Below are 47271 nucleotides of genomic sequence, written 5' to 3'. Positions count from 1 at the left end.
CAAGGAACGGACGCTTCCTTTGTACTCACCCTCTCGGGCTTTCCTCCGGGCGCTTCCCTTCGGTCTTGCGTTTCCGACTCTACCAGATCTTCCCGATCCGATTTCCTCGGTGCTTTCCAGGTTCCCGCTCTCGCGTTTCCCTTTCCGGCGCTCCCAACATTATCAGAAGTTTTCGGCCGGTCTGACCGGCCGTTCGTTTCCGACTTAATGGGAAGGGGGCTTCTTTGAAATCAACGTTTCTTGAAGCCAGACAGATTTGTCACTGTCGCCGAACCCGATGGATGCCGGGCTCCAGACAACTGTTTGAATCTACCTCCCCGTCGGCTCCGTGTCAACGGCTCCTGTGGGGCGAAGGAGACAGTAGCAGCTCAGCGAGGGCCGACGCACATCAGGCGGCCGTCGGCACCGTGGCGCTGCGCTCGGCTGCCTCGACGTCGCCGGTGTCGCCGGCGCGGGCCGCACGGGCACCCAGAACGTAGACGTACACGAGGAAGGCCGACTCGGCCGCGATGCCGATACCGATGCGAGCCCAGGTGGGCAGGCCGGAGGGGGTGACGAAGCCTTCGATCGCGCCCGAGATGAAGAGGACGAGCGCGAGACCTATCGCCATGCCTACGGCGGCTCGGCCCTCCTCCGCCAGGGCCGAGCGTCGGGAGCGCGGGCCGGGGTCGATCACCGTCCAGCCGAGGCGCAGGCCTGTGCCGGCCGCGACGAAGACGGCGGTGAGTTCGAGGAGGCCGTGTGGGAGGACGAGGCCGAGGAAGGTGTCAAGGCGGCCGGCCGAGGACATCAGGCCGAAGCCGACGCCGAGGTTGAGCATGTTCTGGAAGAGGATCCAGAGGACCGGTAGGCCCAGGAAGACACCCAGGACCAGGCACATCGCCGCGGCCTGGGCGTTGTTCGTCCAGACCTGGGCGGCGAAGGAGGCCGCGGGGTGGGTCGAGTAGTACGACTCGTACTGGCCACCGGGGCGGGTCAGCTCGCGCAGTTCGGTGGGAGCCGCGATGGATGCCTGTACTTCCGGGTGAGTGCCGATCCACCAGCCCAGGAGGGCCGCTACGACCGTGGACAGAAGCGCCGTAGGTACCCACCAGTGGCGCGACCTGTAGACCGCGGCGGGGAAGCCGTGCGCCAGGAAACGGGTGACGTCGCGCCAGGAGGCGCGACGGGTGCCTGTCACGGCACTACGCGCGCGTGCCACCAGTTGGCTCAGCCTGCCGGTCAGCTGCGGGTCGGGAGCACTGGACTGGATCAGGGAGAGGTGCGTGGCGGTGCGTTGGTAGAGGGCGACGAGTTCGTCGGCCTCGGCGCCCGTGAGACGGCGCTGGCGTCGAAGCAGCGCGTCGAGGCGATCCCACTCGGCCCGGTGGGCGGTGACGAAGACGTCGAGGTCCATCGGTCTGCCTGCTCCTCGGCTGGTCGTCGGCGGTTCGTCGTGAGGTCAGCTTGTCGTACTGCGACGCGATGCGCCCTCAGCTTGGCAGACTGGCCATTCTCGGGGCAGGCCAGGGGAAGGACGGCGGACAGACGTGAGTGATCTGGTGACGGGCGAGGCGGTGGCGCTTGAGTTGCGCCCCGCGAAGTTGCCCAGCAGGGCGTTGGCCGTGCTGATCGATCTGGCCGTGGCTGTGACGGCCTACATCGTGGTGACCATCGCTCTGGTGGCTTCCACCGCTTCCCTGGACGAGGCGGCACAGGTCGCTTTGTCGATCGCGGCGTTCCTTCTCGTACTGGTCGGTGCGCCGATCGCAGTCGAGACGCTCAGCCATGGACGTTCGCTCGGGAAGCTGGCGTGCGGGCTGCGGGTGGTGCGGGACGACGGCGGGCCGATCCGGTTCCGGCATGCGCTGGTGCGGGGAGCGATCGGTGCGGTCGAGATTCTGATGACGTTCGGAGTCGTCGCCTGTATCGCGTCGCTCGTCTCGGAGCGCGGGCGCCGGCTCGGTGACGTGTTCGCGGGAACTCTCGTCGTACGGGAACGGGTGCCGGCCACGCGGACAGGCTTCGTGCCGCCGCCTCCGCCCTGGCTGGCCGGGCGTTTCTCGGCGCTTGATCTTTCGGCGGTCCCGGATGGCCTGTGGCTTGCGATCCGCCAGTATCTGACGCGGATGCAGCAGTTGGATCCGCAGGTCGGTTGGGCCATGGCGGAGCGGCTCGCCGCTGATCTCACGGCTCGTACGGGGGCTCCGGCGCCGCCGGACGTGCCGCCGGCCGCGTACCTGGCGGCGGTCGTGCAGGAGCGGCAGTCTCGGGAGGCTCGGCGGGCATTCGGCGCTAGGGCGGCGGTGGGCGCTGCGCCGGTCGGTGACGGGTACGCGGGTGGCTGGCCCGGCAGTGGTGGTGTGCCGGGCGGGAGTGCGCCGCAGGGAGCTGGTGCGCCGGGTGGGTACGGGCCTCCGGCTGTGCAGCCTGCGGGGGCCTCTGCTCAGCCCGCCGCACAGAGCGCGTGGACCACTCCGGCAGGAGGCGCGGACGCTGTGGTTCCGACGGGTGTTCAAGCGGAGGGCCGGATCGGCGGCAAACCGGAGACTCCGGTGCAGCCGAGTCAGCCTGTGGTGCCGTCGCGCGAGACGACGGCTGCTGATCGTCCCGGCACTGGGTTCGTACCGCCTGCCTGACCCGGTGGGGTGGCTGCGGGGAGTGCCGTATTCGCTCGGCGGGCTCCCGGCCTCCGCACGTGCGGCTCGCGTCGCCGCTCAGGCGAACGCCGACGGCGGGGATTCGAGATCCTCCAGCTCGATTCCGGGTGCCGCGAGCACCACGTCGCCGGCGATGTGAACGGTGTGCTGCTCCCCCGTGTCCAGGGCTGTGACCTGGTATTCGTCCACGGTCAGAGGGCCGTTGTCAGTGGTGTGTGCTTCTCTTTTCAGCAGGGCCCAGGACTGGTCCACGGTGCGCGGTGCGAGGACCGGGTCCGTGAAGGCGACGAGGCGTACCCGGGTTGCTGTGGTGGAGGGGGTGAGGCGGAGGAGACGGGTGGTGGCGACGAGGAATGCGGGGGATGTGCCGGTGAAGGCGTGGGCGGGGACGTTGCCTTCTGTGGCATGGGTTCCGGTGGGGTCCGTGCGGACCCAGGTGACGCCGTCGAGGGCGGCACCGCGGACCTGCCAGCTCGCGGCCTGCAGTTCGAGGCGGATCGGGCGGCCGAGTTCGTCGAGGGTGAGGTCGACGGAGCCACTGTGATCGCCCGAGGGGGCGGTCAGTTGAGAGACGTAGCGCCAGCCGGAGGGGCCAGGGGCGCAGTGGAAGTGCTCTTCTGCGAGGGGGGTGTGATCGTGCGGATCGTGGAGCGAATAGCGGCCGCGGGGCATGGGGGTCCTGGTCCTGGGGCTTGACGGGCTGGTCCGGCCTCATTGGCCAAAGGGGCAGGCCCCCGGCACGGGGGTGCGGGGGCCTGCCTCGGAGGACCTGCTGTTGCGGGAGCGCGTCAGTGCACGGACGTGCTCGTCGCGAGCCGGGGTGCCGGCTCAGTAGCGGTAGTGGTCCGACTTGTACGGGCCCTCGACCTCGACGCCGATGTACGCCGCCTGCTCCGGGCGGAGCGTGGTCAGCTTCACGCCGAGCGCGTCCAGGTGGAGGCGGGCGACCTTCTCGTCGAGGTGCTTGGGCAGCACGTAGACGCCGGTCGGGTACTCGTCGGGCTTGGTGAACAGCTCGATCTGGGCCAGGGTCTGGTCCGCGAAGGAGTTGGACATCACGAAGGACGGGTGGCCGGTGGCGTTGCCCAGGTTCAGCAGGCGGCCCTCGGAGAGGACGATGAGCACCTTGCCGTCGGGGAACTTCCAGGTGTGAACCTGCGGCTTGACCTCGTCCTTGACGATTCCGGGGATCTTGGCGAGGCCGGCCATGTCGATCTCGTTGTCGAAGTGGCCGATGTTGCCGATGATCGCCTGGTGCTTCATCTTGGCCATGTCCGAGGCCATGATGATGTCCTTGTTGCCGGTCGTGGTGATGAAGATGTCGGCCTTGTCGACGACCTCGTCGAGGGTCGTGACCTGGTAGCCGTCCATCGCCGCCTGGAGGGCGCAGATCGGGTCGATCTCGGTGATGATGACGCGGGCGCCCTGTCCGCGCAGGGACTCCGCGCAGCCCTTGCCCACGTCGCCGTAGCCGAAGACGACCGCGGTCTTGCCGCCGATGAGGACGTCGGTGGCGCGGTTGATGCCGTCGATCAGGGAGTGGCGGCAGCCGTACTTGTTGTCGAACTTCGACTTGGTGACGGCGTCGTTGACGTTGATCGCCGGGAACAGGAGGGTGCCGTCGCGCTGCATCTCGTACAGACGGTGGACACCGGTCGTGGTCTCCTCGGTCACGCCGCGGATCTCGGAGGCGACCTGAGTCCACTTCTGCGGACTCTCAGCCACCGTGCGGGTCAGCAGCTGGAGGAACACCCCGTGCTCCTCGGACTCGGCGGTCTCGACGTCCGGGACCTTGCCGTCCTTCTCGTACTCGACGCCCTTGTGGACGAGCATCGTGGCGTCGCCGCCGTCGTCCAGGATCATGTTCGGGCCGCCGGTGGGGGTGTTCGGCCAGGTCAGCGCCTGCTCCGTGCACCACCAGTACTCCTCCAGGGTCTCGCCCTTCCAGGCGAAGACCGGAACGCCCTGCGGGTTGTCGGGCGTGCCGTTCGGACCGACGGCGATGGCGGCGGCCGCGTGGTCCTGGGTGGAGAAGATGTTGCAGGAGGCCCAGCGGACCTCGGCGCCCAGGGCGACCAGGGTCTCGATGAGGACCGCGGTCTGGACGGTCATGTGCAGGGAGCCGGTGACACGAGCGCCGGCCAGGGGCTGCGCCTCGGCGTATTCCTTGCGGATCGACATCAGGCCGGGCATCTCATGCTCGGCGAGGGTGATCTCCTTGCGGCCGAACTCGGCCAGGGAGAGGTCGGCGACCTTGAAGTCCTGTCGGTTGTCGACAGTCGTCATACGAGCTGCTCCTGGAGTTTGGGTCGAGGTGGGTACGGCTGGTCTGCGCGGCGGCGGACACAGGGGTGCCCCGAAGGAGGACACAGGCATGCCCGCGTGCGCGCAGCGCAGTCCGTCGGAGGCCCTCTCTCCCTCGGTCGGTCCGTGGAGGGACCGCCCGACCGCCATCAGCAGCGACGTCTGGCTCCCACCCAAGCTACACCGGTGGGCCCGGCCGTCCCCAGTCCGCCTCCGAACACATCGCGCCGAACACGAGGTGTCGTCGGGATCGGTGGTGCGCGGCCGTACGGCGATAACAGGACACCTACGAACGGGAGGACGTCGTGCAACAGACCTGGAGGATAGGGGACTTTCGGGCCTTTGAGCCTGGGTGCGGGTGTTGGAGGATGCGGGGAGATCGGAACCTCTGATCGATCCCGCGGGGCGTCCGGGACGGCGTTCCGTGTGACAAAGGCGTTAGGAGATCGACGTGACCAGTCCGGCCGGCCCTCCCCCCACGGGCAGCGGCGATGGCGAGCGCAGGCAGTTGAAGCTGCTCGCGGTGACCGCGTGTCCGACCGGCATCGCACACACGTACATGGCGGCGGAGAGACTCGCGCAGGCCGCCGAGAGCCGCGGTATCGACATGAAGGTGGAGACGCAAGGGTCTATCGGGGCCGAAAACGTACTAGGTGACAACGATGTCAGAACTGCGGACGGTGTCATCGTCGCCGCGGACAAGGACGTGGACCTGAGCCGTTTCGTGGGCAAGCGGGTCCTCACCGTCGGGGTGGCGGAGGGCATTCACCACCCCGAGCGGCTGATCGAGCGGGTGCGGTCGGCGCCGGTGCACACCGAGGGTGGCTCGATCAAGCCTGCCTCCGAGAGCGGCGGCAAGGAGCGGAGCGTCGGGTACAAGGCGCTGATGAACGGAGTCAGTTACATGATTCCGTTCGTGGTGGTCGGCGGGTTGCTGATCGCCGTCTCGCTGTCGCTCGGCGGGCACACCGATCCCTCCGGGGGTCTCGTCATCCCGAAGGACTCCTTCTGGATGGACGTGAACAACATCGGCGTCATCGGCTTCACGCTGATGGTGCCGATCCTGTCCGGATACATCGCCTACGCCATCGGGGACCGGCCCGCGCTCGTGCCGGGCATGATCGGTGGCTGGATCGCCAACACCGGGTCGCTGTACGACTCGAAGGCGGGCGCCGGCTTCATCGGGGCGATCGTGACCGGGTTTCTCGCCGGGTATCTGGTGCTGTGGATCAAGAAGGTCAGGGTCCCGAAGTTCGTGCAGCCGATCATGCCGATCATCGTGATACCGATCGTGGCGACCACGGCGCTCGGGCTGTTCTTCATCTACGTCATCGGGGAGCCGATCTCCTGGGTCTTCGAGCATCTGACCGACTGGCTCAGCGGGATGACGGGCACGAGCGCGATCCTGTTGGGCGCGATTCTCGGGCTCATGATCGCCTTCGACATGGGCGGGCCGGTCAACAAGACGGCGTTCCTCTTCGGCGCCGGGCTCATCGCGACCGGCAACCAGACGGTCATGGGCATGTGCGCGGCCGCGATCCCGGTGATGCCGCTGGGGCAGGGCCTGGCCACGCTGATACGGAAGCGGCTGTACACCGAGCAGGAGCGGGAGACGGGGCTCGCCTCGCTGTTCATGGGCTGCTTCGGCATCTCCGAGGGCGCGATCCCGTTCGCGGCGGCGCGGCCCGCGCAGGTCATCCCGGCGAACATGCTGGGCGGCGCGGTGGCAGGTGCGATCGCCGGGCAGGCCGGGGTCGAGGACGCGGTGCCGCACGGCGGGCCGATCGTGGCGGTGCTGGGCGCGGTGAGCGGGGTGCCGATGTTCTTCGTGGCCGTGGTGATCGGCACGGTGGTAACGGCGTTGACGACGGTCGCGCTGGTCGACATCAGTGAGCGGAAGCGGCGGGGGGTGTCCGTCGTCGGCGGGGGCCCGGTGGGAGCCGAGCCCGCGTTGGTCGGGGTGGGCGCGGGGGCCGTCGTAGCGCGGCAGGCCGCTGTCGGGGGTGCGGCGGCGGGCGCGAGCGCATCTGCCACAGAGACGGCGTCGGGTGAAGCCGACGGCCGTGACGCGGTCCTCTCCGGTTACCTCACCGAGCGGACCGTGAAGGTCTCGCTCGACGCGCGTGACAAGGAGGCCGCCATCCGGGAGATGGCGGGGCTGCTCGCGCGCAGCGGCAAGGTGGCGGACGGGGACGAGCTCGTGCGGACGGCGTTGCGGCGCGAGGAGCAGGGCACGACCGGGCTGGGCGAGGAGATCGCGATTCCGCATGCCAAGACGGACGCGGTGACCGCACCCGTGGTCGGGTTCGCGCGGTCCGTCGAGGGGGTCGAGTGGGGCTCGCTGGACGGGACGAAGGCCAAGCTCGTCTTCATGATCGCCGTACCGGAGGCGGCCGCGGGTGACGAGCATCTGCGGATTCTGGCGCTGCTGTCGCGGAAGTTGACGGACGCCGGGTTCCGGGAGCGGCTGACGACCGCCGCGGACGAGGCCGCGGTGCTCGGCGTACTCGGCGAGATCCGGTAGGCGCACAACGGGGTCCACCGAGCGACTCGGTGGACCCCGTTGCCGTACGACACAGGCGGACTGGACGGACGTACGAGAAATCAGTGGCCGGCGTCGTGCGGTGTCGGGCCGCCCGGGGTGGCCTCGGGGTCGGCGCCCTTGGCGGCCTCGGTCTCGCTGTAGATGTCCGGTTCGAGGTAGATGACGCAGGCGAGGGGGACCGCCTCGCGGATGCGGGACTCGGCGGCGTTGATGGCGGTGGCGATCTTGGTGGCCGTGTCGTCGTGCTGTACGGCGATCTTGGCGGCGACCAGGAGTTCCTCGGGGCCGAGGTGGAGCGTGCGCATGTGGATGATGGCGGTGACGGTGTCGCCGTCGACGATCGCGGCCTCGATCTTCCGGACCTCCTCGATGCCCGCGGACTCACCGAGCAGCAGGGACTTGGTCTCGGCGGCCAGGACGAGTGCGATGAGGATGAGCAGGATGCCGATGCAGAGGGTGCCGATGCCGTCCCAGACGCCGTCGCCGGTCGCCAGGGCGATGCTGACGCCGACCAGCGCCAGGATCAGGCCGACCAGGGCGCCCAGGTCCTCCAGGAGCACGACGGGCAGCTCGGGGGCCTTGGCGTGGCGGACGAAGTCCTTCCACGACCGCTGGCCGCGCAGGGGGTTGGACTCCTTGATGGCCGTCCGGAAGGAGAACGTCTCCGCGATGATCGCGAACACCAGGACGCCCACCGGCCAGTACCAGTGGTCGATCTCGTGGGGGTGCTTGATCTTCTCGTAGCCCTCGTAGATCGCGAACATGCCGCCGACCGAGAAGAGGACGATCGAGACGAGGAAGGCGTAGATGTACCGCTCGCGGCCGTAGCCGAAGGGGTGTTGCGGGGTGGCCTCGCGCTGGGCCTTCTTGCCGCCGACGAGCAGCAGGGCCTGGTTGCCGGAGTCCGCGAGTGAGTGCACGGACTCGGCGAGCATCGATGACGATCCACTGAAGATGAACGCCACGAACTTCGCTACCGCGATCGCGAGGTTGGCGACGAGTGCCGCCACGATCGCCTTGGTGCCGCCTGACGCGCTCATGTGTTCGCGTTGTCCCTTCGTACGCCGTCCCGGGCTTTGCCCGTCCTTTGCGGTGCGCCATTGTTGCAGCCCGGCAGGGCTCCAGCGTGCCAGGGCACCAAGTGGTCGCTTCAGACGACGACGGTCGCCCGGAAGACCGTGCCGTTCCCGGACACTTCGGTTTGTTCCCCGGCGGGGACGAAGACCGACTGACCGGGGGTCAGTTCATGCTCGCCCGCCTGGACCGTGCCTGCCGCGCAGAGCAGGATCTGCGGGGTAGCACGGGTGAGGTCGTGGGTGGCGGCGCCCTCCGGGAGGACGTACCGGGAGAGCCGGAACTCGTCGATCGGGGTCTCGTAGACCTCTTCGCCGTCGGGGGACGCCTCCGGGCGCAGCACGCCCGGGTCGCCGGCCTCGAAGCGGACGATGCGCAGGAGTTCGGGGACGTCGACGTGCTTGGGGGTCAGTCCGCAGCGCAGGACGTTGTCGGAGTTGGCCATGATCTCGACGCCGAGGCCGCTCAGGTAGGCGTGCGGGATGCCGGCGCCGAGGAACAGGGCCTCGCCGGGCTGGAGTCGGACGTGGTTGAGGAGCATCGCGGCGATGACTCCGGGGTCGCCCGGGTAGTGGTGGGCGATGTCGGCGTAGGGCGCGAAGTCGCCGCCGAGGCGGGTGCAGGCGGCCGCGGCCTCGTGGACCGTGCGGGCCATTTCCTCGCGGTCGGCGGTGAGGATCGCGGTGAGGACCTCGCGCAGGGCGGCCTCCTCCGGCTGGGCGTGCAGGAGGTCGACGTACGGCTTGAGGGAGTCGACGCCGAGGCCGTCGAGGAGGTCGGCGGCCTCGGCCGGGGTGCGGAAGCCGCACAGGCCGTCGAACTCGGTGAGGGCGCAGAGGAGTTCGGGCTTGTGGTTGGCGTCCTTGTAGTTGCGGTGGCCGGCGTCCACGGGGATGCCGCGGCGCTCCTCGTCCTCGTACCCCTCCTTGGCCTGGGCGAGGTTGGGGTGCACCTGGAGGGAGAGCGGGGCGCCGGCGGCGAGGATCTTGAGGAGGAAGGGCAGGCGGGGGCCGAACTTGGCCACGGCCTGCTCGCCCAGTTCGCGCTCGGGGGCGGCCTCGATGACGTCGACGAGCGTGCCGCGGGCGGTGCGCGAGGGGGCGCCCGGGTGGGCGCCCATCCACATCTCCGCCTGCGGTTCGCCGGTCGGGTCGGTGCCGAGCAGCTTCGGGATCGCTGTGGTGGAACCCCAGGCGTAGGGGCGGACGGTGTTGTCGAGGCGGTCCATGCTGTGTCTCTGTCTCCGTACGTACGCTGCTCGGCGGGCGCTGGTCACAAGGCGCGGGACCAGATCAGGCTCTCGAAGCGAGCGCCAGGTAAACGGCGGCGAAATCGGTGACGGCGATCAGTTCCGCGAGGGTCTCCAGTTCGTCGCCGGACTCCGGCTCCAGTTCGCTGATCGGCGTGTCGTGGCTGAGGGCCAGGTCACGGGCGGCGGGGGCGGCGGTGAGGCCGCCGATCGGGCGGTCGCGGAGGAGCACCACGCGCGCGTGCAGGGCGGGCGGCTCCTCGACGCGGTCGCGGAAGAAGTCGTTCGGGTCGGCGCTCGCGGCGAGCGGGCCCGCGAGCAGGGCGCTGTGCGCGGCGAGTGCCTCGGGCAGTTCGGCGACGACGGCCGGGGCGCCGGACAGCTCGGCGAGCGCGGCGGCGAACCGACGGCCGGCGGGGCCCGCGGAGGTGCCCTCGGTCCAGATGACCGGGAGGGCGTCGGCGAGCTCGGCGGCCAGGGTCTTGGCCGGGTTGCTGTAGGTCGCGATGGCGGGCCCGCAGCGCTCGGCGATCCGGTCGAGGCGGTCGGCGACCTTCTCCAGGGCGTCGGGCGGGGCGGCGAGCAGGCCGGTGCGGTCCAGGAGCGCGAGGAGCGGGGTGAGCAGCGCCCACAGCACGCCGGGGGCGGAGGCGGCGAGGGGTTCGTCCTGGTCGTACGGGGCGGTCGCCATCGGTACGAAGAGGCCGTGGGCGCCGTCGACCGCCTCGGCGAGCGGGGAGCGGGGCGGGGCCACGGCGACGACGCTGCAGCCGCGGCGGTAGGCCTGTTCGGCGAGCAGGGACAGGCCCGGCTCGCTGCCGTCGGGGGTCGCGATCAGCAGCAGGTCCACGGAGCCGGCCCAGCCAGGCAGCTCCCAGCGCATGGCGCCCGCGGCGGGCGCGACGCCGGAGGGGGCCAGGCGGGTGACGGGGCTGCCGGCTCCGGCGAGCGTGCCGAGGAGGTCGGCGGCGTGGGTGGCGGCGGCGCCGGGGCCCGCGATGAGGACGGCGCGGGGGCGGCCGTCGGGTTTGAGGTCGCCCACGCCGGCCTCGGCGGCGTGGCGGGCGGCGGTGCGGACGCGGGCGCCTGCTTCGGCGGCGCCGCGGAGCAGGCCGCGGTGGTCGGCCTCCGAGAGTGCCTCGGGGGTGTCGAGCAGCGATTCGTCGAGCATGGGCGGGCAGCCTCCGGTCGCCGGGTCGTCGGGTTCGCGGGTCTCCGGGTCGCCAGGTCGTCGCTTACGCGGGGCGGCGGGCCTCGTCGACGAGGAGGACGGGGATGCCGTCGCGGACGGGGTACGCCAGGCCGCAGTCCTGGCCGGTGCAGATCAGCTCGGTGTCCTGCTCCTTGAGGGGGGCGTGGCAGGCCGGGCAGGCGAGGATCTCCAGGAGGCCGGCTTCGAGCGGCATGGGGTGTGTCCCTTCGGGGATGCGCTGGTACGTGTGCCTGTGCGGATGTGCCTGGTCAGGTTACCGCCGGGAGGGGTGGGGTGGCGGGGTTGGGCCGGGCCGGGGTGCGGCTGTGCGGGCCATAGCTGCACCCCGGCCGAAGCTCAGCCCCGGATGATCCCCAGTACCTCGTCCCGCACCTTCGCCATCACGGCCTCTTCCCTCGCCTCCGCGTTCAGGCGCAGCAGCGGCTCCGTGTTGGAGGGGCGGACGTTGAACCACCAGTCGGCGGCGGTGATGGTGAGGCCGTCCAGTTCGTCCAGGGTGACGCCGTCCTGGCCCTCGTACGCGGCCCTGACGGCGGCCAGGCGGGCGGTCTGGTCGTCGACCGTGGAGTTGATCTCGCCGGAGTCGGCGTAGCGGTCGTACTGGGCGACGAGGGCGGAGAGGGTGCCGTCCTGGCCGCCGAGGGCGGCGAGGACGTGCAGGGCGGCGAGCATGCCCGTGTCGGCGTTCCAGAAGTCCGCGAAGTAGTAGTGCGCGGAGTGTTCGCCGCCGAATATCGCGCCGGTCCTGGCCATCTCGGCCTTGATGAAGGAGTGGCCCACGCGTGTGCGTACCGGTGTGCCGCCGTTCTCCTTGACGACCTCCGGCACCGACCAGGAGGTGATCAGGTTGTGGATGACCGTGCCCTTGCCGCCGTGCTTGGCGAGTTCGCGGGAGGCCACCAGGGCCGTGATCGCGGAAGGGGAGACCGGGTCGCCGTTCTCGTCGACGACGAAGCAGCGGTCGGCGTCGCCGTCGAAGGCGATGCCGAGGTCGGCGCTCTCCTCGCGGACGCGCTGTTGGAGGTCCACGAGGTTGGCCGGGTCCAGGGGGTTGGCCTCGTGGTTGGGGAAGGTGCCGTCCAGCTCGAAGTACATGGGCACGAGGTCCAGGGGCAGGCCCTCGAAGACCGTCGGGACGGTGTGGCCTCCCATGCCGTTGCCCGCGTCGACGATGACCTTCAGGGGGCGGACAGAAGTCAGGTCGACGAGGGCGCGGAGGTAGGCCGCGTAGTCCCCCAGGGTGTCCCGCCGCGTGATCGTTCCCGTCGTCGCGGCCGGTTCGGGGCCGCCCGTCTCGCTCCACTCCTCGACCAGTGCGCGGACCTCGGCGAGGCCGGTGTCCTGGCCGACCGGGGCGGCGCCGGCGCGGCACATCTTGATGCCGTTGTACTGGGCCGGGTTGTGCGAGGCGGTGAACATCGCGCCCGGCAGGTTCAGCGAGCCCGATGCGTAGTACAGCTGGTCGGTCGAGCACAGGCCGATCTCGGTGACGTCCACACCGCGGGCCGCGGCTCCGCGCGCGAAGGCGGCCGACAGCCCGGGCGACGAGGGCCGCATGTCGTGTCCGGTCACGATCGCGCTCGCGCCGGTCACCTGGACGAACGCGGCCCCGAAGAGCTCGGCGAGCGGCTCGTCCCACTGGTCCGGAACGACACCGCGCACGTCGTACGCCTTCACGAGCTGGGAGAGATCAGCGGCCACGGCCACCCCTTCTGAAAGTCCTCTGGTCACCACAAACTACCCGCAACCACTGACAGTGGACGGTGCGGTACCTGAGTGACTCCCAGCCGTAACCTCAGGTCAGAAGCGGAATGATGCCGTCAGGGCAGCATCCAGCCCAGCACCGGCGAACTCTGCCCGACCACGATCAGACACATCACCAGCAGCAGCCCGATGCTCCAGGGCAGGACCTTGCGCAGCAGGTCCCCCTCGCGGCCGGCGAGGCCCACGGCCGCGCAGGCGATGGTGAGGTTCTGCGGCGAGATCATCTTGCCGAGGACGCCGCCCGAACTGTTGGCGGCTGCCAGGAGTTCGGGCGACAGGCCGGACTCGCGGGCCGCGGTCACCTGCAGCGCTCCGAAGAGCGCGTTGGCCGAGGTGTCCGAGCCGGAGACGGCCACGCCGAACCAGCCGAGGACCGGGGAGAGGAAGGCCAGCCCCGCGCCGGCCGCCGCCACGAAGTGGCCGATGGTGGCGGCCTGTCCGGAGAGGTTCATGACGTAGGCGAGGGCCAGGACGGACGTCACGGTGAGGATCGCGAACCTCAACTCGTACACCGTGGCGGCCCATTCTCTGGCCGCCACGCGCGCGTGCACACCGAGAACGACCGCCGTGAGGAGGCCCGCGAGCAGCACGAGCGTGCCGCCCGTGGACACGATGGGCCACATGAAGACGTTCGCGCCGACCGGGTCGCCGTCCGCGTTCACGACGTTCAGGAAGGGCCAGTCGTACGTCTGTGTCGCCTTGGCCAGCCAGTCCTTGATCGCCGGGATCTGGGCGACGGAGAAGATCACGACGATCAGCCCGTACGGGGCGTAGGCGCGCAGGACTTCGCGGTGCGGGTCGTCCTCGTCCAGGTCCTCGCTGCGTGCGCCGGTGAGCACGGCCGCGCGTACGGGCTCGGCGGCGGGCCTGCGCGCGTGCGGTACGGCGACCAGGGCGCCCGCGCCGGCCAAGGCGGCGCCGATGTCGGCGAGTTGCGCGGAGACGTAGTTGGAGGCGGCGAACTGGGCTATGGCGAAGGCGATTCCGCACACCAGGGCGGGCACCCAGGTCTCGCGCAGCCCGCGCCGCCCGTCCACCAGCCAGACCAGCACCAGCGGCACGACGAGGGCCAGCAGCGGCGTCTGACGGCCCACCACGGACGCCACGGTGTCCAGGGGCAGCTCGGTGACCTGGGCGAGGGTCACGACCGGTGTGCCCATCGCGCCGAAGGCGACCGGCGCGGTGTTGGCGACCAGGGCGACGACAGCGGCGCGCACCGGGTCGAAGCCGAGCGCCACGAGCATGACCGAGCAGATGGCGACGGGCGCGCCGAAGCCGGCGAGGGCCTCCAGGAGGGCGCCGAAGCAGAAGGCGACCACGAGGGCCTGGATGCGCGGGTCGTCCGACAGCCGTCCGAAGGAGCGGCGCAGGATGTCGAAGTGCCGGGTGCGGACCGTCATCCGGTACACCCAGAGGGCGTTGACGACGATCCACAGGATGGGGAAGAGGCCGAAGACCGCTCCCTGGGCGGCGCTGGAGACCGTCTGGCCCAGCGGCATGCCGTACGCGAGCCAGGCGACCAGAGCGGCCGCCAGGAGGCCGGTGAGGCCCGCCAGGTGCGCCTTCATACGGACGCCGCCGAGCAGGACCAGGACGATCACCAGGGGTAGGGCGGCCACCAGGGCGGACAGGCCGAGTGAGCCGGCGACGGGTTCCAGTTCCTGGACGTACACGGGAGCCCTCGATTCCGTCATGCGGAAAGCGATTTCTCGTTTCGACGTAACTGGAATGGTCGTGTCCGCAACAACCGCCCGTCAATGGGCGTGCATCACTCGGGGAAACGCGCGTTCACGAGAAGGCGGAACGTGCCTGCCCAAGGAGGGGGCGGAGAAGGTCAGTTGTCCGGGGAGCGCAGGACCCGGAGATGGCCGCGGCGCGCGACCTCCATCGGGTCCGCCCCTCGCCCGCCGCCACCGGCCCCGGCCGCCCGCTCCTGCGGACGGGCCGCCTCACGCACGGCGTTGGCAAGCGCTTCCAGGTCGTCGCCGCTCGGCCGGGCCGGAGCCGAGCCGTCGACGAGGCGGACGACCTCCCAGCCGCGCGGGGCGGTGAGGCGCTCGGAGTGCTCGGCGCACAGGTCGTAGCAGTGGGGTTCGGCGTAGGTGGCGAGCGGGCCGAGGACCGCAGTCGAGTCGGCGTAGACGTACGTCAGCGTCGCGACGGCGGGACGGCCGCAAGCGGTGCGCGAACAGCGACGTACAGGGCTCACGACGTTGGACGGTACCGCACTCTTGAGCGGGCCGCGACGACTCCCCCCGAGGTCACTCCACCGTGTCGTGGTGTGAAACGCCCCACATGCCCCTTCAGCCCCACCTCGCTGACCTGCGACGACAGACGCGTCCGAAAGGCCGGACGGTTCTGGAAGCGGTCACCACCCGGCACAAACCATGTCAATTGCCTTGAGATCGACGGTCTTGGAGGGATACGGAATCGAGCCCAACCTTGGCTGGAATGGTCAACTGCCGACATGCCGCCCGGGATGCACGGAAGCGGTCCGCGCCGCCGCGTGGGCGTCGGGCACCCGGGCCCGGCGGGGACTACGCTTCACCAGTGATGGACAACCCCGTACCGCCTCGTGCCGCCGGACCCGGGCCCCGCCGTCGTGATCGCCACGGTCGGGGCATGCGCGGGCCGATCGCGCCTCCGCAGGTGCCGCTCGCGGCGAGCCGTGCCGAGGCGTTCGCGGACCTGGTGCAGGACTCCGTGGAGCGTCTGGAGCGGCGGTGGCCGCAGCTGGCCGACATCGATTTCCTGGTGCTCGAGGTACCGCGGCTGGAAGCTCCCGGGGAGGTCTGGAACGACGAGGCCGTTCCTCTGGGCGGCACGATTCCCTCCCGGGACGGCCGGCCTGCCCGGGTGATCGTGTACCGGCGCCCGGTGGAGATTCGCACGAAAGCGCGGGACGAGCGGGCCGCCCTCGTGCACGAGATCGTGGTCGAGCAGGTCGCCGAGCTGCTGGGGCTGACTCCCGAGACGGTGGATCCGCGGTACGGCGAGGACTGAACCTCCCGCTGATCCGCATGCGCACTGCTCGGCATGCGCACTGCTCCGCATCGCGCTGACCGCCCCCGCTTCCGCGGCCCGCCCTACTTCTGCAGCACCGACAGGTCCTGGTCCGCCTCCGGTACCGCCACCGTTCCCCGGTCGTCAGGGAGTGTCTGGATGGTGAAGCCCGGCACGCCGTCCTCCGTGGCCGCCAGCATCCGCGCCGCGTAGACCGGGCCGCCGGAGACCGGCTCGACCGTCAGGGCGTACGTGCCCTTCCCGCCGCTCGGGGTCGGTGCCTCGACGTTCTCGGTGGTGCCCGCCTTGATCGTGTACGTCTTCGTGACGGCCGTACCGCCGTCGCTGCCCGCCGACGCGGTGACCTTGACCTCCGCCGCCCGGCCGGGTGCGACCAGTGAGAGGGTCGTGCCCTTGGCGCTGTTGTCGGCGGACGTCGCACGCGTGCCGACCGGTCGGGTGGCGGGGATGAACGCCGTCTCCTGCTTCGACCCCTTGCCGCGTACGACCCGCAGCGCGGCGACCACCGGCACGGACTGGTCGGTGGGGGTCAGGATCAGGGAGCCGGCCTCGCCGCGGGTGAGGTCGCCGAGGTCGACCGCGGTGGTCATGCCCGCCTTGACGTGCAGCGTCTCGTTGCCGGCCGGAGTGATCTGACCCGTCGGCGAGGAGAGCGCCACCTTCAGGTCCGCGTCGGAGTCGCCGGGGGTGAAGGCGACCAGGCGCACCGCGGTGGCGTCCTTGGGGATGCCCGGCAGGACGAGGCTGCCCGTCGGGTCGGTGGACGCGGCCAGCCAGTCGCCGCCGAGCTTGTCGTCCAGCGCCTGTACCGCGGCGCCCACGCGTCCGCTGCGGACGTTCACATGGACGGTGAGGTTCTCCTGCTTCTCGTCCGTGAGCGTGGACAGCAGGACCGGCTCGCTGGAGTGCGGCTGGATGGTGATGCCCTCCCCCACCGTGGACTCCAGGGCCCCGTCCTTGCCGTAGAGCTCGATGTCGACGACGGCCGCGGAGTCGTCGGGGTTGGTCAGGTGCACGTAGTCGGTGCGGTCGGCGGCCGTGCTGGCGCCCGGGAACCAGAACTCCGTGTCCGGTGCGGTGCAGTTGACGCCCTGGAGACCACGGCCGGTGCCCGCGGCGACCTCGGTGGTCTCCTGGACGGCCCAGCCGGGCGCGAACTTGCCCTCGGCGGTGCCGACGAGTGCGGGAGAGTCGCCGCCGGAGGTGTCCCCGGTGACCGGGGTGCCGGGCTCCTTCGGCGTCAGGACCGGCTTGTCGGCCTTCTTCTTCCCCTCGCCCTCCGCCGACTGCTCCGTGGCGGACCGGAGTTCGGCCTTGCCGTCGCTCCCCGTGCCCTTGGTGACGGGCGTGTACGAGGTGTACGTCGTGTCCGCGAGGTCGGAGATGCTGGGTGACGGGCACAGCAGGCTGGTGCGCTCCACGGGCAGTACGGCGGCCGCCCGGGCGGTGTCCGTGCCGGCGGCGTCCGGTGTGGTGAGCACGGCGAAGCCGGTGACGGCGGCGAGCGCGGTGGTGCCGGCGATCAGGGACAGGGTGGTGCGGTTCACTGCTGACTCCCGTCGGGGCGCTCACTGCCGTTGCCGTGCGGGTGCGGCGCGTTCGGGTCGTACGCCGGGTCGTAGCCCTGGTCGTCGTAGCCCTGCTGGTCGTACGGCCGGCCGTAACCCTGGTCGTACGGGGCCTGCTGGGACTGGCCGCCGTACGCGTACGGGTCGTACTGGCCGCCCTGGTACGGGTCCGCCTGGTAGGGCTGCTGCTGGTCGTAGCCCTGCGGGTACTGCTGCTGGGCTCCCTGGTACTGCTCGCCGTAGCCGCCGCCGTACTCGGCGCCCGCGTAATTCGGGGTGTCCCACTCTCCGTAGGACTGCTGCTGCGGGACGCCGGCGGGGACCCCCGGAGGAGGAGGCGGGAACTCGCCGGACTGGCCGCCCTCTTCGGCCTCGGCCTCGGCCTGGGCGCGCAGGCGGCGGGCTCGGCGGCCCTCGCCGGCGACGGCCTGGGCGGGGACGGCCGGCTCCTCGGGGAGGTCGTCGTCGACGTCGCGGCGGCGGCCGGGCAGGGCCAGCACGACCAGGACGACGGCGAGGGCGCCCTGGGTCCACAGCCAGGCGGTGTGGGTGATCGGGGCGTCGAAGGTGACGTCCAGCTTCCCGCCGGAGGCGGGGAGTTGGAAGCCCTGGGCCCAGCCGTCGAGCGTGGTGCGGGTGAGCGGCTTGCCGTCCAGGGTGGCCGTCCAGCCTTCGGCGGCGGTGTCGGCGAGACGCAGGACGCGGCCTTCGGCGCCGGACGGGATCGTGGTGTGGATCTCGACGGGGCCGGCGGCGACGGGCTGCGGAGTGCCCGACTTGGGAACGATGGTGGCGCGCGCGACCTCCTGGTCGACCCGCCACAGCCCGCTGCCGTCCTGCTGGCTGAGCCGGGACAGGCCGGGGGTGGCGTCCAGGACGGGGGTGACCTCGCGGGGCGCGCCCTTGTGGACGAGGACGTAGCGCACGGCGAACTTGCCGAGCTGGTCGGCCTGGTCGGCGCCGGAGCCGGCCACGAGGTTGGCGACGATCTTGTCGAGGCTGCTGTTCTCGCCGTCGGCCGCGGTCAGTTCGGCGTCGCCGAGACGGGCGCCGGAGCCGCGCACCAGCATGTAGCCGACGTGGGCGGCGGAGTCGCTGTCGAGGACGAGGGTGCGGGCCTGGTCGCGGGTGCCGCTCTCCTCGGCGACGAACGCGGGCACCTGCACCGGGTCCCGGCGCTCCAGCGGGCCGTCGGCGCCGCCGATCATCCAGCCGGCGGCGACGAGCAGCGGGCCCGCGGCCGAGGCGAAGGCGATCAGCGCGGCGACCGGCTGGCGCCAGCAGAAGCTCTGCTCTGCCACGCGCGCGCGTGCCCCGTCGGCACCGAGGACGGCGGCGGCGAGGAGGGCGAGGCCGTAGACGAGGGTCGCGGGGCCGGCCCAGGTGGAGGCGTTGGACACAACCGCGAAGACGAGGCCCACGAGGGCGGCGGCCCAGGCCGTCCAGATCCCGAACTGCCGCCCGGAGCGCAGCAGGGCGGCCAGCGCGGCCAGGACGATGCCGATGAGCATCAGCCCGCTGACCGTGCCGGGACCACCGGGGCTGATGCCGAGGAGGTCGAGGGCGGAGGCGGCCGAGGCGCCGTACTCCAGGCCGGCTTCCTGGAAGAACCCGAACGGGAGGAGGGACAGCGACCACGGGGCGAGGATCAGCAGGGGCGTGCCGAGCTGGGCCACGAAGCGCAGACCGTAGACGGTGATCTCGGTGCGGCGCACGGCCAGCAGGCCGATGCCGAGGATGAGCGCGATGGGCCACACGATCGGCGTGAACGCCGTGGTGATGGTCAGCAGCAGGGCGTACGCCCAGGTGGCGCGCCAGCTGCCACGCGCGCCCGAGCTGTGCGCCAGGCCGCTGGCCGCGACGCCCGCGCGCGCCATGAGCGGCAGCAGGATGGCCAGGACGGCGGTGCCGATGCGGCCACCGGCGAGGGCGCCGGTGGCGGCGGGCAGGAAGGCGTAGACGACGGCCGCCCACGCGCGCAGGAGGCGCGACTCGACGAGCGGGCGGGAGGCGAAGTAGGCGGCGAAACCGGCCAGCGGCACCGAGCAGACCAGCAGGACCGTGACCGCGAGGCCGGTCGAGCCGAACAGCACGGAGGCGAACATCGCGACGAGCGCGAGGTACGGCGGTGCGGACGGGGTGCCGCCGGCGTCCACCGCGTGCCAGGCGTCGAGATAGCGCGACCACAGCTCGCTCGAGTCGGCCGGGGCGGGCAGCAGGGCGCCGCCCGCGAGCGCGCCGCCGCCGAGGAGGGCGCGGCAGGCGACCAGGGAGACCAGCAGCAGGACCAGGAAGAGCACCGGGCCGGGCTTGCGGGCGATGCGCTTGAGGCGGACGAACTGCTCGACCTCGAGGAAGTCGGCGTCGTCGCCGCCGGGCCCGGACTCGACCGCGCCGCCGTGCCGGCCGGCTCCTGAGGTCGCCTCGGGGTCGGAGCTGCCGAAGAGGCTGCTCGCGGCCTGCTCGACCGTGGCGCGGACGGTCGCGCCCGGCGGCGGGAAGAGCGGCCGCATCTCTTCCTTGTCGACGGCCGGACGGCCGCGCCTGCGGCGCCCGGCGAGGATCCGCTCGGGCCGCAGCAGGGTGCCCAGGAGGCCTCGGATCTCGTCGACGGCCTGTCCGGGGACCTTGCCGACGAGGTAGGCGACGGTCCGCAGGAGGGTGCCGAGGACGAGGCGCACCAGCACCCAGGGCAGCACGGCCGTACGCGTGTTGACGAGCAGGGTGTAGACGGCGCCGGCCTTGTCGACCTTGTGCGGGGAGGCGGTGGTGCGGCCCGCGCAGTCGACGGTGCGGCGCTCGCGGGAGGCCGCCTCCGCGTGCCGTACGACGGCCTCCGGGGCGATCAGGACGCGGTAGCCGGCCGCGTGCGCGCGCCAGCACAGGTCGACGTCGTCGCGCATCAGCGGCAGACGGCGGTCGAAGCCGCCGAGCTGCTCGAAAATGTCGCGCCGGATCAGCATGCCGGCGGTGGACACGGACAGCACCGGCCGGACGTGGTCGTGCTGGCCCTGGTCCTGTTCGCGGCGGTCGATGCCGGTCCAGCGGCGGCCGGAGTGGGCGATGCTGACGCCGACCTCCAGCAGCTGCCGGCGGTCGTACCAGCCGCGGAGCTTGGGGCCCACCACGGCCACGTCGTCCCGGCCCAGTTCGTACTCGGTCTCCACGACCCGCAGCAGCTGGGCCAGGGCGTCGGGTTCGGGGGCGCAGTCGTCGTGCAGCAGCCACAGCCACTGCACCGGCTCTCCGTGCGGGAGCTCCGGCATGTCGTAGGCGTCGTCGCGCCAGCTGCGGGTGACGGGGTCCCAGCCGCTGGGCCGCTTCAGGTACGGCAGCTCGTCCGGAGTGAGGACGGGGGCCGTGCGGCCCGCCTCCTCGACGGCCTGGCCGAAGCCGGTGCGCCGGGCGAGGTGCAGTACGCGGTCGGCGCCGAGGACGTCGGTGACCAGCTGGGCGGAGTCGTCCGCGCTGCCGGTGTCGGCGCCCATGGCGAACTGGACGGGGCGCTCCTGGCCGAGCAGCCCGGCGAGGGCGTCGGGCAGCCAGCGGGCGCCGTCGTGGGAGACGAGGACCGCGGTCACCACATGACGTGGGAACTCGGGCGGGCGGGCCGGGTCAAACACTGCTGTGGCAGCGGTGTCTTGCTGGGCTGCCGTGTGGCTGTGCACGGACATCGAGGTACGGGCCCCGGTTCGGTGGACTGAGGTGGACGCCTGTGCCCCGAGGGGGCAGCGGGGCGTCTCGGACGAGCGCCCACACTATCGGCTGGGCATGGCGACGGCCCGCCGCCTGTGGATAACCCACCTGCGACGGGCCGTTCGTGACGTACGTGACGTATATGTGTGCGGACTCGAGGCATGCCCCCTCGGCTCAGACCGCCGCCTTCTTCAGTCTGCGGCGCTCGCGCTCGGACAGGCCGCCCCAGATGCCGAAGCGTTCGTCGTTGGCGAGGGCGTACTCGAGGCACTCGGAGCGGACCTCACAGGCGAGGCAGACCTTCTTGGCCTCGCGGGTGGAGCCACCCTTCTCGGGGAAGAAGGACTCGGGGTCGGTCTGGGCGCACAGCGCGCGCTCCTGCCAGCCGAGTTCCTCGTCCGCGTCGTCGACCAGCAGTTGCTGCACCGTCTCGGTCATGTGCGCCCCTCGTCTGTCTTTCGCGTCCCCGTGATGTAGCCGTACCGATTTCGGCTGAACGACACGAGTGAAATTACAAGTGTGCTGCTCCGGGCGAGTCAAGCCGAGATCTGCTATTGGGCCCCTTATTCACTCTGCGGAACCAAGGCCTAGCGGAAAGTGTTCAAATCGGCATAAACCTTGACAAGCAGACGGGACCCTTGAGGGACTCCGTTCCCGCACCGCGCCTGGGGCCTGTACGGAGAAGGACGCCCAGGAGTTCGATCTCGTTCCGAGGACCGTGCGCCCGGTTGTGCGCCATGTGTCCCGGTGGGCACATGAACAAACCTTTCACCTGGGAGATGAACCGGATGAGGTGAAACATGTCCCACATACCGGGCGTCGAGTTGACAGTGGAGGTGTGAGCCGCTGTCCTTGTGGGCATGCTCGCGAACTTGGCACTCACCTCGACCCGCTCCGCCGGGTCCCTCGGTGCTGCCCGCGCTCGCTGTAGCTGTTGTTGCTGTCCCGGCTGTTGAGCCAAGCGCGCTCCGGCTGCCTCTGAGTCCACCGCGACTCGGCTGCTTGTTCCCCCCGCCCGGACCAGGGCATCTCTGTCCCCCGCGACCCGGGCGGACGGTACGTGACACCCAGCCATCCCCCACACTCTTCCGCCGAGGAACACCGCACTCCATGAACAGCGACAGCGACCTCCAGATCGCCGGCGACATCCTCGAAGTCCCGCACCTGCTCCAGCCCCCGCGCGAGCACCCGGCCACCGTCGCCGAGTTCGTCGGGCTGGCCCGCTCCATCGCGGCCGACCGCGCCCAGTGGGAGCACCTTGTCCAGTACGACGCGACCACCCGCTGGTACCACCGGCTGCGTACCGGCCCCGGCTACGAGGTCTGGCTGCTGTCCTGGGTGCCCGGACAGGGCAGCGGACCGCACGACCACGGCCGCTCCTCCGGTGTCCTGACCGTGCTCGACGGAACGCTGACCGAGCGGACCGGGCGGGGCACGCGCGCGTTGGAGGCGGGGGCTCAGCGAGTGTTCGCGCCGGGGTATGTGCACGAGGTGGTCAACGACACACTGGAGCCGGCCATAAGCCTGCACGTCTACTACCCGGGCCTGACCCAGATGCCGATGCACGCGCCCCAGTGCTCGGCCCCGGCCACGTACGACGAGGCGGACGTCCTAACCGCCTGACGCGTTGTCGTACCCGCCTGTAAGACTTGCTCCCATGCGCATTGTGGTTCTGGCAGGCGGCATCGGTGGTGCCCGGTTCCTGCGCGGTCTGAAGCAGGCCGCGCCGGACGCGGACGTCACGGTCATCGGCAACACCGGGGACGACATCCACCTCTTCGGGCTGAAGGTCTGCCCGGACCTCGACACGGTGATGTACACGCTCGGCGGGGGCATCAACGAGGAGCAGGGCTGGGGGCGTGCCGAGGAGACCTTCCACCTCAAGGAGGAGCTCGCGGCGTACGGCGTCGGGCCCGAGTGGTTCGGGCTCGGCGACCGGGACTTCGCCACGCACATCGTGCGGACGCAGATGATCGGCGCCGGGTATCCGCTGAGCGCAGTGACCGAGGCGCTGTGCGACCGGTGGAAGCCGGGCGTACGGCTGATCCCCATGACCGACGACCGGGTCGAGACGCATGTCGCCGTCGAGGTCGACGGGGAGCGCAAGGCGGTCCACTTCCAGGAGTACTGGGTGCGGCTGCGGGCCTCCGTGCCGACCGAGGCGATCGTGCCGGTGGGTGCGGAGCAGTCGAAGCCGGCGCCGGGTGTCCTGGAGGCGATCGCCGAGGCGGACATCGTGCTGTTCCCGCCGTCCAACCCGGTCGTGTCCATCGGCACCATCCTCGCCGTGCCCGGCATCCGGGAGGCGATCGCCGATGCCGGAGTGCCGGTGGTCGGGCTGTCCCCGATCGTCGGGGACGCGCCCGTGCGCGGGATGGCCGACAAGGTGCTCGCGGCGGTGGGCGTCGAGTCGACGGCCGCGGCGGTCGCCGAGCACTACGGCTCGGGTCTGCTGGACGGCTGGCTGGTCGACACCGTGGACGCGGGCGTGGTGGAGCGGGTGGAGGCCGCCGGGATCCGGTGCCGTGCGGTGCCGCTGATGATGACCGACGTGGACGCGGCCGCGCAGATGGCGCGTGAGGCGCTGGCGCTGGCGGAGGAGGTGCGGGCGATTTGAGCGGCGTGCCTGTCGACGGTTTTCGGGTCTGGGCGGTGCCCGGGCTGCCCGAGGTGCAGCAGGGGGACGATCTCGGCAAGCTGATCGCCGCCGCCGAGCCGGGTCTGGCGGACGGGGACGTGCTGCTCGTCACCTCCAAGATCGTGTCCAAGGCAGAGGGGCGGATCGTCCAGGCGGCCGACCGGGAGGCCGCGATCGACGCCGAGACCGTGCGGGTGGTGGCGAGACGCGGTGCGCTGCGGATCGTGGAGAACCGGCAGGGGCTCGTGATGGCCGCCGCCGGGGTCGACGCCTCCAACACCCCTTCCGGGACCGTGCTGTTGCTGCCCGAGGACCCGGACGCGTCCGCGCGGGCGATCCGGGAGGGGCTGCGGGACGCCCTGGGGGTCGATGTCGGGGTCGTCGTGACGGACACGTTCGGGCGGCCCTGGCGCACGGGGCTCACGGATGTCGCGATCGGCGCCGCCGGCGTGCGGGTGCTGGACGATCTGCGCGGGGGCACGGACGCGTACGGCAATCCGCTCAGCGCGACGGTCGTCGCGACGGCGGACGAACTGGCCGCGGCCGGTGATCTGGTCAAGGGCAAGGCCGCCGGGCTGCCCGTGGCCGTGGTGCGCGGGCTGTCGCACGTGGTGGCCGCGGAGGACGGGGAGGGGGCGCGGGCCATGGTGCGCGGTGCGCGCGACGACATGTTCCGGCTGGGGACCTCGGAGGCGGTACGGGAGGCGGTCACCCAGCGCCGTACCGTACGGGCCTTCACCGACGAGCCCGTCGACCCGGGCGCCGTACGGCGGGCCGTGGCCGCGGCGGTCACCGCGCCGGCGCCGCACCACACGACGCCGTGGCGGTTCGTGCTGCTGGAGTCGCAGGCCGCGCGGACCGAGTTGTTGGACGCCATGCGCGACGCCTGGGTCGCGGATCTGCGGCGGGACGGGAAGAGCGAGGAGTCGATCGGCAAGCGGGTGCGGCGGGGGGATGTGCTGCGGAAGGCGCCGTATCTGGTGGTGCCCTGCCTTGTGATGGACGGGTCGCACACATACGGCGATCCGCGGCGGGACGCTGCCGAGCGGGAGATGTTCGTGGTCGCCGCGGGGGCCGGTGTGCAGAACTTCCTCGTCGCGCTGGCCGGGGAGCGGCTGGGGTCGGCGTGGGTGTCGTCCACGATGTTCTGCCGGGACGTGGTCAGGGACGTGCTGGGGCTGCCGGAGGGATGGGATCCGATGGGGGCTGTGGCGGTGGGGCATCCGGCGGAGGAACCTCGGGCTCGGCCGGAGCGGGAGGCCGGGGCGTTCATCGAGGTGCGGTGAGCCTGGTCATACGGGCGCTGGGGCGTCGTGCGGCCGCATAGTCTCGTAGGGCCGCCTAGTCTCGTAGCGCCGCCTGTTCTCGTACGGCTGCCTGGTCCCGTACGGCTGCCTGGTCCCGTAGAGCAGCCAGGGCTCGTAAGGCAGCCAGGGCTCGTAAGGCGGTCTGGTCTCGTAGGGCGGCCAGGACACCTCCGACTTCTCCGGGAGCTCATTCGTGGCAGGACGATTCGCTCCCCGGCCCACGCGTACGACGGTGCGCGGCGGGGAGGTCGGGGTGCCCGCGGCGCGGGGCGTGCCGCGGCAGGCGCAGGCTCCGGGGCTGGTTCGGACGTATGTGCCGGACGGGCCGCTCGAGCTCGGGCTGGTGCTCGGGCCGCTGCGGCGAGGGCCCGGGGATCCGACGTTCCGGGCCATGCCGGACGGGTCCGTGTGGCGGGCCAGTCTTACTCCTGCCGGGCCCGGGACGCTGCGGGTCGCCGCGGTGAGTGGTGCGGTTCGGGGCGAGGCGTGGGGGCCGGGGGCCGAGTGGCTGTTGGAGCGGTTGCCGGGGTTGCTCGGGGCCGATGACGACCCGGCTGTGTTCGCTCCTCGGCACCGGGTGGTGGCGAGGGCGTGGCATCGGCGGCCGGGGCTGCGGTTGACGCGGACCGGGCTGGTGCTGGAGTCGTTGATCCCGTCGATTCTGGAGCAGAAGGTCACGACCGATGAGGCGTATCGGGCGTGGCGGTTGCTGGTGCGGAGGTTCGGGGAGCCGGCGCCGGGGCCTGCGGCGGGTGGGCGGCTGTGGGTGATGCCGGCGCCTCGGACCTGGGCGTTGATTCCGTCGTGGGAGTGGCATCGGGCCGGGGTCGACAACAAGCGGGCGTCGACGATTCTGCGGGCTGTTCGGGTTGCGGGGCGGATGGAGGAAGCGGTGCGGATGCCTCCGGCGCAGGCGCAGGCCCGGTTGGAGGTGGTGCCGGGGGTTGGGCCGTGGACTTCGGCGGAGGTTGTGCAGCGCAGCCATGGGGCGGCGGATGCAGTGACCGTGGGGGATCTGCATCTGCCGGGGATTGTGGGGTGGGCGTTGGCCGGGGACCGGGACGCGGATGACGACGTGATGTTGGAGCTGCTGGAGCCTTATGCGGGGCAGCGGCATCGGGCGGCTCGGTTGATCCTGCTGAGCGGGACGGTTCCGGCGAGGCGGGCGCCGCGGATGCCTCGGGGGGACATCGGGCGGCTGTGACCTCGGCGGCGTTGTGGTGACCGTCCCTGGGGGCTCCGCCCCCAGACCCCCGGCCTTTGCCCACCCACCACCCGACTCGGTCGGACAAGAGGTGGACCGTGCCCTCGGGGCTGCGCCCCAGCGGGTGGGTGGGGGTTGCGGATGGCCGTTCCCGGCTCCAGCACTGGACACGCCGAGACGCGCGGACCGGTATCGCTCAACGCCGGGCAGGCTTGGTCGGCTGCCCGGCGTTGGGGTGGAGTGGAGGGGTGGGTTACTGGTCCGGGGAGAAGCGGACCGCGCCTGCGGGGATTTGGGCGTTGCACCAGATGCGGATGCCGTCGCGGAGTTCGTTGTCGGGTCCTATGACGGCGCCGTCGCCGATGACCGTGCCGGTGAGGACGGAGCGTTCGCCGACGCGGGCCCGGGTGCCGACGAGGGAGTCGGTGATGACGGCGCCGGGTTCTATGACGGCGCCCGGGAGGATCGTGCTGCCGAAGATGCGCGCGCCCTCGGCGACGAAGGCGCCCTCGCCGACGACGGTGCCGCCGGTGAGTTTCGCGTCGGGGGCGACCCGTGCCGTCGGGAGGACCAGGCGGTCGCCGCAGCGGCCGGGGATCGCGGGGGACGGGGCGCGGCCCAGGACGAGGTCGGCGGAGCCGCGGACGAAGGCGGCCGGGGTGCCGAGGTCCAGCCAGTACGTCGAGTCGACCATGCCCTGGAGGTGGGCTCCGGCCGCCAGGAGGTCGGGGAAGGTCTCGCGCTCGACGGAGACTGGGCGGCCGTGCGGGATCGTGTCGATGACCGAGCGGCGGAAGACGTACGCCCCCGCGTTGATCTGGTCGGTGACGATCTCCTCGGGGGTCTGCGGCTTCTCCAGGAACGCCAGGACCTTGCCCGTCTCGTCCGTGGGGACCAGACCGTAGGAGCGCGGGTCGGTGACCTGCGTGAGGTGGAGGGAGACGTCCGCGGCCGTCCGCTCGTGGGTCTCCACCAGGGCCCTGATGTCCAGGCCCGTCAGGATGTCGCCGTTGAAGATCAGGACCGGGTCGTCGGGGGCCGAGTGGAGGCGGGAGGCGACGTTGCGGATCGCGCCGCCCGTGCCGAGGGGCTCGTCCTCCGTGACGTACTCGATGTGGAGTCCGAGGGAGGAGCCGTCGCCGAAGTACGGTTCGAAGACCTCGGCCAGGTAGGAGGTGGCGAGCACGATGTGGTCGACGCCCGCCGCTCTCGCTCTCGCCAACTGATGCGTGAGGAACGGGACCCCGGCCGCGCGGACCATGGGCTTCGGTGTGTGCACCGTGAGCGGGCGCAGCCGCGTGCCCTTGCCGCCGACCAGGAGTATCGCTTCAGTCACCTGTCGTCTCTGCTTCCTGCCGGGACCGGCCGAACTCTCTTTCGGCCGGCCAGTGTATGCAGACCGTTGTGCGGTGCCTTCGACGGCCGTGCGGCATTCCGCCCCTGCCCCCCGACGGCGGTGAATGCGTCGTCCTACGGCTGCTCCCCCAGCCCTGGTCCGGGCTTATCGGCCCTGGTAGCGGGCCGCCGTCGAACGGGTCGTAGCGAGCTTGCGGTAGAGCTGCCAGCCCGGGCAGGCCGTTGGGAAGCCGTCCCGGTGACCGGAGATCACATTCAGTCGTACGTTCTTTCCCTTGCGGTACAGATTGCCACCGCCCGACTTCAGGTATGTCTTGCCGCGCGGATTGGCGCCGTGCAGGCCGAGCTTCCACGCGGTGAGCCGGGCGATGCCCTTCACCGCGGAGGCGGACGGCTTGGTGGAGCCGAAGCTGCCGAGGACGGCGATCCCCATGCTGTTGGTGTTGAAACCCAGCGTGTGGGCGCCCAGGACCGGCTTCGCCACGCCCCCCGCACGCCCCTCGTAGATGTTTCCGCACTTGTCGACGAGGAAGTTGTAGCCGATGTCGCGCCAGCCCATGCTCAGGACGTGGTAGCGGTAGATACCGCGAATGACTGAGGGAGCCTGGGCGCACCGGTACCCGTTGCCGGAGGCCGTGTGGTGCACGAAGGCCGCCTTGACCTTCTTCGTGTAGACGAACTTCCGCTCCCGCAGGCTCTCGTTCGCGCCCCAGCCGCGCCGGGTGACGATGCGCGGGCGCGGGCCGATCTTCGGCTTCGCCCGCTGCTCCCGCGTCAGCTCGGCGGCCCTGAGGCTGAGCAGCTCCCGCTCGGTCTGGCTCCGGGTGAGTTCCGGGATCTCGGTGGCGCCGAAGGGGGCCAGGCCTGCGTTGGCGGCGGACGCGTCCACGGCGGCGAGGGCCGCGACCGGTTCGGCGGTCGGGGCGAGGCCGCGGGCGCGGGCAGCGCCGGCGGTGACGTCGGGAGCCGCCTCGGGCGGGGCGCCGGGATCGACCAGTTCGAGGCGCATACCGGAGGGGAGCGGAGAGCCGGCCGTCACCGTACGGGGGCCGCGGGCGGTCTCCTCGACCCGGTGGTCGTGGGCCCCGGCGTCCGCGCGGACGCGCACCTCCACGCCGTCCGAGTCGCCCACCCACAGCGGTGCGGTCGCGCCGCGTACCCGGCCGGAGGTGCGCTCGGCGGTGTCCGGGTCGGCCGCGTGGTCGCCGTTGTGGGTGTCGACGTCCTGCCAGCCGGACCAGGTGCCGGTGCCGGCGGCGCGGGTACGGACCTGGACGCGGCCGTGGAGTTCGACGTCCGGGTCGTCCCAGATCACGCCGACGAGTGAGAAGTGCCGTACGTCCTGGCGGGGCAGGCCCTGGTCGGCGGTGGGGGCGAGGGTTCGGTCGGGGTGGGTGAGGGGCGCGAGGGGCAGCGACTGGGTGCTGCCGGGCGCTTCCGCGTCCGGGGCGGGTCTCGTGGGCGGTTTGGCCGGTACGGGTGCCTCGGCCGGGGTGTTCGTCCTGGCCGGGGTGTTCGTCTTGGTGGGTGCGTTCGTCTTGGTGGGTGCGTTCGTCTTGGTGGGTGCGTTCGTCTTGGTCGGTGCGTACGCCGTCGGCGCTCTCGCCGACAGCACTGTCTCCGTGGCCGGCGGGCTTGCCGCGGCCGCGGGCGGGGTCAGCGGAAGGGCCAGAGCGGCCGCGCAGGTGACGCCGATCGAGGAAGCAAGGAATCCACGCATGCCCCTGATCTTGGACATAGTCATACATATCTGTCCATCGGGGAATTGACGGGCCGTTGGGCGGCGCTCCGCCGAACCGGTGGCGGACCGGCGGCGATCCGTGGCCCCACCGGCCGGTGCGCGATCGCGGGCCCGCGTACGCTTCTTCGGGTGAACGCCACCGATCGCACCCCTGCCGACCTGCTGCGTTCCGCGCTCGCCGCGGACCCCGGACGCCCCCTGGTGACCTTCTACGACGATGCCACGGGCGAACGTGTCGAATTGTCCGTGGCCACCTTCGCCAATTGGGTGGCCAAGACCTCGAACCTCCTCCAGGGCGACCTCGCCGCGGGACCCGGCGACCGGGTCGCGCTGCTGCTGCCCGCGCACTGGCAGACGGCGGTGTGGCTGCTGGCGTGTTCGTCGGTGGGGGTGATCGCCGACGTGGGCGGTGATCCGGCGGTTGCCGACGTGGTGGTGAGCGGGCCGGATTCGCTGGAGGCGGCGCGGGCGTGCCCCGGGGAGCGGGTCGCGCTGGCCCTGCGGCCGCTCGGCGGGCGGTTTCCGCAGCCGCCGGCCGGGTTCGCCGACTATGCCGTCGAGGTGCCGAGTCAGGGGGACCGGTTCGTGCCGTTCGCGCCGGTGGATCCCGAGGCACCGGCGTTGATCGTGGCCGGGCGGGAGTTCAGCGCGGCGGAGGTTGTGGAGCGGGCTCGGGCGGAGGCGACGGGGGTGGGGCTGACGGGGCCCGGGTCGCGGCTGCTGTCTGCTCTGCCGTACGACACGTGGGAGGGGTTGAACGCGGGGTTGTACGCGCCGTTGGCGACCGGGGGGTCCGTGGTGTTGTGCCGGAACCTGGATCAGCTGGGCGAGGAGGCGCTGGCCAAGCGGATCGAGAGTGAGCGGGTGTCGGCTACGGCTCGGTAGGCGGCGACCGTTTCGCCGGGACCCGGCGCTGGTGCGGGCGCTCCTGGGGGCTCCGCCCCCAGACCCCCGGGCCTATGCCCACCCACCGCCCGTCTCGGTCGGTCGAGAGGTGACCGTCACCTGGGGGCTGCCGCCCCCAGACCCCCGCATCCGTCCCCCGTTCGGCCCCCTCCACCCACCCCCCGACCCCCCATCCACGCCATGGTCGTAGGAGCAGCTCGCACGACACGCTCGTACGCCGTGAGGGGTGGATGCCGACGTGACCGACACCGCAGGCGCGCCTTCCGCGCCCTCCCGAGCGCTCGGGCCGGGGGCGGGGGCCTCGGCGACCGGTGGAGGGCTGATACGGCGGCGTCGGCGGCGGTGGGTGCGCGGGGCCGGGGTTGGCGTCGTGGTCGTGCTGCTCGCGGCCGGCGGGGCCGGGTGGGCCGTCTACGCGAAGCTGGACGGGAACATCACGTCGGACAAGGCGGCGGCGGCCGAGCTGGCGCGGTACGAGAAGGAGCGGCCGACCTCGCTGGTGCGGGGGGCGCAGAACATTCTGGTGATCGGGTCGGACTCGCGGTCAGGGGACGAGAACCGGCGCTACGGGCGGGACTCGGGGACCGAGCGGTCCGACACCACGATCCTGTTGCATCTGGCGGCGGGGCGGGGCAGCGCCACCGCGGTGTCGTTGCCGCGGGATCTGATGGTGGACGTGCCGGGGTGCCTGCGGCCCGACGGCACCAGGTCGGAGCCCATGTTCACGATGTTCAACTACGCCTTCCAGGTGGGGGGTTCGGCCTGCACGATCCGGACCGTGGAGCGGCTGACGAACATCCGTATCGACCACCACATGGTCGTCGACTTCCACGGGTTCAAGGACATGGTCGACGCGGTCGACGGCGTCGAGGTGTGCCTGGCCGAGCCGATCCGTGACAAGGCCGCCAAGCTGAGGCTCCCGGCGGGGCGGGTGACGCTCGACGGCGAGCAGGCCCTCGGGTATGTGCGGGCCCGCAAGACGCTGGGCAACGGCAGTGACACCGACCGGATGGACCGGCAGCAGCGGTTCCTGGGGGCGTTGGTCAACAAGGTGCAGAGCAATGACGTACTGCTGAATCCGGTGAAGCTCTATCCGGTCCTGGACGCGGCCACTTCGTCGCTGACGACCGACCCGGATCTGGCGAGCCTGCGTGGTTTGTACGAACTCGTGCGCGGGCTGCGCGACATCCCCACCGAACGTGTGCAATTCCTTACAGTGCCGAGAGAGTCGTACGTCTACAACGCCAATCGTGACCAGCTCGTGGAGCCCGAAGCGGAAAGGTTGTTCGAGCGGCTGCGCTCGGACGCGCCGGTGGAGGTCGCGGAAAGGGTTCCGCGGAACTCGGCGGCTCCTGCGGACTCGGCGACTAAAAGCCGCAATTCGGCCGAGAACGACGAGGAAAGCGACGAGAGCGCGGACGGGGAGGGGAGCCAGAAGGCGGACGGAGAAGGGTCCGGTGAACCCTCCGCCGTCAATTCGCCCGCGCCGACCTTCCGCGGGAACACGGCGGCCGAGGACGCGTGCGCGTAAAGCGTTCGCCAAGGTGAGGCACAGCCTCCCGGGTAAATGGGCGGATTGCCCAGTTGTAGTGACGTGGAATTAATCACCGGCGTCGCTCGGAGCCGAACAAGCCGGTTAGTGTGAGCGATCCGGTGCCACCGGCCATAGGTCTGTCCTGGGGTCGAGCACTGTATGACCGAGACCCGAGCGCCTTGGAGGGGGAAGGCGCCGCGTGGCCCCGACGGAGGGTTCAGACAACCGTGGACGCGCAAGGCCGTGGGCGGGCGGACGACATCGACCCCGCAGACCAGTGGGTGCTCAACCCGAACACAGGCGAATACGAACTGCGACTGACCCCTTCCGCACCGCAGTCACCGCGGTCGCCGCAGTCACCGCGGTCGGCCGTTCCCGGGCCCCGTAGATCGGTCACCGACAGGGCGGGCGCCCCGCCGCGCGGTCGTACGGCTTCCCCAGCGGCCCCCGCGGCCCCCGGCCGTGAGGTGCCGCCGCCGCGCAGGCGCCGGGGCGTGCCCGAGGAGCCGTTGCCGGGGCGGCGCGGCCGGCGGCCGGTGAAGAAGAAGTCCAGGGCCAAGAAGATCCTGCTGTGGACCGGCGGCACGATGGCGTTCGTGCTGGTGGCCGCGGCGGGCGCCGGGTACCTCTACATCGAGCACCTCAACGGCAACATCACGTCCGTCGCCGACGACGGCGCGAGCACCGGTGGCTTCCAGAAGGACAAGGCGATCAACATCCTGTTGATCGGCACGGACAAGCGCACCGGCTCGGGCAACGAGGGCTACGGCGACGCGGGCAGCGTCGGCCACGCGGACACCACGATCCTGCTGCACGTCTCCAAGGACCGCTCGAACGCGACAGCGCTCAGCATCCCCCGCGACCTGATCGTCGACGTCCCCGACTGTCCGACCACGCGGAAGGACGGCACGAAGGAGATCATCCCGGGCACGACCGGCGTCCGCTTCAACACCAGCCTCGGCCAGGACGGCCGTACGCCCAGCTGCACCGTGCGGACCGTCACCGAACTGACCGGGGTCCAGGCCGACAACTTCATGGTGGCCGACTTCAACGCGGTCAAGACGCTGACCTCGGCGGTCGGCGGGGTCGACGTGTGTCTGGCCAAGGACATAAAGGACCCGGACTCGCACCTCGACCTGAAGAAGGGGACGCAGCACATCTCGGGCGAGACCGCGCTCGCGTTCGTGCGCACCCGGCACGCGGTCGGGTTCGGCGGCGACCTGAGCCGGATCACGCTGCAGCAGCAGTTCCTCAGTGCGCTGATGCGCAAGCTGAAGTCCAACGACACGCTGACGAACCCGGCGAAGATGATCAAGCTGGCCGAGGCGGGGACGAAGGCGCTGACCGTCGACTCCCAGCTGGACAGCATCGACAAGCTGAAGGACCTGGGTCTGGAGCTGGGCAAGCTCAACGTCAAGAACCTGACGTTCACCACGGTGCCGGTGATCGACAACCCGGCGGAGAAGGTCAAGGCGACCGTCGTGGTCAACCCGAACTCGGCGCCCCAGGTCTTCGACATGATCAAGAACGACGTGTCGTTCACCGAGGTCAAGGCGCAGAAGAAGAAGGAGGCCGCCGCCGTGGCCGCCCGGCTGAAGGGCACCAGGGCGGACGCCTCCGAGGTGCGGGTGCGCATCCTCAACGGCGGTGCGGAGGCCGGCAGCGCGCAGGCGGAGCTGGAGTACCTGCAGAACGAAGAGGGCGTGCTGAAGTCGGAGAACGCGGGCAACGCGGACGCCGAGCTGGCGAAGACGACCCTCGAGTACGCTCCCGATCAGGCCGACCAGGCCCGCCGGCTGGCCGCCATCATGGGCCTGTCCGGCTCGGCGATGAAGCCGGGCGAGAGCGTGACCAACTCCCAGGGCCTGCCGACGATGACGCTGACCCTGGGCAAGGACTTCAAGGGCGCGGGCGTGTCGCTCACCGCTCCGACGAAGGCGCCGGAGGGAGTTCAGCAGTCCACCGCGGACAAGGTCGAGTGCGCCAAGTGACCTGAGGGGCCCGGCTTACGTCTGACAGGGCGTAGGGCAGGCCCGTCGACGGCGCGAGGGTAGGGGGAACTGGGGATGACGCACAGCAGTGTGCACGGGGAGGGGACGCGACCGGGCGTCCGGCGCGCGAGTGGGGCCGGGCAGGAGGGCGGCCGTCGTGGGGACGACGGCGACGGCTCCGGCAGAACCTCCTCCGGCGGCGGGCACGGCGGACGGCGCGGCCGGCGACGGCAGGCCAGGCGCAGGCACCGGATGCTGCGCTGGTCCGCGACGGCCCTCGCGGTGCTGATACTCGGCACGGCCGGCGCCGGATACCTCTACTACCAGCACCTCAACGGCAACATCGAGAAGGGCCGGCGCAGCAACGCCGACTCCAAGGCGCGCAAGACCGAGCCGAACGCGGCCGGGCAGACGCCGCTGAACATCCTGCTGATCGGCTCGGACAGCCGTAAGTCCGACGCGAACGTAGCGCTCGGCGGCGGCAAGGACAACCGCGACAACGCGCCGCTGGCCGACGTGCAGATGCTCATCCACCTGTCCGCGGACCGCAAGAGCGCCGCGGTCGTGAGCATTCCGCGTGACACCCGGGTCGACATTCCGGCGTGCAAGGACCCGGACAGCAACAAGACGTACCCGGCCACCAACGAGATCATCAACACGACGCTGGGCCGCGGCGGCGCCGGCTGCACGCTGGCCACCTGGGAGAACCTCACCGGGATCTACATCGACCACTGGATGACGATCGACTTCGCGGGCGTGGTGAGCATGGCGGACGCCATCGGCGGCGTCGAGGTCTGTGTGAACCAGAACGTGTGGGACCGCCCGCTGCCGGGCGTGCCCGGCGGCTCCGGCCTGAAGATGAAGGCCGGCTCGAAGAAGGTCAAGGGCAAGCAGGCCCTGGAGTGGCTGCGCACCCGGCACGCCTGGGGCAGCGACCCGCTGCGGGCCCGCGCCCAGCACATGTACATGAACTCGATGATCCGCACGCTGAAGAGCCAGAACGTCTTCACCGACGGCGGCCGGCTGATGAACCTCGCCGAGGCGGCCACCAACTCCCTGACGGTCTCCGAGGAACTCGGCACGGTCAAGAAGCTGTACGACCTCGGTATGCAGCTCAAGACGGTGCCCACGGACCGCATCACCATGACGACGATGCCGACCGTCGAGGACCCCGAGGACGCCAACCACCTGCTGCCGGCCGGGGCCGACGCCGAGAAGATGTGGGCGATGCTCCGCGACGACGTGCCCTTCGACGACAAGGGCGCCAAGGCGGACGCCAAGCCGGCGAGTACGGCGAGTACGGCGAGCGCCGGCAGGACCACCGACGACCCCGCCGCGGCCGACGACGAGATCGGCGTCCTGGTGCAGAACGCCACGCGGTCCGCCACCCTCGGCCCGGTCAGCGGCCGGGCGAGGGACATCGCCGGGGAACTCGTGGGCAAGGGGTTCGCCAAGGCGACGACGGACACCTCGGCGGCGCTCGCCGAGGCGCGGACCCTCGTGCGCTACCCGAGCGCCGAACTGGCGGGGGACGCCCAGGCGGTGGCCAAGTCCCTGGGCATTCCGGTGAGTTCGGTGCAGAAGTCGGCGGACGTGTCCGGGGTCACCGTCGTCGTGGGCGCCGACTGGCGTTCCGGCACGGCCTATCCGAAGCAGAAGACGCCTCAGGCCGGGGATCTGCCGAGCAATTCCGACGCCATCAACGGATCCGACACCGGTCAGTGCATGGACGTGTACAAGCCGTATCGCTGGTAGAAACCGGCCGCGCGGTCCAGCCCTTCGGCCCTGCCGCGCGGTCGAACTCCCTTTCAATAGAAACCGGGGAAAGTTCACTCGACGCCGAACCGTGCGGATAGTGTGAGCGATCCATGGGGGAAGGCGCCGTGTGGCCCTGACGGAGGATTCGGACAACCTTGGACGCACCAGGCCGTGAGCGGGCGGAGCACATCGACCCCGCAGACCAGTGGGTACTCAATCCGAACACCGGTGAATACGAACTGCGGTTGACGCCCGCCGCACCGCGCCGGACCGTTCCCCAGCCCCGGGGCGGCCGTACGGCACCGCCGGCGGCCCCCGGCCGTGAGATACCGCCCCCGCGCAGACGCGGCCCCGCCCCCGAGGAGCCGCTGCCGGGCAGGCGCGGACGCCGGCCGGTCAAGAAGAAGTCCGGGGCGAAGAAGGCCCTGTTGTGGACCGGCGGCAGCATGGCGCTCGTCCTGGTCGCCACCGCGGGTGCCGGGTACTTCTACCTCAAGCACCTCGAGGGCAACGTCAAGACGACGGACGTCGGTGACGCGGGCGCCAGCAGCTTCAAGAAGGACGAGGCGTTCAACATCCTCGTCATCGGCACCGACAAGCGCACCGGCGAGGGCAACGACGGTTACGGCGACAAGGGCAGCGTCGGCCACGCCGACACCACGATCCTGCTGCACGTCGCCAAGGACCGCTCCAACGCGACCGCGCTGAGCATCCCGCGCGACCTGATCGTCGACATCCCGGAGTGCCAGGCCACGAAGGACGACGGCACCGAGGTGACCGTCCAGGGACAGCAGGGCGTCCGCTTCAACCGGAGCCTCGGCGAGAGCGGCCGGGACGCGGGCTGCACCATGCGGACGGTCAAGGAGGCCACCGGCATCCAGCCGGACCACTTCATGATGGCCGACTTCAACGCGGTCAAGACGCTGACGACAGCGGTGGACGGCGTCGAGGTGTGTGTGACGGAGGCCGTCAACGACAAGCAGTCGAAGCTCGTCCTGCCCAAGGGCGAGTCCACGGTCGAGGGCGAGCGGGCCCTCGCCTTCCTGCGCACCCGCAAGAGCTTCGGCAACAGCGGCGACCTCGACCGCATCAAGGTGCAGCAGCAGTTCCTGGGTTCGCTGATGCGCAAGATGTCCTCCGGCGACACCCTCACCAACCCCACGAAACTGCTGAAGCTGGCCGAGGCGGCCACCAACGCGCTCACCGTGGACACCGCGATCGGCAAGGTCGGCACGCTCAAGGACGTGGCCCTGGAGCTGAAGAAGGTGCCCACCAAGAACATCACCTTCGCCACGATCCCGGTGGTGGACAACCCCACCGAGGAGATCAAGGCGACGGTGGTCGTCGACAAGACCAGGGCGCCCCAGGTCTTCGACATGATCAAGAACGACATCTCGTTCACCGAGGTCAAGGCGCAGCAGAAGAAGGAGGCCGCCGCGGTGGCCGCCCGTCTCAAGGGCACCAAGGCGGACGCCTCCGAGGTGCGGGTCCAGGTCTTCAACGGCGGTGCCGCGTCCGGCAGCGCGCAGACCCAGCTGGACTGGCTGCAGAACAGCGCGGGCGTCGTCAAGTCGGAGAACGCGGGCAACGCGGACGCCGACCAGGCGAAGACGACCCTCGAGTACGCCCCCGACCAGGCCGACCAGGCCCGCCGGCTGGCCGACATCATGGGCCTCTCGGGCTCGGCGATGAAGCCGGGCGAGAGCGTGACCAACTCCCAGGGACAGCCGACGATGACCCTGATCCTGGGCAAGGACTTCAAGGGCGCGGGCGTGAAACTCAACTCCGCCTCGGCCGAGACGCCGAACGTGGACAAGTCCACGGCCGACAAGGTCCAGTGCGCGAGTTGACGAGCAGAACGCGCAAGTTGACGAAATAGAGCAACCTGACGGGCCCGTCGTATGTCTCCAGGACGTACGGCGGGCCGCGCCATGGCGCGAGGGCGGGTAGTCGGGGAGGACTCGGAAGTGACGCGGAACAGTGTTCGGGATGTCGAACCGGCGGCCCGGAAGGTCGGCACCACTGGCGACGGCCTGCACGGCGGGCCCGTCCGGCGCCGGTCGCCGCGGAGGCACCGGCTGCTGCGCTGGTCCGCGGCGACGCTCGCCGTGCTGATAATCGGCTCGGCCACCGCCGGTTACCTCTACTACCGGCACCTGAACGGCAACATCAAGAAGGACGAGCTCAACCTCGGCGACAACAAGGTCGCCGAACCGACGCCGAACGCCGCCGGCCAGACCCCGCTGAACATCCTGCTCATCGGCTCCGACGCCCGCGACACCGAGGAGAACCAGCAACTCGGCGGCGCCCGCGAGACGTTCGGCGCGACGCCGCTGGCGGACGTGCAGATGCTGGTGCACCTGTCCGCCGACCGCTCCAACATGTCGGTCGTCAGCATGCCCCGCGACACCCTCGTGAAGATCCCGAAGTGCACGGACCCGGACGACGACGAGGTGTACCCGGCGAGCGAGGGCCGCGTCATGACCAACCGGAGCCTCGGCCACGGCGGTCCGGGCTGCACGGTGGCCACCTGGCAGGAGCTCACCGGCACCCACATCGACCACTTCGTGATGGTCGACTTCGCGGGCGTGGTGTCCATGGCGGACGCCGTCGGCGGGGTCCCGGTCTGCGTGGACGCCAACATCCTCTCCCGCGACTGGCAGGGCCACGGCTCCGGCCTGAAGCTGGAGAAGGGCACCACCCCGGTGAAGGGCGAGCAGGCCCTGCAGTGGCTGCGCACCCGCTACGGCTTCGAGGACGGCAGCGACCTCGCCCGCGCCAAGGCCCAGCACATGTACATGAACTCGATGGTCCGCACCCTGCGTGAGAACGCCACCCTGAGCAGCCCCAACAAGCTCCGCAAGCTCGCCGAGAAGGCCACCGCGGCCCTCACGGTCGACCCGGGCCTCGACACCGTCAAGAAGCTCTACGACCTCAGCAACGAGTTGCGCAGGGTCGATCCGGCGCGCATCACCATGACCACGATGCCCAACCGGTACGTCGGCGCCCGAGTCGAGCCGACGGAGGACGCCGAGCAGCTGTTCCGCCTCGTCCGGGAGGACATCGCGCTGGACGGCAAGGACGAGAAGAAGGCGACGCCGAGCCCGTCTGCGACCGCCTCCGGCGACCCGGCCGCCGCCTACGACGAGATCGGCGTCCTCGTCCAGAACGGCACCCGCACCGACACCCTGCGCGCGGCGAACGACCGGGCGAGCACGGTGACCGGGCTGCTCGTGGAGAAGGGCTTCACCAAGGCGGACGCGGACACCTCCTCCGCGCTCAGTGAGGACCGTACGGTCGTCCGCTACCCGAGCGCCGAGCTGGAGGGCGACGCCCAGCGGGTCGCCAAGTCCCTCGGGATTCCGGCGAGTTCGGTGGAGCGGTCGACGGACGTCTCCGGGGTCACGGTCGTCGTGGGCGCGGACTGGCGCGAGGGTACGGCGTACCGGGCGCCCGAGGAGGACGACACGACCCCGAAGTCCGCCGAGGCGCTCAACGGGGCCGACGAGGACGCCTGCATGCACGTGAACCCGAAGTTCACCTGGTCCTGACGGTCAGGCTGACGCTTCCTGCGCGTCCGCCTGCACCGCCGGGCGCCGGCTCGCGATCACCTTGCGGGCGAGCGAGCGCGGGCTGGTCAGGAAGCCCCAGCCCCACGACATGTGCATGGTGGCGAGGGCCACGGGGATCTGCAGACGCGCCTTCAGCGACAGCCCCTTGCCCGCGGGCAGGGACCCGAGGGTGATCGCCCCGAGATAGCCGCCGGGGAGCACGAGGGCCCACGGGGTGACCAGGGCGCCGACGACGATTCCCGCCACGATCGCGCACACCGCGGTCGGCGGGGCGAGGTAGCGCAGGTTGATGGAGCCCTCGTGGTAGCGGGCGACGACGTGCCGCCAGCGGCCGTAGTCCCGGTACTGCCTGGCGAGGGCGCGCACGCTCGGCCGGGGCCGGTACGACACCTTCAGCTCGGGCGAGAACCAGATCAGCCCGCCCGCCTCGCGGATGCGGAAGTTGAGCTCCCAGTCCTGGGCGCGGATGAACTCCACGTTGTACCCGCCCTGCAGCTCCAGCGCCTCGCGCCGGAACACCCCGAGGTACACGGTCTCGGCCTCGCCGGCCTCGCCGCCCGTGTGGAAGGAGGCGTTGCCCACGCCGATCCTCGAGGTCATGGCGGCGGCGACCGCGTGCTCCCAGTCGTTCTCGCCCTCGGCGTGCATGATGCCGCCGACGTTCTGCGCGCCGGTCTCCTCCAGGAGCCGTACGGCGGTGGTGATGTAGTTCGGCGAGAGCATGCCGTGGCCGTCGACGCGCACGACGATCGGGTGCCGGGAGGCCCCGATCGCGGCGTTCAGCGCGGCGGGCGTACGGCCGGTGGGGTTCGGGACGGTGTGTACACGCGGGTCTTCGCGCACGAGTTCGGCCGCGATCTCGTCCGTACGGTCCGTGGACGGACCGAGGGCGATCACGACCTCCATCTCGCCGGCGTACTCCTGCGCGAGGATCGCTTGGACGGCTCCGCGCAGATGCCGCTCCTCGTTGAGGACGGGCATGATGACGGACACGGCGGGGAGCTGCACGTCGGGATTGGCGTTCATAGGGAGCAAACGTTACCGCGAACGGGGGACACCGCCGCGCCCCGCCCGGGGCGGTGTACCGGACCGCAGATCGTATGGGCCTACGGTGCTCACGATCCCACGTACGGCCCCTCGCGGAGGTGTCCCGCCATGTCCACGCCGCCCCGCTCTCCAGCCGCCCGACCCTCGCGCCGCCCGCAGCCACAGCGGTCGGCGCGGCCCCCCGTACGACGGAAAAAGCCGCGTTGGGCCATGCGGGCGGTGACGACCCTCTCCGTGGTCGTGCTCGCCTCGGCCGGAATCGGTCACGCGGTGGTCACCAGCCTCGACGCGGACATCGCCCGGGTCGACGCCTTCAAGGACATGAAGAACCGCCCGAGGGCGGGCCACGGCATGAACGTCCTGCTCGTCGGCACGGACGGCCGCGACAAGATCACCGAGGCCGAGCGCCAGAAGTACCGGCTCGGCGGCGCCCCCTGCCACTGCACCGACACGATGATGATGGTGCACATCTCGGAGGACCGGGAGCGGGCGAGCGTGGTGAGCCTGCCGCGCGACTCGTACGCCATGACCCCGGCCCACACCGACGGGACTACCGGCGAACGGCATCGCGGACACCCCGTCAAGCTCAACGCGGCGTACGCGGAGGGCGGCCCGCAGCTGACCGTCCGGACCGTCGAGAACATGACCCGCGTGAAGATCGACCACTACCTGGAGGTCGACTTCACCAGCTTCATGAAGACGGTCGACGTGCTCGGCGGCGTCAGGATCTGCACCGCCGAACCGCTCAAGGACGCGTACACGGGCCTCGACCTCCCGCCCGGCACACACACCCTGCAGGGCGGCCAGGCCCTGCAGTACGTCCGCTCCCGCCACGTCGACGGCGCCTCCGACCTCGGCCGGATGCAGCGCCAGCAGCGCTTCCTGGCCGCCCTGATCGACCGCACCACCTCCTCCGGGATCCTGCTGAACCCGATGAAGTTCCGGGACATCACCCGGGCCGTACTCGGCTCCGTACGCGCCGACAAGGGCTTCGGCACGCACGAACTGCTCGACCTCGGCCGGGCGATGCGCAACTTCTCCCCCTCCTCCTCGGAGTTCACGACGGTGCCGATCGGGCAGATGGGGTACGCCGTGAAGGGCGTCGGCTCGACGCTGAAGTGGGACGCCAAGAAGGCCGGCCGCCTCTTCCGGTCCCTCCGCGACGACAAGCCCCTGTCGGTACACAAGCCGAAGGCCAAGGCCCTGCGCGTGGACGTCGCCCCCCAGCAGATCCGCGTCCAGGTCGAGAACGGCACGGCGACGGCCGGCCTCGGCAAACGCGTGGACGCGGCGCTGGCGGCGACGGGCTTCCGCACGACCCGGCTTCCGGTCAACGCGGCCGATCGCACGCTGAAGCGCACGGTCGTCGCGTACGACCCCCGCTGGGACCGCTCCGCGAAGTCCCTCGCGGCCGCGTTGCCGGGCAGCGAGCTGCGCGCGGTGAAGGGGCTCGGCGCGACGCTGAAGGTGATCGCCGGGGCGGACTTCCGGGAGGTGCGGAAGGTTCGGGCGGTGGATCCGGCGCAGGGAGAGTTCGGGGTGGTGCGGGGGGACGAGGTGTTGTGTTCGTAGGGGGTTCGGGGTTCCTGACCGGGACCGGAGCCGCTCAGTCCCGATGCGCTCAGTCCTCGAAGCCCTCCGCCGCCCGCCGCTCCCGCAGCTCCATGATCGCCCGGCGTCGGGCCAGGCGGTGCGTGCGGCGGATCTGGGCCTCCTGGTAGCGGCGCTTGTCGCGCTCGGTCTCCGGGAACACCGGCGGTACGCGGCGGGGCCTGCCGTCGGCGTCGACGGCGGCGAAGACGAGGTAGGCGGAGCCGACCTGGGTGGCCGGGTTCGACTCGTTCCAGCGCTCGGCCAGCACCCGCACGCCGACTTCCATCGAGGTCCGGCCGGTCCAGTTGACCTGGGCCTTCACATGGACGAGGTCGCCGACCCGGACCGGCTCAAGGAACGCCATCTCGTCCATGGACGCGGTGACCGCGGGCCCGCCGCTGTGCCGGCCGGCCACGGCTCCGGCCGCGTCGTCGACCAGTTTCATGATCACGCCGCCGTGCACGGTGCCCAGGAGGTTCGTGTCGGCGTGGGTCATGATGTGGCTGAGCGTGGTCCGGGACGCCGAGGTCGGCTTGCCCGGGATATCCGGAGTCTCCGATTCCGCGGCGGAGGCCTGATCTGTCATGGCCTCCACCTTATGCGGAGGTGACATCCCGGGATTTTGTGTCAGCTTCGCAACAGCAGTGCCCTTATTTTCCGACGAACCTTGTAAGGCACATAGCAGTGCCCTGCACACTGGGGCCTATGAACGATTGGCCCGAGGCATGGTCCGACGACAACCGCGGCAGCCGGTACGGACGCGGCAGCGCAGGCGCACAGCCCGAGAGCGCCCGTGTCATGCGGCAGGTCCGCCGCGGCCAGGCGGTTCCGCCCGGGCAGGGGGGGTACGGGGGCCCCGGCGCCCCGGCCCCGCCGTACGGCGGGGTTCCGCAGCAGCCGTCGTACGTCAACGGCGGTGACGACACCGTCTACGACGACGGGTACGACAGCGGCTACAACACGGGCCAGGTCTACGGCGGCGGCCCCGGTGGTCCCCCCGGCGCCGGCACCCGTGGTCCGCGCCCCGCGCCGAACTGGCGTCGGCGGATCAAGCTGACCTCGATCACCGTGCTGGTGGTGCTGGTCGCGACGACCGTCGGCACGTACTTCTGGGCCGACTCCAAGCTCAACCGCGAGGTCGACCTGTCCAAGGTCATCGACCGGCCGGAGGCGGGCGAGGGCACGAACTACCTGATCGTCGGCTCCGACAGCCGCGCGGGGATGTCCGCCGAGGAGAAGAAGAAGCTGCACACCGGCTCCGCCGAGGGCAAGCGCACCGACTCGATGATGATCCTGCACACCGGCAGCAACGGCGACACGCTGATCTCGCTGCCGCGTGACTCGGACGTGGAGATCCCGACGTTCAAGGGCTCCGACTCCGGCAAGACGTACCCGGGCACCGGCCGCCACGTGAAGCTGAACGCGGCCTACGCGGAGGACGGCCCCGAACTCCTCGTCCGCACCGTCGAGTTCAACACCGGCCTGCACATCGACCACTACGTGGAGATCGGCTTCGCCGGCTTCGCGAGCATCGTGGACGCGGTCGGCGGCGTCGAGATCGACATCCCGAAGGGCGGCATGAAGGACACCAAGTCCGGCGCCGACTTCGAGGCGGGCAAGCAGACCCTGAACGGCGAGCAGGCGCTCGCCTTCGTCCGTACCCGGTACGCGCTGAAGGGCTCCGACCTGGACCGGACGAAGAACCAGCAGAAGTTCCTCAACGCCCTCGCCAACCAGGTCGCGACCCCGAGCACCATCCTCAACCCCTTCAAGCTGTACCCGACCATGGGCTCGGGTCTGGACTCGCTGATCGTCGACAAGGACATGGGCCTGTACGACCTGGCCAAGATGTTCTGGGCGATGAAGGGCGTCAACGGCGGCGACGGCAAGTCGATGAACATGCCGACGTCCGGGTCCACCAGCACCGGCAACCTCATCTGGGACAAGACCAAGCTGAAGACGCTGGTCGACGAGCTGAAGAACGACGAGAAGGTCACGGTCTCCGAGTGAGTGACCCCTCCCGACCCGCCAGAGCGCCGTTCGACGCGGTGCTCTGCGACGTCGACAACGTGATCCGCTTCTACGACTCCTCCCGGCTGCACGCCCTGGAGCGCGCCGCCGGGCTGGCCGAGGGCACCACCTCGAAGGTCGCCTTCGCCCCGGAGACGGTTCTGCCCCTCGTCCTGGGCCGGATCGACGGCCAGGAGTGGGTGCGCGCGATCGCCGAGCCCCTGACCGGCCAGGTCCCCGAGGCGACGGCCTGGGAGCTGGGCACGGCCCTACTGGAGTCGCCCTTCCACGCGAACGACGAGGTCGTCTCCCTCCTCCGCCGCGCCCGCATCCGGGTCCCCCTCGTCCTCGTCACCAACGCCACCCTCCGCCTGGAGGACGACCTCACCGCCCTCGGCCTGACCGACCTCGCGGACCACGTCGTGAACAGCGCCCGCGTGGGCCTCGCCAAACCGGACCCCCGCATCTTCCGTCTGGCCACGTCCCTGGCCGGCACCCGCCCCGACCGCTGCCTCTTCGTCGACGACACCGAGGAGAACGTGGAGACGGCGGCAGCGCTGGGCATGCACCCGGTCCACTTCCGTGAACCGGCCGACCTGGCACGGGCGTTGGAGCCGCTGTTCGCCTAGACGGCGGCCCCTTCTGCATCGACGGTGGTCAGGTGGCCCCATGCATGTTCGAGGGCACCCTCTCGGGTGCCCTCGAACACAGTCGGGCGGGGTCGTCACATGGTGGCGCCGGCCATCGCGCGACAGGTTTCCTCGCAGCGGCGACACGCCTCCGCGCAGCGCATCATCTGAGGATCGTCCGGCATGGACATACACGCCTCGGCGCACATGGCACACGCCGTGGCACACATGGCGCACATCTCGGCCGACATGGGCGAGCGGCGCATCATCATGTCCGCGCACATCCGGGTCGTCTCGGCGCAGTCCATGAGCGCGCGCATGATCTGCATCTGGGCCTGGCCGCCCATCTGCATGCAGGAGCTCATGGTCTCCTCGCAGACGCTGTGGCAGGACATGCACGCCTCGACGCAGTCCTGCATCTCCTTGCTCATCGCGGTCATGGTTCCGGGCTGGGTCATGGCTCCTCCTGGTGGTGCGGGAGCCCGGGGCGGGCCCCGTGCCCCTTCTGTCCTACGCCTGTCCACCGGACCGCGCCATCGGGCGGACGCGGGAATTCCACGACGAGGGGGTATCAGGGCCGTTACCCGGCACACGCGAGCGACCTCTGCCACCTCGTCGAGAGGTGGAGGCCGTCTGCGCGTTTCCCCATGATCGCCAACGGGACGATGCCCCACCCTGCCGGTCATGCACCACCAATCCGCCCGGTCCGCATAACGACTGCTCAATGCCTTCCTGCCCTGACTCGTCCCACGGTTCTATGCGACTACGTGACTGGACTGCGGGCCGCCCTTGTGGCGGAGGTATGACGGTCCGTAGCTTGCTGACCACACAGACTGGAGGGGGCTCAGTGGACGAACTGCGGATGATTGCCGGCGGGCCATGCAGGAGCAGCGATGACGACAAGTGCGGGAACGGCGACTGCCCGACCGTGTACGCCACACCGGAGCCCGGCATGCTGGCGATCCAGGGCTATGACGTGGTGCACCCGACACCGGACGGCGAGTCGGTCGTGTTGATCCCGGAAGACATCCTGAAGGAGGCTGCTCGTGCTCGAGGATGGCTCTGACCCCGTGTACCTGGTCGGCGACGAGTGGCAGGCGTACTTCCGCGACTTCAAGCGCTCCGCGTTTCGGCTGGAAGTGCACCAGACGTACACCATGCCCGCCGAGGCCGAGACCCTCCGAGCTTTCCTGGCAGGAGAGTCGATGCCGGAGGACTTCAACGCGCCGTGGCACCAGACCATCCGGGATCACGCGGCAGCGGGGCGGACCATGACCCGTGCCAAGATCGTGCGTCGACCGCTCACGCCCTATAGCCGCTATCTCTTCGAGTGGTCCGTCCCCGGAAATGTCGCGGCAGGGGAGGACTACCAAATCGTTGACCTGACAGACCACCCGAACCCCGGACTGCCCGAACAGGACTTCTGGCTGTTCGACGAAACGACCGTGGTTCATCTCAACTACCGCTCCGACGGAACACAGATCAACCGGGAGCTGATCCAGGACCCGAACATCGGGAGATATCTCGCATGGCGGGATCTAGCACTAGAAAGCGCCGTACCGTTCAGTGCCTATCGAACCTGAAACCCAAGCACGGGAACGGAAGGATTTGGCGGAGGCTCTTCGGGGCCTCCGCCGTGCTTCCGGCCTCAGCGGCGAACGTCTGGCACTCCGCTGCAACATGAGCCAGACAAAGATCAGCCGCATTGAAACCGGCAGGACTCTGCCGTCAGTTATCGACGTCGAGCGAATCCTCAAGGCGTTGGCCATTCCTGATGAAGTTGCCGACGAGCTTCTTGGGTTGGCCCGGCGGGCGAACGTCGACTACGCGTCTTGGCGCGCCTATGCCCGTGTCGGCCTCTACCACAAGCAAGCCGAGTTGAAGGCGCTCGAGTCGTCGTCGCGGGTGATGCGGCACTTCCTGCCGGCCATCCCCACCGGGCTGCTGCACGTCCGTGAGTATGCCGTGGAGACACTGTCACCCATGGTGGCCAGCGATCCGGCCAGGGACGTTGCTCGGGCTGTGCAGGCCCGTATGGACCGCCAGGCCATCCTGGACGACGCGTCGCGCTCGTTCTGGTTCCTGATGACCGAGCAAGCGGTCAGGTGGCAGCGTGCCAGTCCCGCGGCGATGGCGGCGCAATGCGCACACATGGCAGAGGTCAACCGAAAGCCCAACGTCGAGATTGGGATAGTTCCACACGGAATGCAGGTTCCCGGCACTCCTATGAACATCTTCGTTGTCTACGACGATCGCCTTGTGACCGTCGAACTGTTCTCCGGGGAAGTCGTGTTGCGCGACCCCAGGGACATATCCCAGCACCTCAATTTGTTCGACCTCTTCTGGTCGTATGCCCTCACGGGCGATGACACTTCCGCCTTCCTGGAAGGAGCCGCAGACGGGTTTATGCGTCAAGGGAACTAGCGCTCCACAAGAGCTCATTGGGGCGCGAAGATATATCCATGGAGAGAGAACCCTCGCCGGTCCCCGGCTGCATCGAGTGCCTGTCCCTTTCGGTTTCCAGGCAGAATGCTCGCTCCAGCGGTGATCACAGCGCTGTGTCCGACCGCAACGTGCAACTCCGTCGGCATCAGGCAGAGGCGCACTGATGGACATGCAGACGTGGCGTGACAGTCGCGCCCGGGCGGACAACGCCACCACGGCGCTCCGCGAAGCGCTGGCTGCTCTCGGCCTCCCCGAGCGCGTCCAGCGACACCTCCGGCCGATGGTCACCCACTCCGGAACGCCGCTCGTGCACGTGGGGGTGCTCAACGCCGAGTACGTCGAGCAGATGGCCGAGGCGCTTCACATCGCGGCCGAGGCGCGGAGCCTGACGGCCGCTCCCCCGGAAACCGAGTCGTAGCTTTCGGGCACATCTCGCGTCTGCCTCTCCCCTTTTGAACTCCCGT

General features: G+C 70.5%; 38 protein-coding genes. 20 read left to right on the top strand and 18 right to left on the bottom strand.

Features of this window, described 5'->3' with window-relative positions; genetic code table 11:
- Nucleotides 1–388: 388 nt before the first annotated feature.
- A complete protein-coding gene (locus AC5P09_RS14105) occupies nucleotides 389–1396 on the bottom strand; it encodes a stage II sporulation protein M (RefSeq protein WP_493874205.1) in 1008 nt (335 codons plus the stop codon).
- 133 nt (nucleotides 1397–1529) lie between these two features.
- Between AC5P09_RS14105 and AC5P09_RS14100 the strand changes: the two genes are divergently transcribed.
- Nucleotides 1530–2618 carry an RDD family protein gene (locus AC5P09_RS14100; protein WP_493874204.1) on the top strand — a complete coding sequence of 363 codons (1089 nt, stop codon included), beginning with the start codon at nucleotides 1530–1532 and terminating at the stop codon, nucleotides 2616–2618.
- Nucleotides 2619–2696: 78 nt separating this feature from the next.
- Here the strand turns inward: AC5P09_RS14100 and AC5P09_RS14095 are convergent, their stop codons facing one another.
- Together AC5P09_RS14095 and ahcY are read right to left on the bottom strand one after the other, a co-directional pair.
- Complete coding sequence (locus tag AC5P09_RS14095) at nucleotides 2697–3311, bottom strand: hypothetical protein (protein WP_493874203.1); 615 nt, start codon at nucleotides 3309–3311, stop codon at nucleotides 2697–2699.
- Nucleotides 3312–3467: 156 nt separating this feature from the next.
- A complete protein-coding gene (gene ahcY, locus AC5P09_RS14090) occupies nucleotides 3468–4925 on the bottom strand; it encodes an adenosylhomocysteinase (protein WP_493874202.1) in 1458 nt (485 codons plus the stop codon).
- 469 nt (nucleotides 4926–5394) lie between these two features.
- Between ahcY and AC5P09_RS14085 the strand changes: the two genes are divergently transcribed.
- A complete protein-coding gene (locus AC5P09_RS14085; RefSeq protein WP_493874201.1) occupies nucleotides 5395–7467 on the top strand; it encodes a fructose-specific PTS transporter subunit EIIC in 2073 nt (690 codons plus the stop codon).
- A gap of 80 nt (nucleotides 7468–7547) precedes the next feature.
- Here the strand turns inward: AC5P09_RS14085 and AC5P09_RS14080 are convergent, their stop codons facing one another.
- The 7 genes from AC5P09_RS14080 to AC5P09_RS14050 all read right to left on the bottom strand — a co-directional run bounded on the left by AC5P09_RS14080 (nucleotide 7548) and on the right by AC5P09_RS14050 (nucleotide 14997).
- Nucleotides 7548–8528: a cation diffusion facilitator family transporter gene (locus AC5P09_RS14080; RefSeq protein WP_493874200.1), complete on the bottom strand. Its 981-nt coding sequence runs from the start codon at nucleotides 8526–8528 to the stop codon at nucleotides 7548–7550.
- A 110-nt stretch (nucleotides 8529–8638) separates the two neighbouring features.
- Complete coding sequence (manA, locus tag AC5P09_RS14075) at nucleotides 8639–9790, bottom strand: mannose-6-phosphate isomerase, class I (protein WP_493874199.1); 1152 nt, start codon at nucleotides 9788–9790, stop codon at nucleotides 8639–8641.
- A 64-nt stretch (nucleotides 9791–9854) separates the two neighbouring features.
- Nucleotides 9855–10982: an SIS domain-containing protein gene (locus tag AC5P09_RS14070; RefSeq protein WP_493874198.1), complete on the bottom strand. Its 1128-nt coding sequence runs from the start codon at nucleotides 10980–10982 to the stop codon at nucleotides 9855–9857.
- A 64-nt stretch (nucleotides 10983–11046) separates the two neighbouring features.
- Nucleotides 11047–11217: a Trm112 family protein gene (locus tag AC5P09_RS14065; protein WP_007382472.1), complete on the bottom strand. Its 171-nt coding sequence runs from the start codon at nucleotides 11215–11217 to the stop codon at nucleotides 11047–11049.
- A gap of 143 nt (nucleotides 11218–11360) precedes the next feature.
- Nucleotides 11361–12725: a phosphomannomutase/phosphoglucomutase gene (locus tag AC5P09_RS14060; protein ID WP_493874197.1), complete on the bottom strand. Its 1365-nt coding sequence runs from the start codon at nucleotides 12723–12725 to the stop codon at nucleotides 11361–11363.
- A gap of 119 nt (nucleotides 12726–12844) precedes the next feature.
- Entirely contained in the window at nucleotides 12845–14461 is a 1617-nt protein-coding gene (locus tag AC5P09_RS14055; RefSeq protein ID WP_493874215.1) for an L-lactate permease, read from the bottom strand.
- A gap of 161 nt (nucleotides 14462–14622) precedes the next feature.
- Nucleotides 14623–14997 carry a DUF3499 domain-containing protein gene (locus tag AC5P09_RS14050; protein ID WP_266438682.1) on the bottom strand — a complete coding sequence of 125 codons (375 nt, stop codon included), beginning with the start codon at nucleotides 14995–14997 and terminating at the stop codon, nucleotides 14623–14625.
- A 344-nt stretch (nucleotides 14998–15341) separates the two neighbouring features.
- Here AC5P09_RS14050 and AC5P09_RS14045 point away from each other — a divergent pair, with 344 nt between their 5' ends.
- Nucleotides 15342–15791, top strand: coding sequence for a metallopeptidase family protein (locus AC5P09_RS14045; protein ID WP_493874214.1), 450 nt, complete (start codon nucleotides 15342–15344; stop codon nucleotides 15789–15791).
- An 83-nt stretch (nucleotides 15792–15874) separates the two neighbouring features.
- Here AC5P09_RS14045 and AC5P09_RS14040 read toward each other — a convergent pair whose 3' ends face one another.
- The 3 genes from AC5P09_RS14040 to AC5P09_RS14030 all read right to left on the bottom strand — a co-directional run bounded on the left by AC5P09_RS14040 (nucleotide 15875) and on the right by AC5P09_RS14030 (nucleotide 21514).
- The gene (locus AC5P09_RS14040; RefSeq protein ID WP_493874196.1) at nucleotides 15875–17359 is read right to left on the bottom strand and encodes a DUF5719 family protein; all 1485 of its coding nucleotides are present in this window, start codon (nucleotides 17357–17359) and stop codon (nucleotides 15875–15877) included.
- Complete coding sequence (locus AC5P09_RS14035; protein ID WP_493874195.1) at nucleotides 17356–21054, bottom strand: glycosyltransferase family 2 protein; 3699 nt, start codon at nucleotides 21052–21054, stop codon at nucleotides 17356–17358. The genes AC5P09_RS14040 and AC5P09_RS14035 overlap by 4 nt, the downstream gene beginning before the upstream one ends.
- Nucleotides 21055–21250: 196 nt before the next feature.
- On the bottom strand, nucleotides 21251–21514 hold the full coding sequence (locus AC5P09_RS14030) for a WhiB family transcriptional regulator (RefSeq protein WP_010034659.1): 264 nt from the start codon (nucleotides 21512–21514) through the stop codon (nucleotides 21251–21253).
- A 672-nt stretch (nucleotides 21515–22186) separates the two neighbouring features.
- On the opposite strand from AC5P09_RS14030, the gene AC5P09_RS14025 reads away from it, so the two are divergent.
- The 4 genes from AC5P09_RS14025 (at nucleotide 22187) to AC5P09_RS14010 (ending at nucleotide 26225) form a co-directional block, all read left to right on the top strand.
- On the top strand, nucleotides 22187–22699 hold the full coding sequence (locus tag AC5P09_RS14025; RefSeq protein WP_493874194.1) for a cysteine dioxygenase: 513 nt from the start codon (nucleotides 22187–22189) through the stop codon (nucleotides 22697–22699).
- Between the two features lie 34 nt (nucleotides 22700–22733).
- Nucleotides 22734–23693, top strand: coding sequence for a 2-phospho-L-lactate transferase (gene cofD / locus AC5P09_RS14020; protein ID WP_493874193.1), 960 nt, complete (start codon nucleotides 22734–22736; stop codon nucleotides 23691–23693).
- A complete protein-coding gene (locus AC5P09_RS14015) occupies nucleotides 23690–25000 on the top strand; it encodes a coenzyme F420-0:L-glutamate ligase (protein WP_493874192.1) in 1311 nt (436 codons plus the stop codon). Before cofD ends, AC5P09_RS14015 begins: the two co-directional genes overlap by 4 nt.
- Before the next feature lie 214 nt (nucleotides 25001–25214).
- On the top strand, nucleotides 25215–26225 hold the full coding sequence (locus AC5P09_RS14010; protein ID WP_493874191.1) for a DNA-3-methyladenine glycosylase family protein: 1011 nt from the start codon (nucleotides 25215–25217) through the stop codon (nucleotides 26223–26225).
- Between the two features lie 253 nt (nucleotides 26226–26478).
- Here AC5P09_RS14010 and manB read toward each other — a convergent pair whose 3' ends face one another.
- Together manB and AC5P09_RS14000 are read right to left on the bottom strand one after the other, a co-directional pair.
- Nucleotides 26479–27561, bottom strand: a complete 1083-nt coding sequence (gene manB, locus AC5P09_RS14005) for a mannose-1-phosphate guanylyltransferase (protein WP_493874190.1) — start codon at nucleotides 27559–27561, stop codon at nucleotides 26479–26481.
- Nucleotides 27562–27726: 165 nt separating this feature from the next.
- Nucleotides 27727–29319: a peptidoglycan recognition protein family protein gene (locus AC5P09_RS14000; RefSeq protein ID WP_493874213.1), complete on the bottom strand. Its 1593-nt coding sequence runs from the start codon at nucleotides 29317–29319 to the stop codon at nucleotides 27727–27729.
- A gap of 132 nt (nucleotides 29320–29451) precedes the next feature.
- Between AC5P09_RS14000 and AC5P09_RS13995 the strand changes: the two genes are divergently transcribed.
- The 6 genes from AC5P09_RS13995 to AC5P09_RS13970 all read left to right on the top strand — a co-directional run bounded on the left by AC5P09_RS13995 (nucleotide 29452) and on the right by AC5P09_RS13970 (nucleotide 39062).
- Nucleotides 29452–30207, top strand: a complete 756-nt coding sequence (locus tag AC5P09_RS13995) for a TIGR03089 family protein (RefSeq protein WP_493874189.1) — start codon at nucleotides 29452–29454, stop codon at nucleotides 30205–30207.
- Nucleotides 30208–30466: 259 nt separating this feature from the next.
- The gene (locus AC5P09_RS13990) at nucleotides 30467–31759 is read left to right on the top strand and encodes an LCP family protein (RefSeq protein ID WP_493874188.1); all 1293 of its coding nucleotides are present in this window, start codon (nucleotides 30467–30469) and stop codon (nucleotides 31757–31759) included.
- A 230-nt stretch (nucleotides 31760–31989) separates the two neighbouring features.
- Complete coding sequence (locus AC5P09_RS13985; protein ID WP_493874187.1) at nucleotides 31990–33753, top strand: LCP family protein; 1764 nt, start codon at nucleotides 31990–31992, stop codon at nucleotides 33751–33753.
- 75 nt (nucleotides 33754–33828) lie between these two features.
- Nucleotides 33829–35508, top strand: a complete 1680-nt coding sequence (locus AC5P09_RS13980) for an LCP family protein (RefSeq protein ID WP_493874186.1) — start codon at nucleotides 33829–33831, stop codon at nucleotides 35506–35508.
- A gap of 158 nt (nucleotides 35509–35666) precedes the next feature.
- Nucleotides 35667–37361 (top strand): LCP family protein, encoded by a 1695-nt coding sequence (locus tag AC5P09_RS13975; RefSeq protein WP_493874185.1) that lies wholly within the window; start codon nucleotides 35667–35669, stop codon nucleotides 37359–37361.
- A gap of 81 nt (nucleotides 37362–37442) precedes the next feature.
- Complete coding sequence (locus tag AC5P09_RS13970; RefSeq protein ID WP_493874212.1) at nucleotides 37443–39062, top strand: LCP family protein; 1620 nt, start codon at nucleotides 37443–37445, stop codon at nucleotides 39060–39062.
- Between the two features lie 3 nt (nucleotides 39063–39065).
- On the opposite strand, the gene AC5P09_RS13965 is transcribed toward AC5P09_RS13970, so the two are convergent.
- On the bottom strand, nucleotides 39066–40109 hold the full coding sequence (locus AC5P09_RS13965; RefSeq protein WP_493874184.1) for a glycosyltransferase family 2 protein: 1044 nt from the start codon (nucleotides 40107–40109) through the stop codon (nucleotides 39066–39068).
- Nucleotides 40110–40238: 129 nt separating this feature from the next.
- On the opposite strand from AC5P09_RS13965, the gene AC5P09_RS13960 reads away from it, so the two are divergent.
- Nucleotides 40239–41702, top strand: a complete 1464-nt coding sequence (locus AC5P09_RS13960; protein ID WP_493874183.1) for an LCP family protein — start codon at nucleotides 40239–40241, stop codon at nucleotides 41700–41702.
- Nucleotides 41703–41751: 49 nt separating this feature from the next.
- Here the strand turns inward: AC5P09_RS13960 and AC5P09_RS13955 are convergent, their stop codons facing one another.
- Entirely contained in the window at nucleotides 41752–42309 is a 558-nt protein-coding gene (locus tag AC5P09_RS13955) for an acyl-CoA thioesterase (protein WP_493874182.1), read from the bottom strand.
- A 119-nt stretch (nucleotides 42310–42428) separates the two neighbouring features.
- Here AC5P09_RS13955 and AC5P09_RS13950 point away from each other — a divergent pair, with 119 nt between their 5' ends.
- Both AC5P09_RS13950 and AC5P09_RS13945 read left to right on the top strand, forming a co-directional pair.
- Nucleotides 42429–43733, top strand: a complete 1305-nt coding sequence (locus AC5P09_RS13950) for an LCP family protein (RefSeq protein ID WP_493874181.1) — start codon at nucleotides 42429–42431, stop codon at nucleotides 43731–43733.
- A complete protein-coding gene (locus tag AC5P09_RS13945) occupies nucleotides 43730–44362 on the top strand; it encodes an HAD family hydrolase (RefSeq protein ID WP_493874180.1) in 633 nt (210 codons plus the stop codon). Before AC5P09_RS13950 ends, AC5P09_RS13945 begins: the two co-directional genes overlap by 4 nt.
- A 95-nt stretch (nucleotides 44363–44457) precedes the next feature.
- Here AC5P09_RS13945 and AC5P09_RS13940 read toward each other — a convergent pair whose 3' ends face one another.
- Nucleotides 44458–44820 (bottom strand): four-helix bundle copper-binding protein, encoded by a 363-nt coding sequence (locus tag AC5P09_RS13940; RefSeq protein ID WP_493874179.1) that lies wholly within the window; start codon nucleotides 44818–44820, stop codon nucleotides 44458–44460.
- Nucleotides 44821–45209: 389 nt separating this feature from the next.
- On the opposite strand from AC5P09_RS13940, the gene AC5P09_RS13935 reads away from it, so the two are divergent.
- The 4 genes from AC5P09_RS13935 (at nucleotide 45210) to AC5P09_RS13920 (ending at nucleotide 47225) form a co-directional block, all read left to right on the top strand.
- Nucleotides 45210–45428: a hypothetical protein gene (locus AC5P09_RS13935; RefSeq protein ID WP_493874178.1), complete on the top strand. Its 219-nt coding sequence runs from the start codon at nucleotides 45210–45212 to the stop codon at nucleotides 45426–45428.
- The gene (locus AC5P09_RS13930) at nucleotides 45409–45945 is read left to right on the top strand and encodes a DUF6879 family protein (RefSeq protein ID WP_493874177.1); all 537 of its coding nucleotides are present in this window, start codon (nucleotides 45409–45411) and stop codon (nucleotides 45943–45945) included. Before AC5P09_RS13935 ends, AC5P09_RS13930 begins: the two co-directional genes overlap by 20 nt.
- Nucleotides 45929–46786: a helix-turn-helix domain-containing protein gene (locus AC5P09_RS13925; RefSeq protein WP_493874176.1), complete on the top strand. Its 858-nt coding sequence runs from the start codon at nucleotides 45929–45931 to the stop codon at nucleotides 46784–46786. Before AC5P09_RS13930 ends, AC5P09_RS13925 begins: the two co-directional genes overlap by 17 nt.
- A gap of 184 nt (nucleotides 46787–46970) precedes the next feature.
- The gene (locus tag AC5P09_RS13920) at nucleotides 46971–47225 is read left to right on the top strand and encodes a hypothetical protein (RefSeq protein ID WP_493874175.1); all 255 of its coding nucleotides are present in this window, start codon (nucleotides 46971–46973) and stop codon (nucleotides 47223–47225) included.
- Nucleotides 47226–47271 lie beyond the last annotated feature (46 nt).

It is taken from the genome of Streptomyces sp. a15, from assembly GCF_059026085.1.
The sequence above is the reverse complement of the archived record's forward strand: the minus strand, read 5'-3'. Positions and strand labels throughout refer to the sequence as shown.

Excerpts from the sequence above, each read along its gene's own strand:
- manA (WP_493874199.1), bottom strand. The coding sequence starts at position 9,790 with ATGGACCGCCTCGACAACACCGTCCGCCCCTACGCCTGGGGTTCCACC.
- AC5P09_RS14030 (WP_010034659.1), bottom strand. The coding sequence starts at position 21,514 with ATGACCGAGACGGTGCAGCAACTGCTGGTCGACGACGCGGACGAGGAA.
- AC5P09_RS14000 (WP_493874213.1), bottom strand. The coding sequence starts at position 29,319 with ATGTCCAAGATCAGGGGCATGCGTGGATTCCTTGCTTCCTCGATCGGC.
- AC5P09_RS14105 (WP_493874205.1), bottom strand. The coding sequence starts at position 1,396 with ATGGACCTCGACGTCTTCGTCACCGCCCACCGGGCCGAGTGGGATCGC.
- AC5P09_RS13980 (WP_493874186.1), top strand. The coding sequence starts at position 33,829 with ATGACGCACAGCAGTGTGCACGGGGAGGGGACGCGACCGGGCGTCCGG.
- AC5P09_RS14025 (WP_493874194.1), top strand. The coding sequence starts at position 22,187 with ATGAACAGCGACAGCGACCTCCAGATCGCCGGCGACATCCTCGAAGTC.
- ahcY (WP_493874202.1), bottom strand. The coding sequence starts at position 4,925 with ATGACGACTGTCGACAACCGACAGGACTTCAAGGTCGCCGACCTCTCC.
- AC5P09_RS14080 (WP_493874200.1), bottom strand. The coding sequence starts at position 8,528 with ATGAGCGCGTCAGGCGGCACCAAGGCGATCGTGGCGGCACTCGTCGCC.
- AC5P09_RS13965 (WP_493874184.1), bottom strand. The coding sequence starts at position 40,109 with ATGAACGCCAATCCCGACGTGCAGCTCCCCGCCGTGTCCGTCATCATG.
- AC5P09_RS14035 (WP_493874195.1), bottom strand. The coding sequence starts at position 21,054 with ATGTCCGTGCACAGCCACACGGCAGCCCAGCAAGACACCGCTGCCACA.
- AC5P09_RS14045 (WP_493874214.1), top strand. The coding sequence starts at position 15,342 with ATGGACAACCCCGTACCGCCTCGTGCCGCCGGACCCGGGCCCCGCCGT.
- AC5P09_RS13955 (WP_493874182.1), bottom strand. The coding sequence starts at position 42,309 with ATGACAGATCAGGCCTCCGCCGCGGAATCGGAGACTCCGGATATCCCG.
- AC5P09_RS13940 (WP_493874179.1), bottom strand. The coding sequence starts at position 44,820 with ATGACCCAGCCCGGAACCATGACCGCGATGAGCAAGGAGATGCAGGAC.
- AC5P09_RS13960 (WP_493874183.1), top strand. The coding sequence starts at position 40,239 with ATGTCCACGCCGCCCCGCTCTCCAGCCGCCCGACCCTCGCGCCGCCCG.
- AC5P09_RS14065 (WP_007382472.1), bottom strand. The coding sequence starts at position 11,217 with ATGCCGCTCGAAGCCGGCCTCCTGGAGATCCTCGCCTGCCCGGCCTGC.
- AC5P09_RS13950 (WP_493874181.1), top strand. The coding sequence starts at position 42,429 with ATGAACGATTGGCCCGAGGCATGGTCCGACGACAACCGCGGCAGCCGG.
- AC5P09_RS13920 (WP_493874175.1), top strand. The coding sequence starts at position 46,971 with ATGGACATGCAGACGTGGCGTGACAGTCGCGCCCGGGCGGACAACGCC.
- cofD (WP_493874193.1), top strand. The coding sequence starts at position 22,734 with ATGCGCATTGTGGTTCTGGCAGGCGGCATCGGTGGTGCCCGGTTCCTG.
- AC5P09_RS13970 (WP_493874212.1), top strand. The coding sequence starts at position 37,443 with ATGGCGCGAGGGCGGGTAGTCGGGGAGGACTCGGAAGTGACGCGGAAC.
- AC5P09_RS14095 (WP_493874203.1), bottom strand. The coding sequence starts at position 3,311 with ATGCCCCGCGGCCGCTATTCGCTCCACGATCCGCACGATCACACCCCC.
- AC5P09_RS14070 (WP_493874198.1), bottom strand. The coding sequence starts at position 10,982 with ATGCTCGACGAATCGCTGCTCGACACCCCCGAGGCACTCTCGGAGGCC.